The sequence below is a fragment of the Armatimonadota bacterium genome, from assembly GCA_013359125.1.
GTDB lineage: Bacteria > Armatimonadota > Fimbriimonadia > Fimbriimonadales > GBS-DC > JABWCR01.
Map to the genome: position 1 here is coordinate 1 of JABWCR010000004.1, position 57,671 is coordinate 57,671.

Below are 57,671 nucleotides of genomic sequence, written 5' to 3' on the forward strand. Positions count from 1 at the left end.
CGACCACAAGCCCACCCAGGACGACCGGGGGCAGCGCCGAGATCTGCGCTTCGCGGTCCAGTTCGGCCAGGCGGCGCTGGAGCCGGGCCTGCAAGTCGTCGGCGCGGCGGCGGGCCTCCTGGGAGTTGAGCCGCGCGCCGGCCCTGCCCGCCTGCTCCTGCAGCTTGAGCTGCTCGGTGCGGTGGTCCCAGTACGTGATATCTTTCGTGAGGCGATCCTTCACCGCGGCGCGGGTCTTCTCGATCCAGGCGAGCCGCCTGCCGCGCACTTCGGCGATGTGCTCGGGCACCACGTTCGCGATGGCGTGGCCCTGCGCTTTCTGCTCGATGCTCTGGCTGGATGCGTGCATGATCCACGCGCACTCGGGCCTGGCAAGCACGTCGGCCGCCGCCGGCTCACCCTCGGCTAGCGGACGGTAGTCGAGGTACGGCGCGTACTGCAAGTGGCGCGTCCGTCCCTCGGCGTCCATCTCGACGTAGAGCAGGCGGCGCGAGATGGTGCGCCGCTCGCCCGACGGCAGCAGGCTCGCGTCCTGAATGGCGTGTTCGAGAGTGAAGAGCACTCGGGGGATCGTGCCGGGGTCGCGCTCGTCTACCAGCACCGTGCCGCGCTTGAGCAGATCTCGGTGGCGCTCGAGGGTGAGGTCGAGCGCGGCATCGAGCAGCGGGTGGCCCGGGCAGACGAAGGCCGCGAGCGGCTGGCCTGGCGGCGCGATCAGCTCCTTTTCGAAGGCGATGCGCTCGTAGCGCGACAGCACCGGATCGCCGGCGCCGATCTGGCGGTCGCGGTTGCGCACCGGCGCGGGCACGTTCTTGATCTCGTAACGGCGCGGCTCGCGCTGGCGAACCGTGCCGCCCAGGCGCTGGAAGGCCTCGAGGAAGAACGACTCGATGTAGTACGGCTGCAGGCGGCGCGCCTCGGCTCGCTCCATCTCTTCGCGGATGCGCGCCACTCGGCTCGAGTCCATCGCGTCGTGGGCGAGCGCGCGCTCCTCGATGAGTCCCTCGAGGTGGGGCCGGTCCACGCCGTGCTCGATGGTGCGGGTGAGGCGGTCGCGGACCTCGGGCTGGTCGCCGTAGCGGACGGCCTCGATCAGCAGGTCGCGCAGCGGCCGGCCGTCGAACTGGAGTTTGCCGAGCACGTCGAAGACCTGACCGCCCAGCGCCTGGCGCGCTTCTTCGAGCTTCTCCAGGAGGCGGCGGTAGACGTCGCCCTCGCGGGTCTCCTCGGCCACCAGGTTCCACAGGTGGCACACCTCGGTCTGGCCGATGCGGTGAATGCGGCCGAAGCGCTGCTCCAGGCGGTTCGGGTTCCAGGGCAGGTCGTAGTTCACCATCAGGTGCGCGCGCTGCAGGTTGATGCCCTCGCCGGCGGCGTCGGTGGCCAGCAGCACTTGGACCTCCGGGTCGTGCAGGAAGCTCTCCTGCGCCTTGCGCCGCTCCTCGCGCCCCATGCCGCCGTGGATCAGGACGAGCGATTGCGGGCGGCCGAGGAGCGAGCCGATCTGGCGTTCGAGGTAAGAAAGCGTGTCACGGTGCTCGGTGAAGATGACGAGCTTCTGGCGCGGAGAAGGGACAGGCTTCGGGATGGCACCGGCGCCGTAGGGCACGGTGGGCTCCGCGACCCGGCCGCCCAGCCCCACCGGAGTGAAGATCTCTCCCAGCAGGTGCGAGAGTTCGCGCCACTTGGTGTCCTGGCCGCTGCGCCGCACCTCGGCGGCGAGGGCTTCGAGGCGGCCGAGGGTGGCGATTTCCGCCTTCAGCTCCGCGACCGTCGCGGCCGCCGTGGCCTGGTCGAGGATCTCTTCTTCGGCAGCCTCGACTTCGTTCTCGGGGGCTTCTTCGAGGTCCTCGACGTCATCGTCGTCCAGCACGGGGCCGGCCGCGACCGGCGCGGGAACCGCGGCGCCGCGCTGCAGGAGCTCCAGTTCGCGCAGCCGTTTCTCCAGCCGCTCGCGCCGGCGGCGCAGCGACTGGTAGATCGCCTCGGGGGACGAGGCCAGGCGTCGCTGCAGGATGGTGAGGGCGAAGCCGATCGTGCCCGCGCGCTTGTCGTTCTGGAGCGCCTCGGCGCGGTTGAACTCCTCGCGGACGTACTCGGTCACTTCCTTGTAAAGGCGTGCCTCCGCGTCCGAGAGCCGATAGGGGACGGTGTAGGCGATGCGCTCGGGGAAGAGCGGCCTGCCGTTGAACTTGAGCAGGTTCTCCTTCACCATGCGGCGCATCAGGTCGGAGACCTCGACCTGGTGCACGCCGTCGCGGAACCTGCCCTCGAACCGGTCGCCGTCGAGCAGCGCCAGGAAGAGCTGAAAGTCCTCCTCCTTGCCGTTGTGCGGCGTGGCGGTCATCAGCAGGAAATGGCGCGTGAGGCCCGAGAGAAGCTGGCCGAGCCGGTAGCGCTTGGTGTATTTGACCTCGCCGCCGAAGAAGGTGGCGGAGAGCTTGTGCGCCTCGTCGCAGACGATCAGGTCGTAGCGACAGTCCGGCGCGCTGAGCTTCTGCTGCACGTCCTCGTTGCGCGACAGCTTGTCCAGGCGCGCGATGGCGAGATCGTTCTCGAGGAACCAGTTGCCGGTACGAGCGGCTTCGAGCTTGTCGTTGGTCAGGATCTCGAAGGGCAGATGAAACCGGCGGTGCAGTTCGTCCTGCCACTGCTCGGCCAGGCTGCCGGGGCAGACGATGAGACAGCGCTTCAAGTCGCCGCGGGCGATCAGCTCCTTGATGAGGAGCCCGGCCATGATCGTTTTGCCGGCACCGGGATCGTCGGCGAGCAGGAAGCGCAGCGGCTGGCGCGGCAGCATCGCTTCGTAGACGGCCGTGATCTGATGCGGAAGCGGCTCAACCAGCGAGGTATGGACCGCGAGCACGGGATCGAAGATGTGCGCGAGACGGATGCGGTGCGCCTCGGCGACGAGGCGGAAGAGCGCGCCATCACCATCGAAGCTCCAGGGACGGCCGGCCTGGACGACCTCGAGGCGTGGCTCGTCGTGCCGGTAGAGAATCTCGTCGGCTACGCGGCCATCCGGTCCGCGATGCACGAGGGTCATCGCGTCCGACCCGTGCCAGGTTACGCTGACGACCGTGACCAGCGCATCCGGCAGGATGCCGCGGATGGTGGCGTCGGGTTGGAGGTCTTCGAGTCTCATGCGGCGGCCCGCCATGCAGCACTGCCGTTGCCCTTGGCGTGGGCGCGGATGAACTCCACCGACTGTACGAACATGCCAGCGGAGCCGCAGCAGGGGTCGTAGACGCGGCCACTGTAGGGTTCGATCATCTCGACCAGGAGTTTGACCACGCAGCGCGGCGTGTAGAACTCGCCGCCCTTCTTGCCCTCGGCGCTGGCGAACTGCGAGAGGAAGTACTCGTAGACGCGGCCGAGCACGTCCTTGGCGCGTGCTTCCTCGTCGCCGACCCGGATGTTGCTGATGAGGTCGATGAGCTGACCGAGGCGCGTCTTGTCGAGCGCCGGGCGGGCGTAGTCCTTAGGCAGGACGGCCTGGAGCGACGGGTTGTCGCGCTCGATGCCGGTCATGGCGTCGTCCACGAGCTGGCCGATAGTGGGCTGCTTGGCTTGGGCTTTCAGATACATCCATCGCGCCTCGGGCGGGACCCAAAAGACGTTGTGCGCGCGGTATTCGTCCGGGTCTTCGGGGTCGGCGCCCTGCGCGCGTTCGGCTTGGAGCTTCGCGTGTTGCTCCTCGAAGGCGTCGGAGATGTACTTGAGGAAGATGAGACCGAGGACGACGTGCTTGTACTCGGCGGCGTCCATGCTGCCGCGCAGGGCATCGGCCATTTGCCAGAGTTGGGCTTCGTAGCCGATTGTCGCGCTGTTAGAGGGCTTTTTCATATTTGACTGCGAGGCATTAGTATACCTTTTTGGAGAAACGCCCTAAAGTTAGGACGGCGGGGCGCCGATAGAAGTACGGGGGCGAGGGCAGGCGGCGGTTGGGCATCTTGGAGGATGGGTTTGCGGCTATGGAACGGGCCGGCCGTGGCGCTTCCTTTGTCCACTACTTGTTTTATGGAGGCCTGCTTATGGCCTTATTCAAACTTGGCGCATTTGCCGAGTACCTGACGGGCAAAGCCGGGAACACCGTGTTCGCCCGCACTAAGAGCGGCACGGTGGCGCGGGATTTTGTAATCCCCACCAACCCGAACACCGACGCGCAGCAGTTTGTCCGCAACAACCTGACGGACTCTTCGACCACATGGCGCACGATGTCGGCCATTCGCGTGAAGGCATGGAATCAGTATGCCAAGAACATCAAGAGGCGGTCTCGCGGCGGCCAGCTGCGGTCGATGAACGGGATTAATGCGTTTACCGCGCTGACGACCAAGTTTCTGCAGGTCAACCCGAACGGCGTTATTCCGATGGATCCGCCGGTTGCGCCGTTTAAGGGCGACCCGATTAGTTTGAGCGCGACGGCCGGAGTGGGCGAGATCGAGTTCACTTCGGACGGCAACAACAGCAATAACGTGAAGACGGAGATTCTGCTGCAGCCGTTGGCCAGCGCCAATCGGAAGCCTCAGAAGGGCGGCTATATTTCGCACGGCTTCTTCAAGATGCAGGCGGGCAATCCGGTTTCGGTGTCTGTACCGACAGGTCATTATGCCGCGGCCTATCGGTTTGTGAACACTCAGACCGGGCAGGATACGGGCATGAGGTTCCTGCCTGTGCTGACGGTGGCGATCTCGATCAGCACGCCTGTAAAGTCGAAGAAGGCGGCGTAATTTGGTTTTGGCGGTATACTATCGATGCCGCTGACGTTTGGCGGCGTCGATCGGACTCTTAATTAACGATGGCCGGGCATGTTTAATCGCCCGGCCACTTCTTGGACGATCTCTCCGTCGGTTGCTTTCCAGTCTCCGTTTATCATCACGCTTCTTGTGTCGCGCTTTGTCGCCAGGTTGAGGATGGCCCATTCGATGTCAGGGCCTTTGGCCGGCGGGAGGCGCAGGATGCTGAGGTCGGCGGCCTTACCGGGTTCGATGGAGCCTGCGACGTGGTCGAGACCGAGGGCTTTGGCGCCGTTCAATGTAATGGATTTGAGCCAGTCGCGTTCGGTAGGGGCATTGGGGCCGTGGAGGGATCGTTGCAGGTTCATGGCCAGTCGGGCTTCGGCGAAGAGGTCTTGATGGGGGCAGCTGACGGCGCCGTCCAGGCCGATAGAGACGGTCGATTGGCGTTGGATTGCGGTAGTCATGGGGGCGATGCCGTTGCTGAGCAGTGCGTTGGAGGATGGGCAATGCGCGATCTTGGCGCCCGATCGAGCGATTAGGTCGAGGTCTTGCTCGGTGGCATGGACGCAGTGTGCAAGGATTGTGCGGTCGGTCAGCGCGCCGATGGAATTGAGGTATTGGATGGGAGTCGCGCTGGGGGATGGCCAAGTTAGTCCCCTGGATTGGTAGAGTTGGGCGAAGGAGCCGCGGGCGTGTAGCGACCATTCCATCTCCGCTGGGGATTCGGAGGCGTGGATGCTGAGTTTCCAATTGCGCTGTTGGGCGCGGTGGAGGATGAGGCGGAAGAGGCTGTCGTGCACGGTGTAGAGGGCATGGGGGGAGGCGCCTATCTCGATCAGGTTGGTTGCGCCTTCTTGTTCGATGGTCTGCCGATGTTGGTCGATTTTGGCTTCGAGTTCGTTAAGGATGGCTTGGTCGTCCATTGTGCTGCCGAGGCCGAAGGCTTCTTGGTAGACGACTCCGCGCAGACCGGCTTTAGCCATACCTATAGCGGTGCGGCCTGTATCGGTGTTATCGCCTACGGTTGTTACTCCGCCCAGGAGCATGGTCGCGCATCCGAGTGCGACCGATCGGTTCCACTGTTCTTCGGTCAGTTCGTTTTTGGCCGCAACCAAGCCACGGATCCACTCGAAGAAGTCGCTGGAGGTGGTCTTGCCGACGAGGGCTGCAAGTTCGAGGTGCGCGTGGGCGTTCACCAGACCGGGGAGGATGGCGCAGTCGTGAAAGTCGAAGTCGGGGGCGCGGTTGGAGGCGGGTCGGATTTGTGCAATGGTTGCGCCTTCAATCACGACTTCGCCGTTTTGGATCGGTGGCGAGGAGACGGGCACGACCCATGAGGCGCGGAGGATCACAGAGGCGTGCTCCAAGCCTGCCACATTTGGTCGTAGGTGATATTTTTGAGATGCAGATCGGCATAGAGGCAGTTGTATCGGAAGCCCGGATCGGAGGGGTTTTCTATGAGGCCGAGGATGCGGTCGCCGTGCCATGCGCCGTTGGCGTCGAACAGGAGATTAACTTCGGCTGCGCGGTCGAACTGACCGACGCGGAGTTCGCGGAAGATCACCTCGGTGCGGAGGAGGTAGCTGCTGCCAAACCGCTCGTAAGAGGTCGGCATGGCGTTGAAGGGTTCGCTGGTAAAGTCTTGCAGCTTATAGCCGATATCGGCGGGGCAGCGCCAGATATCGCGGCTCTTTTGGTAGGGTTGGAGGACTTCGTGCAGCATGGGCATGTCCATGATGCGGATGCGCCATTGCGGAAAGTCGTTCCAGATTTGGGGCGTGAATTTATCGGTGGGATCGACGGCGTAGGGGTATTGCTCGTCGTGATCGTTGGCGTACATCTCCATCGATAGGCCGATTTGTCGCAGGTTGGAGGTGCAGACGGCCTGGCGTCCCTTGCGGCGGGCGGAGTTGAAAACAGGGAAGAGCAGCGCCGCCAGAATGCCGATGATGGCGATGACGGTCAGCAGTTCGACCAGGGTGAACCCTTTGCGCGCGCTCACAAAACTATTATACGGGTTTGTCGGGCGAAGAGTTCATTCGACGATGATGCCGCCGAACTTGCGCGATCGGGATCGGTAGTCTTCGAGCGCGGCTTGGAGATCGGTCGCGTCGAAGTCGGGCCAAAGGGTCTCGGTTATGTGCACTTCGGTGTAGGCGGTCTGCCAGATGAGGAAGTTGCTGAAGCGCATTTCGCCCGCGGTGCGGATGAGGAGATCGGGATCGGGCAGAGACGGTTGATAGAGGGCTTGGGCGAAGCGCTCTTCGGTCAGGTCGTTTGGGTCTATGTTTTGTTGGGCTAGTTTTTTGATGGCATCGATGATTTCGGCTCGTCCGCCGTAGTTGATGGCGAGGTTGACGGTGATTTTGGCGTTGTCTGCGGTTTCTTGCTGCGCGCGGGTGAGGGTTGATTGCAGGGATTCGGGCAGGTCGCCCATCCGTCCGCTGACGAGGATCCTGACGCCGTTGCGCTTCATCACGGGGAGTTCTTCGATGGCGGTTTCTTCGATCAGGCGCATGAGGCCGTCTACTTCTTCTTTAGATCGTCTCCAGTTTTCGGTGCTGAAGGTGTAGAGCGAAAGGTATTGGACGTTGTAATCGGGCGCCATTTGGATGACGCGGCGGGCGGCTTTGTGGCCGTTGGCGTGTCCGACCAGGCGCGGCAAGCCTTGGCGCTCGGCCCAGCGGCCATTGCCATCCATGATGATCGCAACGTGCACGGAGGCGGTCAGACCTCCATCAGTTCGGCTTCTTTCGCGGTCTGGGCTTTTTCGGCCAGTTCCTCGTACTGTTTGGTGATCTTCTGGACCTTTTCTTCGTAGGTGTGGCGGGCGTCTTCGCCGATTTTGTGCTGCTTTTCGAGGGCTCGCAGGTGTTCGACGGCGTCGCGTCGGATGTTGCGGATGGCTACGCGGCCTTCTTCCACGCGCTTGTGCACCTGTTTGATGAGGTCTTTGCGGCGTTCCTCGGTCAGTTGCGGCAAGTTCAGGCGGATGACTGTACCGTCGTTGCTGGGGTTGATGCCTAGGTCGGACTTGAGGATGGCTTTCTCGATGGGTTGGAGCATGTTGCGGTCCCAGGGTTGGATGGCCAGCACGCGGGGTTCGGGCACGGATATATTGGCCATTTGGTGCAGAGGCGTGTCGGTTCCGTAGTAGTCGACGTGAATGCGTTCTAGGAGGGCGGGGTTGGCTCTTCCTGTGCGGTAGCCGCCTAATTCGTGCTTAAGGTGTTCGACGGCGTGTTTCATACGGTCTTCGGCGTCGTGAACGATCTTTTCGACCTGCGCCGTCATGTCCTCGTGAGGTTTGTGCGTCATGATTATGCCTCCTCTAGTTCGTTAGACTTTAGCTTATCGCGCCGACGACGGTGCCGATCGGCTCGCCCATGACCACTCGGAGGGCGTTGCCACGTTCGCGGGCGTTGAAGACGACGACCGGCAGATTGTGGTTCATGCTCATGGTGAATGCTGTCAGGTCCATTACGCCTAGTCGCTGGTCGAGCGCGTCTTGATAGCTAATGGCTGAGTATTTGACTGCGTTTGGGTTTGATTTTGGGTCGGAATCGTAGACGCCATCGACATTGGTGGCCTTCAGCAAGGCGTCGCAATGGAGTTCGACTGCTCTCAGCGCCGCGGCTGTATCGGTTGTAAAGTGCGGATTGCCGGTACCGGCACCGAGGATGACGACTCGGCCTTTTTCGAGGTGTCTCACGGCTCGGCGGCGGATGAACGGCTCGGCGACCATGTGCATGGCGATGGCGCTTTGCACGCGGGTTTCGATTTCGAGACGCTCAAGAGCGCCTTGAAGGGCGATGGCATTGATGACCGTTGCCAGCATTCCCATTTGGTCGGCGGTGGCGTGGTCGATTCCGGTCTTGCTGAAGGAGCTCCCGCGTACGATGTTTCCGCCGCCCACAACGACCGCGACTTGGCATCCCGCTCGGTGGACGTCGGCGACTTCTTGCGCCAGAAAGTTGATCGCATCCGTGTCCAAGCCGACACTGTTTGAGCCGGCAAAGGCCTCGCCGCTCAGTTTGAGCAGGATTCTGCGCCACCGGGGAGGCCTGCCGTTGTCGTTCACGTTGGATTTACTCTCCGACGCCAAATCGGACGAACTGCTTGATTTTTGCGTCTTCGCCGGCCTTCTTGACCAAGTCTTTGATTTTGATGGAAGGGTCTCGGAAGTAGGGCTGCTCTATCAGGACATTAGCCTGGTAGAAGGCCTTTTCCAATCGACCTTGCGCGATTTTGGCGGCTTGTTCGGCTGGCTTGCCTTCGTTGATCGCGCGCTGCGTCTCAATTTCGAGTTCGCTGTCGATGACGTTTTGGGGAACGTCTTCTCGATGGAGATATTGGGCAGGAAAGGCTGCGAGCTGGATGCCGACTTCGTGCGCGGTCTCCCTAAGGACGCTGCTATCGGCAGAGCCGGTCATGTGGACGAGCACGCCGACCTTTTTGTTGTGGTGGAGGTAGGCGTCGACCAGTCCTGAACCGTCGCCAACTTGGACGACGCGCTTCAGTTCGATCTTTTCTCCGATTTTGCCCATGATGCGCTCGAGCGCTTGGCCGATGGTCTCGCCTGCGGCGCTAGACGCTTGATCGAGCAGTTCTTCGACGCTCGACGCTCCAGGCGCTTTGCCGATCATGTCGTTGGCGAGGGCGATGAAGTCGTCGTTCCGCGCCACGAAGTCGGTCTCGCAACGGAGGTCGATCATTGTGCCCTTGGTTCCATCGCTCGATACGGCGGTTGCGATGATGCCTTGGTTGGCCTCGCGATCGGCTCGTTTAGAAGCGATAACCGCGCCTTTTTCTCTAAGAATGGTGCGCGCGGCATCGAGATTGCCGCTCGCCTCTTCTAGGGCTTTTTTTACGTCCATGAAGCCCGCGCCGGTTTCGTCTCGGAGCTCCTTTATCATTTGTGGGGTTACCATGCTATCACTCCTCATCGGCAAAGCCGAACTTTCGCGCCAGATCGAACTCGTCCTCAACGCCTTTGGCGCTCGGTTCTTCGTCGTCCTTTCCGATCGACTTTGCTTTGGATTTGCTTGCTTTGGGTTTGTCGGTCGGGATGTCCTCGCCAAAAAGACGGCCATATTCGGCCACCTGGTCCTCTGGCAAGGGCGCTTCTTCCTCGATTTCGGGCAGTTCGATCGGTATTTCGTCATCCTGCCATTCCATTTGTTTTTCTTCGACGATCGTGTCGGCGATTCGGCCAGAGATCAGTCGAATAGAGCGGATCGCGTCGTCGTTGCCAGGAATGGGGAAGTTGACGTCTGCCGGGTCGCAGTTGGTATCAACGATACCGACGGTTGGGATTTGGAGCCTTCTGGCTTCTAGCGCCGCTGTGTGCTCTTGCTTGAGATCGACGAGGAAGAGGGCTGCGGGCATGCCGGGCATGTCCTTGATGCCGCCGAGGTTCCTCTCCAGTTTTTCCAACTCCTTGTTGAGTTTGGACGCTTCCTTTCGGGGCAGGCTTTCGAACTCGCCTTCGTTCTTCATTCGCTCGAGTTCCTTCAGTCGGCGAATGCGCGATTGGATCGTCTTATAGTTGGTCAGCGTGCCGCCCAGCCACCGATGCGTAACGTAGTATTGATGGCTTTTCTTGGCGGCTTCTCTGATCGCTTCTTGGGCCTGTTTCTTGGTTCCGACGAAGAGGATGTGGCCGCCCTCGTTGATCGTCTCCTTGATGAAGTTGACCGCTGTGTTGAACATCTCCATCGTTTGGTGGAGATCGATGATGTAGATTCCGTTGCGCGCCCCGTAGATATGCTTCTTCATCTTAGGGTTCCAACGGCGAGTGTGGTGTCCGAAGTGAACTCCGGCCTCCAGCAGCTCTTTCATTGTGATCTGAGCCAATTGTTTAACCTCCAGGGTTTGTCCGCTCGCGCCGTCAGCCTCGATATCGACCCGGAATGATCCAGGCACCCCGACCGAGTCGGGCGCGATGCGAAATAGTGTTCGATTAGTGTACCCGATGGCTGTATCCCGGCAATTGGATCGGGTATACTACTATATCCTGCGTACACCCTTCTGCGAGGCGCTATGAGTTCGGAAATCGGTCGAGACGTCATCTTAATGTCCATCGAAGAGGAGATGAAGCGCTCCTACATGGATTACGCCATGAGCGTAATCGTTGCACGAGCGCTTCCCGACGTTCGCGATGGGCTAAAGCCGGTCCAACGTCGCATTCTCTTTGCGATGAAGGAGTTGGGTTTGACGCCGGACAACCCGCACACAAAGTGCGCCAAGGTTTGCGGTCAGACTCAGAGCGATTTTCACCCTCACGGCACCGAGGTCATCTATCCCACATTGGCTCGGATGGCGCAGGATTTTGCCATGCGCTACGTGTTGGTGGACGGGCAAGGCAACTTTGGAAGCGTCGATGGCGATCCGCCAGCGGCGATGCGCTATACCGAGTGTCGGATGGCGCCTATTTCGTCCGAGATGCTGGCCGACATCGATAAGGACACGGTCGATTGGGTGCCCAACTATTTGCAGGAGAGAGAAGAGCCGACAGTCTTTCCTACCAAGTTTCCCAACTTGCTGTGCAACGGCTGCCAAGGCATCGCCGTGGGCATGGCAACGAACATTCCGCCGCACAATTTGACCGAGGTGGTGGACGGCACTATCTATCGCCTTGAGAACCCCGATTGCGATCTGAACGATTTGATGAAGTTCATCCCCGGGCCAGATTTTCCGACCGCTGGTTTGATCTTGGGCACGCGCGGCATTCGACAGGCCTACGAATCGGGTCGCGGATCGATTGTGATGCAGGCCAAAACGCAGATCGAACCGATGGACGGCGGCAAGAGCGCGATCGTCGTAACCGAACTGCCATACCAGGTGAACAAGCAGCGGCTGGTGGAGCAGATCGCGGAGTTGGTGAAACAGAAGAAGGTGGACGGCATCACCGATCTGAACGACTATACCGATCGCACGGGGATGCGGGTCGTCATTGAGTGCCGCCGAGATGTGCAGCCGAACCGCATTCTTAACTTTTTGCTGAAGCACACCAGCCTGAGAACGACTTTTGGCGCAAACATGCTGGCACTGGTCAATGGCGTGCCTAGGGTCTTGTCTCTAATCGATCTAATCGACAATTTTGTCAGCCATCGAAAGATTGTTATTCGTCGCCGTACGCTGTTCGAACTCTTTAGAGCAAAGAGCCGCGCGCATGTGTTGGAAGGCTTGCAGATCGCGATGCGCTTTTTGGACGAGATCATTGCGCTCATTCGAGCGGCCGAGTCGGCCGAGGTCGCGCGACGGCAAATGATGACGCGGTTTGGGCTGACCATGATCCAGGCCGATGCGATATTGAACATGCAGCTGCGACAATTGGCTCGGTTGGAGCAGCAGAAGTTGGAGGACGACTACAAGAACTTGTTGCTCGAGATTGGTCGATTGGATTACATTCTGGCCGATGAGAAGCGTATCGAGCAGATATTGAAGGATGAGTTGAAGCAAGTCAGAGACAAGCACGGCGATGAGCGGCGCACGAAGATCATGCTGCGCGAAGCGGACGAGATTACCGATGAGGAGCTGATTCCCGAGGAAGAGGGGTTGATTACGATCACGCGCGACGGCTATATCAAGCGGGTGAGCTTTGACGCCTATCGTTCGCAGAAGCGGGGCGGCAAGGGTGTGATCGCGGCGACCACTAAGGAAGAGGACGAAGTGTCTCAGCTCTTCCAAGTCAGCACTCACCATTACATGCTGTTCTTTACGGATCGGGGGAAGGTGTACCGGCTGAAGGCTTACGAGATTCCGGAGGTCGGGCGTCAGGCGAAAGGTACGCCGATCATCAACTATATCAACATCGATTCCGATGAGAAGGTTACAGCTGCGCTGGCCATTCGGGATTTCAGCGGTGGCGGTTACTTCACCTTTGTAACGCGCCAGGGCGAGATCAAGCGCACGGCTAAGAAGGAGTTTGCAAACCTTCGCAGCAACGGTCTGATCTGTTTCGACATCGAAGAGGGCGACGACTTGCTTTGGGTGATTCCGACCTCGGGCGAGGATGAGCTTGCCCTGATCACTGAGCGCGGGATGTCGATCCGTTTTCACGAGAAGGGCGTCCCTTCGAGAGGTCGGCCTGCGGGCGGCGTGCGCGGCATAAGGCTTGGCAAGGACGATCGGGTGGTAGCGGCGGTTAAGGTGGCGGCCAAAGAGTCGCTGTTGATCGTTTGCGAGCATGGGTATGGCAAGAGGACTCCGCTTGAAGAGTATCGCATTCAAAGCCGGGGCGGCAAGGGCATTATCACCATGAACGTAAAGGGCAAGGCGGGCTTGGTGGTGGGCGCCGAAGTGGTCGATAACAAGTCTCGCATCTTGCTGATCACGGCGCAGTCGAAGGGCATTCGGATCACGATGAACGAGCTTCGGCAGATCGGTCGGAACACTCAAGGCGTGCGGCTGATCAACCTGGGTTCGGACGATCGTGTGAACGCTATAGCGAAACTGGTGCTGAACGACGAGCAGTTAGAGGCTGAGATGGCAACTGAGCGTAGCGAGGATTGACGGAGTTTAGGGCGCAATCTGAACCCTAAACCCTCCAAGCCATGAGCCTTGACATTCGGCCGTGCCCGTCATGCCTTCGCCCACGACGTTGAATACTTCGAACGAAGTCTTAAACTCGGTCATCTTGCCGTCTCCCAGGTCTAAACAGACAAAGTACTTAAGGTCGGGCGACGAGTCGTAGTACATGGTAACCGTCTCGCCCGTGGGCAAAATGGCGAACTTTGCCACGACTGCAACATTTTCGTAGGTTACGATTGGGCCGCGAGAGCCCGTCTTATCTAAGTAAATCCCATAACCGACCACTGTGGCCACCAGGGCTATTCCGAGTAGGAACAATAGACCGAAGAAGCCGCCTAGCGCCACCAAGCCCGGGATTCTATAAAGCAGCCCTAAAAGGCCGCCAAACAAGCCGAACACGATCCATCCGACGAAGCCGACAGCAAGGCAGACCATACCAAAATTGAACGCGGGGGACATCCAGCCAGATCGCTTGTCGGGATGCAATTGGTTGTTTACCCCTGCCTTCGGACGAGTTCGGTGATCGCAATAGGGGCAAAGGGGGAGGTGCAGCCCTTTGGCGTTGGATAGTCGCGATAGGCACCGAGTTTTTCGCCAATCGCGATGGCGCGATCTCGGTGCGCGGGGTGATGGATGCCGATCTCGATAAGACAGAAGTTCATCGTCCAGCGAGCAAGTTCGGGCGCATCCTTCATTTCGCGTTCGATGCGGTCGAGGAGCGCCCCGATGTCGATCCCTTCGGGAGTTTTAGCAACGCGCTCGGTCGTCAGGCTCCAGCCTGCGCGTCCGGCCGTTGGGTGATTGTCGGCCATCCATTTGAGGCGCAGGTTTTCCTTTTCCGAGTGATTCTTGACCACGTAGTTGGTCAGCCAGTCGGCCAGGTGGCCATAGTCCACAGAGCGCACCATTTTGTCCAACTCGCCCGCAGAGACGTCCTTAGGTTTTAGAATCAGAATCGCCAAGAAGCGAGCCTCGAGATTGCCGGTAGCCCAAAGTTGATCTGCGAGGGCGCGATCGGTCTTGATCTTCTTTGCCAGCGTGCGAAGGTCGCCCAATTTGACGCCAAACTGGTTGTCGCCCGCGCCGTTCTTGGCGTTTATCTTAAAGACCTGTTCGTTTCCGAGCGATTTCAGCTCGGCCATTACTTGATCAACAGTCATAGGCTGAGGTCTCCTGCTAATCGAACTTCCAATGGACCTCGGCGTCGTTGTGGAGCGTTTGGATGTAGTTCAGCTGCCCATCGTGGTAGGACAGATGGGTCGCAACGATGTTGATCATCTCCATGGGCGAGGTTTTGCCTTGGGGAAGTTCGATCGTTTCGTACAATTTATCTTCTGGCAGAGCTTGCCATGCGGAAAGCACCGCATCGCTCGCAGAGCGAAACTCCGAGATCAGCCGGTCGCGATGGCGAAACTCTTCGGGCGCTCTCATAAAGCCCTCGGTCGTCGGCCACGGGCCAGGGTCTTCGCCTCTTAGGCGCGTGGCGATGCGCTGGTTCACATAGAGGGTCTCGTAGGTGAAGTCGTAACCGGATCGGCATGTTTGGTTAGGACAGTGCGAAAGTTGTTCGTGAGACATGGCTTCCAGATCTTCCACGTACATCTTTGAAGATTCTTGAATGCGACGGGCAATGTATTCTTTGACGGATTCCATACCGCCCTCCTTGTTCTTAAGTTTGTTCTGGCGTGGTTTCGCCTAGCAGATGTCGCATCAAGTATATCTGTCCGACATGATAGGCCACATGATACGACAGATAACGCAGGTGTCCTCCAACCGTTTTGTCGGGCGCCCAAGCTTTGGGCATTGGAGCATCGACCGTTTGCTCCAATTCTCTCAAGCGCGCAACGACGCTTCGATGAACGTTTTGCCACTCGGATTGGATCGCGCTCAGCTCCATCGTCGCTAAATCGTTGTGTATAGGGCTGTTCAGCATCTCTGGCGGGTACCAAAAGGTCGGTTGTAACAGTCGGCTTTCTACCGGCCATTCGTCTTGGCTGCGCTCGTCCAGGAAGCCGAAAACCCCCAATGCCTCGCAATAGGCGATGTGGGCGACCTGCTCGCTGATAGAGAGAGTTTGGGGGTTGATCCGAACGTGCAGGTGCGAGGGTTCTACGCCGTCTAAGGCGCGATCGGCGTCCAGATAGTTGAACTCCAGCGAATCGACAATGGACTGGTATTCGATCATTCTAGGGCTCTCTCCATACGCCGTCTTGCTTGAGCAGCGCGATCAGTTCGTCTACGCCGGATTCGGCCGGAACGTCGTTTTTGATCAGTTCGCGCCGCCTATAGAGCGCGATCTTTCCCGGCCCGCGACCTACGTAGCCGTAGTCTGCATCGGCCATCTCGCCCGGCCCGTTGACGATGCAGCCCATTACGGCAATGTCCAGCCCGACTAAGTGCTTAGTGGCCTCGCGCACTTGGTTGAGCACAGTCGGCAGATCGAACTTCGTACGGCCACAACTGGGGCAGGCGATGTATTCTACGCGGGTTTTTCTGAGGCCCAAGGCTTGGAGAATGCCGTAGCAGGCTTCGATCTCGTTCACCGGGTCTTCGGCCAGAGATACTCGGATTGTGTCGCCGATGCCTTGTTCGAGCAATGTGCCGATGCCGATGGCGCTCTTGATTCGGGCGTACTCGCCATCGCCGGCCTCGGTAACGCCCAGGTGGATCGGGTAGTCGTAACCGCGCTTGTCCAGTTCGCTGGCCAGCAGGCGATTTGCAGAGAGCATCACGGCCACACGGCTCGCCTTCATCGAGATAATAATGTCGTGAAAGCCTCGCTCGCGGCAAATCTCAACGTACTCAAGCGCGCTGGCTGTCATGCCTTCCGGCGTATCGCCGTAAGTTACCAGAATGCGTTCGGAAAGGCTGCCATGGTTGACACCGATGCGCATAGCGATGCCGCGCTTTTTGCAGGCATCGACGACCGGGCCAAACGTAGAGCGAACGGCGGCCAACTCTTGATCGATCTCGGCTTGACTGTATTCGAGCCGCGAGGGATCGGGCTTGCGAAAGACAAAGAGCCCTGGGTTGACGCGCACCTTATCGACGTGTTTGGCCGCTTCGATGGCGATCTCCATGCCTTGGTGGTGCACGTCGGCGACCAAGGGAATGTCCTGTCGGCCCATTCGCTTTAATTCGGCTCTGATTTCGCCCGCCGATTCGGCTTCGCGCAGGTTGGCTGTGGCGAACCGGACGATTTCTGCGCCCGCGTCGGCCAGCTGGACGATCTGGTTCGCGGCGGCCTTGGCGTCCAGGGTCGAGGCCGTGATCATCGACTGCACCCGGATGGGATTTCTTCCGCCGACGCCGATAGGGCCGACTTGGACTTCTCGCGTCCTGCGTCGCGCATCGAATCCCGCTATGTTGACCAGGCCGGTTTGCATGGAACGATTATGACAGAAGGCCGCCGCGCGCGTTGGGTATGCTTTGGGGCGTTTGCGGCGGCTACAACAAAAAATGCGGAGGCTGGATGAATGAGCGAACTTTTGGCGGCGAGCTTGGTGCGAGACGTGCCCGACTTTCCGAAGCCGGGGATTATATTCAAGGACATCACCCCGATCTTGCAGCACCATGCGGCGCTACAGCAAGCCATCGATAAGATGTCCGAGTCGGTCTCTCGCATGAAGCCGGACGTCATCGTGGGCATTGAATCGAGAGGATTCGTTTTCGGCGTGCCTATCGCGCTCAATCTTGGTTTGGGTTTTGTGCCGGTGCGCAAGTTGGGCAAGCTTCCTCACGACCGCATCACCGAGGAGTACGCTTTGGAGTACGGCATCAACACCGTAGAGATGCACCGCGATGCTATTCATCCGGGCCAGGGCGCTGTCATTGTGGACGATCTATTGGCTACGGGCGGCACCGCGGCGGCGGCTATGCGGCTGATCGAGCGGTTGGGCGGCGAGACGCGCGGCATGTCGTGTTTGATCGAGCTGACCTTCTTGCACGGCCGCAAAGCGCTGAGGGGTATCGATCTCGTACCGCTGATACAATATTAGGAGAGAGGTAAGATTCAAGGAGCAATGTCGGGAGAGCCATTGACGAACGGGCGTTCGAACCTGGCCGAGAAGGCGCGGGCAGAGGGCGATAAGTATTTGAGAGCGGGGCGGATCGAGGAGGCCTTTCGAAGCTATCGCCAGGCCATCAGTGCCGATCAGAACGCGCCGGAGCGACACATTCACCTGGGCGATGCGTACGCCTATGCCGACATGTCGGCGCAAGCCGTCGCGCAGTATCGAAAGGCGAAGAAGATGAACCCGCGCGATCCGGAGCCGTACTTTGCCTTGGGTGAGATTTACAGGCGATATGGTCAGTTCGAGGCGTCTATCGCGCACTTTGAGAAGGCCGTGGAACTGAGGCCGGACGCCGCTTTTTACTGCTTCAAGTTTGCGGAGACGCTGATGGTGGCCGACCGGCCCGGTCGTGCGGTCGAGATGGGCCGAGAAGCGGTCAATCGCGATCCGAGCAACGGATTCTATCGTTTTTGGCTGGCCGATCTGTTGGAGACATGCGGCGAAGCGGAAGAGGCCGTGCAGGAGATGGAGATTGCCGCGCTACTGACGCCCGAAGACGACTACTATCAGTTTCGTCACAGCGTGCTTTGTATGCGGGTAGGCGATTTGGCGGCCGCGATTGCTGCGATCGGGCGCGCGCTTCAGATCAACCCGAACAGTCAGCTTTATGCCGCGTTCTTGGGCGACGCGCTGAGCGCGTTGGGGCGGACGACGCAGGCGCAAGAGGCGTATAAACTGGCGGGCGATTTAGACCCTTACGACGCCGAGATGCTGCGCCGGGCAAGGCGGCAGATCGGGTAGCGAGAGTAGCAAGGTTAGATCGCCGTCCTTCCGGTCGGCTTTCCGAACAGGTCTTCGTATTGGCTCCGTTTGTACTCAAAATTGTGCTACACATTGAAAAAATCCCGTTCGGACGGAACGCCGTGCCGAAACAGATAAAGAGCAAGTCGGGGAGCGAAGTCATCGTCGCTGCCTCCCCGTCAAGTTGTCTTGTCGAGCGCTCTTAAGAGCGGCGTGACGCCGCCGGCAGTTTGGTCGCCGACTTTGCACAGGATTTCGACTTCGGTCGAGAAGACGGCCAGATCGACTTGACTGCCGCGCTCGATAAAGGAGACTTTTTGTGCCGGGTGGAGAACTTGGCCTTCCTGGATGTAAGTGGTGATCTTGTTGACGTATTTGTCGGCGATCTCGACCATGGCCAGTTTGACTTTTTCGCCTTGCAGGAAAATGGTCTGGCGCTCGTTCTCTAACTGGTATCTCTTGCCTAGCAGGTCCATAGCGCGTCGAAAGTAGGTCAGATTCACGTATTCCCATAGATCGACCATAGGCAGGTTAACGCGAGCGTCTACTTTGTGAATCTTCTCTACAGCGCCGGCGATGGGCGCATAGTTGTAGTGAACGTCCAGGGGGCTCATGTAGATGCCGATCAGCCAGCCTTGGCCCTCTTGGGCGCCTTTGTCCCAGTCGGTGTGAGTTATTTCGCTGATCTCGATGGGGCGGCCTAGTTTTTCGCACTCCACCTTGCCCTGCTCGATTCGTCTGATGTAGACGACCTTGCCATCGCACGGCGCCAGGATTAGGTCAGGGTCTTCGGGCGGCTGGCGAACAGGGTCTCGATAGAACCAGATTTTTCTTAAGAACCATAGAACAGCGCCCCAGGCAAGGGCGATGCCGACAACCGTATAGAGGACTATCTCCATTCGCGCCAGGCCTTATAAACGGTGAAGGGAAGTCTGACAAGATAGTAGCCGACCAGGCCCGCCGCGCCTTTGACCGCGCTTCCATGTGATTTTAGCGGCGCGCCAGGCTCGAAGACTCCCGTACGATAGGCGCGATCAAGGGCGGAGTAGGTCTTCTCCAATCCTTGTTGAGCATGGAACTCGGTCAGTTCGTCCGCAATCGTGCGCTCAAAGAGCCAGTCCGGCGCAGGCGTGATTCTACGCAGTTCGTCTAAGACCGATCGAAGCCTGGGAGTCAGTCCAATGGTGCAGGCGTCCTCTCTCAATGCGGCGTATTGCTCCAGGTCGAGCGGCATCGTTTCGGGCCAAAGCGCGATAGCCTGTACAATGCGCAAAACTTCTCGCAATCGGGCCAAGTCCCAGACTGGGTCGAGCGCTCGCAGTTCGACAGTGCCCAGACGGCGAGAGACGATCAAGTCTTGAAAACGGTAGAGCGGATCGTCGCGCAGCGCCCCGATCGCGAACGAGCAGGCGGCTCTGGCGGACGGGCCGACCGGGCGACCATTGAGAAACGGGCTGGAAGCGCAGGCCAGGATGAGCAGGGGCATGAAGCGCGCGATGTTCTGATAGATGCGTTGTCGCTCGCGCACTGGGGCGCCGATGTGGATGTGCAGTCCGCTGGTATTGGTGCTGCCCGCGATGTCGAAGAGCATCCCGACGGGCACAATGTAAGCGTCATCGACGGCCCAGGCCAAGTCGCGGCGCCGAGCCGACAAGTCGGATAAGACTTCATCGATGGAGGCATGAGCGTCCGTTGAGATTTCGACGCCGCTCATCAGGCACTCTTTCGCGTCCTTCCCTCGAGAGAAGTTAGAGGCGGATCGAAAGTAGTATCGCTTCGGGTCCTTTGCCAGGAGCTTTGACAGATAGTAGAGGGAGTTAAGGGTGGGTCGAGTCGGCTGCGTGATGAAGACTTCTTCTTCGATGCCAAGCGTAATTGCGGTCGATGCTAAAGGCAGGGCTGTAGCCATCGCCATTGAGCCGGTCATGCAGTCGTTCCTCGCGCAAAGCGACCGGCTTCGGTCAAGAATCGCTCCAAACCTTCTAATTCTCGATTGCCCAGGTCGTACTTCATGGCGTTGGTCAGATAGTCGAGACATTGGTCGAATGGGAGGCTCAGGCGAACGGCTTCTCGCTGGGCGATTTCGGGCAGGCGCGACAAGCCGAGCGCTTTCGATGATTGGCACACCTCTGCTATCTCATCAAAGGGAGCGTCCGGCGCCGCCAGCCAACCGGCCCAGACGAAAGGCAGTCCGGTCCAATCTCGCCAAACTTCCCCCATGTCTATCGCGGTCAATCCGCCTCCACTGGCCGACATGCCCGCATCGCCGATCATCAGGGCCGCGTCGGCCAATTCTAACATGGTCTCTAAATCGGCGGGGACGGAGACGAACTCTGGCGCGATACCGATGCGTTGCTCAAAGTAGATCCGTGTCAGCAAAGACGAGGTCAGGGAGCCGGAATCCAAGGCGACTTTCCGCACATTGCTCAGAGGCATTTTCGAGAAAAGGCGCACGCTTTTGGTAGGGCCGTCGGATGCGATTGCGACCTCGGTTACCAGCCGCAGGTTGGGCCGCCTTATCAGTTCGACCGAAGATACCAGCGCCGCATCGATCTCGCCTGCCTCCAACTGCGCGGCAAGTTCAGACGGAAGAGCGAAACTAAGTTCGACGCGCTCCATCCCCTCGATAAGGGGCTTGGCGTTGAGAAACGGCACCGAGCCGAGGCGCAGCTTCATGCAACCGCCTTGTCGATCGCCGCAAAGCCAAAGAAAACGATGCCCATGATGCCGTTGAGAGTGAAGAAGGCCATGTCTAACCGGCTGAGATCGTTCGCCTTGACTAAACTCTGTTCATAGGCCAGCAGCGCCGCACAAAAGAGCGCGCCGACGAAGTACCAGGCGCCCGCTCCTAGGGCTATCCCTGCTCCGATCAGTAATCCAATGCAGGCCAAATGAGAGACTCTGGATGCGAGCAGCGCGTTGGACGTTCCGAACCGCTGAGGGAAACTGTGCAACCTTTCCTCGCGATCGAAGGCCTCGTCTTGAAGGCTGTAGAGGATGTCGAAGCCTGCGACCCAGAACGCGACCGCTCCGGTCAGCCACAGAACTGCCCAGTCGATGTCTCCCGTTACGGCGACCCACGCTGCCGCAGGAGCGATGCCCAAAGACAATCCCAGCCAGAAGTGCGAGAGCCATGTAAATCGCTTGGCATAGGAGTAGGAGAGGACGACGATCAGCGCGATGGGGGACAGCGCGAGCGCGAGGGGATTCAACTGCCAAGCGGCCAAGACCAACAAACCAGCCCCGGCGATGCAAAGCAGCGACATTTGGGGCGCCGTCAATTGGCCGGTCGGCAAAGCCCTCTTCGCGGTTCGTGGATTTTTGGCATCGACATCGCGATCGATCAATCGATTGAACGCCATGGCCGACGTGCGCGCTCCGACCATAGCGACGACGATCCAGCCGATTGTGCGAGCCGAGGGGAAGCCGTCCGCGGCATAGATCATGCCGAGCAGAGCAAAAGGAAGCGCAAAGATAGAGTGCTCAAACTTGACCGCTTCAAGAACGACTCGAATCTGTTGCAGGATGCTTCTTTGGGAACTCGCGCTGTCGATCATTGCCCTTTGCTGTTGAGTCTACCCAATGGCGGTGTATACGGGTTTTGCGAAATTTATCGCGGCAATCGCGCAACTTGGGCTACAATATGACCGATGTCGATCCAAAAGGCTGTCATCCCGCTTGCAGGCTTGGGAACAAGGCTTTATCCGGTCTCGACCGTCATTCCAAAGGGCCTTTTGCCGTTTGTTTTGGCGGACGGTTCCGTTGCGACCGGCATCCAACTGATTATCGAGGACGCTTTGCGAGCGGGCATTGAGAAGATTTGTCTGGTCGTGCATCCTGAATCGCTGGAGCAGTATCAGCGATTCTTCGATGGTTATATAGATCGTTACGCGGCGGCGCTTGCTCTGAAGCCTGAGCTTTCGAGACAGAGGGAGAGGCTTGTGGAGATGAAGGCTCGAATCGAGTATGCCTTCCAAGATCGGCCGTTGGGTTTTGGACACGCTGTATGGTGCGCTTCGGACTTTGCAGACGGCGATCCGGCGCTCGTTCTGTTGGGCGATCATCTAGTGATTAGCGATGGGGAAAGCTGCTCGGCGCAGCTCATGAGAGCGTACGATACGGTAGGCGCCACAACGATCGGGGTTCATCGCATTGATGCGAGCCGCGTAAACCTCTATGGCATACTGCGCGGCCAGGCCACCACAGACCCGGAGCTCTATGAGGCGCTGGACATTGTGGAGAAGCCGACCGAGCGCTTAGCCGCCGACCAGTTGCAGACTCAAACCCTTCCATCGGGCCAGTTTCTGGCGCACTTTGGTCTCTTCGCCTTTACAGGCGGCATTTGGGACGCGCTGGACGAGTTGGTGGGATCGCATAGCGACGACGAGGAGATTCAGCTGACGACGGCCGAGCGGATGCTCGTCGATCGAGAGCCGTGCTATGCGTATGAGATCGATGGTTCATCGCTCGATTTTGGAATCGCGTCGGGCTATGCCGAGGCTTTCCAGTCCGTGTCTCGATCGGTATTTCCTTCGCAACTGACCGTCTCGTCGTGAATCCATTCGCGCATTACAAACCCCGCAAGCACCAAGCAGAATGTGGCAAAAATTAGCGCTACCGCGTTCCACATGTCCATCCCTCCCCCGCCCCCACGGCGGCATTTTGTTCCCCACATCAATCTTCCGCGCCAGAGCGATTTGCTCCCCGTCATAAAGCGCCGGTTTTGCCAAGACAGGTAGACTTTCGAGCGATATGGACGAGGGCTGGATCGAGACGGAGTTCGATGTGCGTTACGCTGAGACCGATGCGATGGGCGTCGTCTATTACGCTAACTACTTTGTATGGTTCGAGGTGGCTCGAGGCGCCTATTGCAAGCATCACGGCATCGACTATCAGGCGATCGAGAAGACCGGCTCTCTGATGGCCGTCGTGGACGCTTCGTGCCGATTTCGCGCTCCCGCTCGATATGGGGACACGATCCGCGTCCGGGCCAGGATAACGGAGCAGAAGCGAGCGACCGTCTCCGTTCAGTACGAAATCTATAACGCTGTTACGGGGCAGATGCTGGCAACGGGCCATACTCGGCATATGTGGGTTAATGGCTCTGGAAGGCCCTCTCGGACGCCCGAAAGTCTGAAGGGTCTCTTGGGCGCTTGACCGAAACTTCTGGATTGAGAGACAATCGCATCGCCGATCGGCAGAAGATTCGGCCGGACCAAGAGATAGATGCAGGAATCCGGTATCCTAACGGCCAATAATCTTCTTAGGAACGGAGGATTCGATTGGCATTCTCTAAGTTTTTTGGGATTCTGGTTGTCGCGGCCATTGGTTTTGCCGCTTTGGACGATGCGCCGTCTCTTAACTTTTCCGCCCACAAGGCTACCGTAGTCGTCTTCTTGGGCTCCGAGTGTCCGGCTGTGCCGCGCATCGCGCCTCGACTAAACGAACTTCACGAGCAGTTTGGAAAGCAGGACGTGCAGTTTATCGCGCTCTATCCGAACGGTAGCGATACGGCTGCGATGGTGAGAGACCATGCAAAGCGCATGGGGTTTGGCTTTGAATGCCGCATCGATCTCAAAGGTCAAGTTGCAAAGCAGCTTGGTGCGACCAAAACGCCTGAGATCGTGGTCGTCGACGCTAAGGGGAGAAAAGTTTATCAGGGCGCCATCGACAGCGACGCCAAGGTAGCCAACCCTCAGCATCGATACGCCGAGAGGGCGATCTCCGCGGCCATCAATGGCAAGAGCATGGACCCGTCGCGAACCGAAGTGGTCGGTTGTTTCATCAAGACCGAAGCGACTGTGAATGGGAAAGAGGTCGCGACGTTCGTTGACGACATCGCCCCGATCATGTTCGAGTATTGCACCCCTTGCCATCGTCCCGGCCAGATCGGTCCGTTTCCGCTTATTAACTACGACGATGCGAAAAAGTGGGCTCAGGAGATCGAGCACTATACGCACAATCGGACCATGCCTCCTTGGAAGCCTCAGCCCGGCCATGGCGATTTTCGGGGCGAACGGCGACTTTCGGACGCACAGTTGGCTTCGATCAAGCAATGGGTGGAAGCTGGGTGTCCTCAGGGCGATCCGTCGCACATGCCCAAGCAGCCCGACTATCCTCAAGGATGGGAGATGGGCGTTCCTGACGTTGTGGCGCAAATGCCGCAGGCTTACGATGTGGCCGGTACGGGCACAGACGAGTATCGCTACTTTGTAATCCCGGTCGAAGCTCCAGAAAACTCCGCGATGATCGGTATCGACATTGTGCCGGGCAGTCGCGAAGTGGTCCACCATGCCAACGTCTATGTCGATGTTACGGGCGCGGCGCGAAAGTTGGACGAGGCGGACCCGGGCGTCGGTTATTCCAATTTCGGCAGTCCTGGCTTCTTGCCGACTATGATGTTGGGTGGCTGGGTGCCGGGCATGAGGCCGATGCGACTGCATCAAGGCTATGGCGTCGTGCTGCCACGCAAGTTCGATCTTGTGCTACAGGTGCATTACTTCAAGCGCGGACAGACGTATCGCGATCAGACCAAGGTCGGGCTCTATTTGGGCAAAGCGTCTGAAGTCAAGCCCGTACAGCTGGCCGTGCTGAGCGACACTCGATTCACGATTCCGGCGAACGATCCGGCGTTCAAGATTCAGCGCAGTTGGACGGTGGCCAAGAAGGTCGAGTTGGTCGCTATCATGGCTCATGCGCACCTGGTTTGCAAAGACGTCAAGGTCTCGGCCAAGATGCCGAACGGCGAAGAGCGCAACCTGCTGTGGATCGACGATTACGACTTTAACTGGCAAGAGACCTACTTTTACAAGCAGCCCATGACGCTCGAGCCGGGCACCGTGGTAACCGCCAGGGGTCTCTACGACAACTCGGAGAAGAACAAGCGCAACCCCAATTCGCCTCCAAAGCCGGTAAAGTATGGGGACAAAACGACGGACGAAATGTTCTATGTCTTCTTGGCAGTAGCGGATGAGACGGCCAAAGGCTCGGGCTTCATCATAACAGGGCTATGATCGCTGAACTGCTGGCGATTGTTCTTGCTAATGGCTTGCACGAGCCTTGTTTGCGGTCAAGCGCTTCAGTTCGGCCAATCGCTGTAGTCGAGAACTTCGGCGATACCGATGTGCTGGATTACGACCTTGAGATCGAGATCGTCCCGTCGCAAGGTCGATTGATCGGTCGGAACAAGATCTTTGCCGTGTCGCAAACACAAGGCCTGGCCGAATTCACCTTTCGGCTCGACGTCAATCTTCCAATTACGGGTCTTCTGTTGGATGATCGACCGATAGGCTTTACGCGATTGAACAATTCGACCGTGCGCGCCCACTTCGACCAGACCTATAATTCCGGGCAGAGTTTTGTGCTGGAAGTCGCTTATGACGGGCAGCCCGTCTCAGAGGGATTTGGCTCGATCGTTTATGGGACTTATACGAGCGGCGCGCCCTATGTCTATACGCTGAGCGAGCCTTGGTATGCCTATACCTGGTGGCCGAACAAGGACGACAACACGGACAAGGCAACATTTTCCTTTGCGGTAACGGCGCCTCAAGAGTTGACCGTTGCGGCGAACGGCCGCAGCATGGGTGTAGAGAACCTAAGCGGCAATCGCAGAAAATTCCTGTGGCGGACGGACTATCCGATGGTTCCCTATCTTTTGGCGTTCGGGGCGACGGTGTACAACACTTGGTCGCGCCCGTTCAATCATGCTGGCGGACAGATGCCGGTCGACTTCTACATCGTCCCACAAAGCGATTCTACGGGGAACCGACAAGCGTGGGAACTTTGCCTGCCGATGCTGACCACCTTTGGCCAACTCTACGGGGAGTATCCCTTTATCGAAGAGAAGTACGGCATCTATCAATTTTCCTTTGGCGGCGGGATGGAGCACCAAACGATGACCGGCCAGGGAGGATGGGGCGAATCGCTCACGGCGCACGAACTCGCGCATCAATGGTGGGGCGACATGATCACCTGCGCAACCTGGCACGACATCTGGCTCAACGAGGGCTTTGCCACTTATTCCGAGGCGCTTTGGCTGGAGAACAAGCCGGGGAGTTCCGGCCTTGCCGCGCTCAAGTCGGCAATGAACAGCCGCCGGCCGCAAAACGTTGGCGGGACTGTCTATCGTTACGACATCAGCACGGTCAATAGCATCTTCAGTTCCACCTATTCCTATCGCAAGGGCGGATGGGCGCTGCACATGCTTCGGGGCGTTTTGGGCGACGAGATGTTTTACCGATCGCTTGAGGCTTATCGAAAGCAGTTTCAGTATCAGTCCGTAACCACGGATCAGTTCAAGGACGTTGTGGAAGAGACAGTGGGACAGGATTTGGACTACTTTTTCAACCAGTGGATCTATGGCGGCGGCGCGCCGGCCTACGAGTGGGGCGCGGCCAACACACTGATCAACGGAAGGCGGTTTCTGCTGGTTAGAATCCGGCAAACGCAGACGAGTTACCCCTTGTTCAAGATGCCGATAGACTTCCGAGCGACCGTATCGGGCGCGCAACAGCGATGGCGGCTTTGGAACGACGCAGCGGTACAGCACTACGTCATCCCGGTTGCAGCCTCGGCTTCTAGCGCTCAGTTCGACCCGGATGCGTGGATCTTGGCGACCAACGTCAGCAATGTCTCCTATGTGAGCGGCCCGCCAACGATCGTCGCTATGAACCCTTCGCCGTTTACGGACGGCGCTACGAACGTCGATCGCATAGAGATCAGTTTTCACACGCCTGTGAATGCCTCGGCCAACCACTTTCAGGTAATGGATGCGGCGAATCGTTCGTACGAGTTTGCTTTCGAGCACGTTCAGTCGAGCGGCTTGGTTCGGTTGAACTTCAAAGGTCCCCTCTTGCCGGGCGATTATCGTGTGGTCGTCTCGGATCAGATCACGGCTGTCAACTCCGGCCAGCGACTGGACGGCGAAATCCTCTCGCCCGATAAGAACCAAGCGCTCCCATCGGGCAACGGCCTCGCCTCCGGCAGCGCCGCGCTCCCCTTTAGAATCGTTCGGTAACCCCCCTTGACAAACCAGTTGACCGCTGGTATAATAGTGACCAGTGGTCGCGAATGACCCGCGGTCTTGATATTTATATTCATAATTTTGATACTTGCCGCCTTGATTATTTGACTTTCCGTAAATCTGAGAGGTAGACTGAGAATCTGATGCTGGACTGTCCAGGCCGTAGAGAGCGCAGAAGGGAGGAGACCAAGACCAAAATCGTCAATTCGGCGATGGAACTTTTGGCCGAGAAGCCCTATGATCAGATCACGGTCGAAGACATTACCGAGCGCGCCGACGTGGCCAAAGGCACTTTCTTCCGCCATTTTCCATCCAAGGATCTTGTGCTGCTCGAATATGTGGACGCGCTTGTAGAGGAAGTCAACCTTCAGATCGAGCAAATTCTATGCGGCAACCAAGGCGAATCGGCCTGGGAGTTATTGGAGCGAATTGCCGTCCTTGTTGCCGAGCACGACGGCCGATCGAAGACTTTTGCTCGAACCTTGACCAGTATTTGTTGCACCAACGAAGAGGTTCGCCGGGCGCTGGTGTCTATGCACGACGATGCGGCTATGGGAACGGAGCAGCTCATTCTATACGGCGTACAGAAGGGCGAGTTTCGTTCGGACGTGCCGGCAAGACAGGTCGCCGAGCAGGTGATTCGCCTCTATGCGCAATGTCTGCACATATGGTGCATGAGAGAAGAGATCACCGATCTGACGGCTCTGGTTAGGGAGACGCTTGCATTTTTCAAACCTGCAATAGATAGAGGAGAAGCGAAGTGAGGATTCTGTCGACGATGGCGCTGGGGCTGTGCTTGGTCGCAATCTCGCTGCCGCAAGAGAAGCTAACGCTCGATCGGGCGATCGAGCTCGGTCTAAAGAATAATCGCCACTTGCTTGCCCAGGCAGAGCAAGTGAATCGGGCCAACTCCAAGATTGCCGAGGCTCGCGCAGGCGCGCTGCCGCAGGTCGACGCAACGGCCACGTACACGCGATTTGACAAGGTAGCCAAGGCGACGTTTGGTCCGCCCGACAATCCGGTAACGGTTCCGCTCGGCTCGATAGAGAACCGATCTGCCAATGTAAAGATCGAACAGATCGTCGATATCAACGGCCTGGTCAAGACGGGCCTTCGCACGGCGGACGAACTCTCTCTCGTTGCGAGGTACCGATATGAGCAGGCCAAGAGTCAGTTGATTTTGGACATTGTAACCGCCTTTAGCGACGTGCTAAGGGCTATGGCGCATGTTGAAGTTGCCGAAGAGGCCGTCAGCAATGCCAAAGAACGATTGCGCATCACAAACGCTCAGGTGGATGCCGGAATCGCCGCTCGGTTTGATGTGTTGCGGGCTGAGACTCAGGTCTCTCAGTTTGAACAACAGCGCTTGTCGGCTGTCAATGCAGTCGCGCTGGCAAAAGCCAATCTGAACACCGTGTTGGCCCGACCCGTCGCAGAACCGATCGAGCTCGATGCTAACATAGACCGACCGGCCTACCTTAAGGACCTGGCTCTCTATACCAAGCAGGCTCGAGAGAAGCGGCCAGAGGTGTTGGCGGCTGCCTCGGATGTGAAGCTTTCGAACTACAGCAAGACCATTGCGAGCGCCCAAAACAAGCCGACGCTAATTCTCAACGGTCAATGGAACTTCAACCTCAATACGGCGACGTTCAACCCGAACAAGATCAGCTTCACGGCGAACGCGATCCTCTCGGCGCCCCTGTTTGACGCCGGCATTGGGAGAGCCAAGGTTCGTCAGGCCGAAGCCGATGTGCGCGCTGCAGAACTGACTCTTCAACAAACTACCGACATCGTTGCGCTGGAAGTCCAGTCCGCATTGCTGAACTTAGAGGACGCCGAGAAGCGGATCGCCGTTGCGCGTTCGGGCTTGGAACAAGCGGCCGAGGGTTTGCGGCTTGCAAAACTTCGATACGAGGCAGGCGTCTCTTCGCCTCTCGAGATCAGCGATGCCGAAGTTGCCTATGCCCAAGCGCGAATCAATTTGGTTACCGCAGAATTCGACTATATCGTCAGCCACGCTCGCTTGATGAAGGCGACAGGAACCAACATAGAGGGAAAATAGCATGAAAATGGACTATCGTCAATCGGGGCTTTTCTCAGCCGCGCTCGTTGGGCTTATTGCGCTTTCGTCGTGCAGCAAGCCAAACGCTTCGCCTGCCAAAGAAACAGGCGCGGAAGCGACGGCGATCGCTGTCGGAGTCGAAAAAATATCTGCGGGCAATCTCGAACAGACCGTGGACGTTACCGGCAATCTGATCGCGACGCAGGATGTCATTGTTTCTCCAAAGATAGGAGGCAAGATCGAGCGGCTGCTGGTTCGGGAAGGGGACAAAGTCTCGCGCGGTCAGGTGATCGCGATTCAAGATACTTCTGATCTGTCTGCACAATTGGCGCAAGCGCAGGCGGCCGTTCGAGCGGCGGAAGCTCGGTTGGCACAGGCGAACACTCAGGCCCGAATCGAGCCCGCCATGGCCGAATCTCAAATTCAAACTTCGCGCGCCGCTGTTTTAGCCGCAAAGGCGCGGCTCGATGCTCTTAAAGCGGGCGCAAGGCCGCAGGAGAGGGAGCAGGCGCAGAGCGCCGTCAATTCGGCAAAGGCGCAGCTAGATTGGGCGCAGACCGATTACGATTCGACCAAGCAGCTGGTGGATGCGGGCGCATTGGGCCGGACCGCCTTGATTGCCAAGAAGTCTGCCCTTGACGGGGCGCAGGCCAACTATCAGAATGCGTTGAAAGCCCTAAGTCTTGTTCAGGAAGGCCCGCGGCAAGAAGACATCGATGCCGCAGCGCAGCAGCTTCGTCAGGCAGAGGAAGCCTACAACCAATCGGTTACGGGCAGGGCGTCCGTTCAACTTCGGAACGATGAAGCGGCCGCGGCTCGCGCGACGGTCGCTCAGGCCGAGGCCAACCTCCGATATGCAAGGCAGCAATTGGACAACGCCTACGTCAAGGCGCCCTTCGATGGAGTCGTCGCCGACAAGTTGTTAGAGGCCGGCGCGATGGCCGCGGCGGGCACGCCGGTCGTACGATTGGTTACGCCTGGAAGGCTCTTTTTGGAGGCAACGGTCTCGGAAACTTTGGTCCAGCAGGTTCGTGCAGGCCAGATGGTGCGCGTCGAGGTTGATGCGCTGCCCGGCAAGGAGTTTGATGCCAGGGTCGACAAGATCTATCCGGCTGCCGACCACGCAGGTCGAAGCTTTAAGGCGCGCATTGCCTTGAGCAACGCTACGGCTGAGCTGAGGCCCGGCATGTTTGCGCGGGGCCGCATTGTCGTCCGGGAGTTTCGCAACGTGCCGCTCACTCCCAGGTCGGCCATTGTCGAGACGGCTGGCGACGTGAGAACCTATATCGTTCGAAACGGCAAAGCCGTCGAGCGGAAGGTGCGGATCGTTTATGCCAGCAGCGACCGGGTCTATGCCGAAGGGATGCAAGTTGGAGAGAGCGTGATTACCCGAGGCGTCGATCTCATGTCGAATGGCGTTCCGGTGAACATCGTTGGCGGACAAGAGTAAGGGGGGAGGTTAGGCTATGTGGCTCACTCGAGTTGCAATCACTCGTCCGGTTACCATCACCATGTTTATGGTGGGGATCCTGGTGTTAGGCATCTATTCGCTCGGCAAGATGAAAGTCGAGATGAACCCAAAGACCGACTTTCCCATCGTAACGGTCGCCACTAGTTATCCGGGCGCGCCGCCCGATGAGATTGAAACCCTGGTTACCAAGCCGATAGAGGACGCTGCGGGCGCTGTGAGCGGGGTCAAGTCGATCAACTCCGTGTCGCAGTACGGACTCTCGATCGTTACCGTCGAGTTTTATTTGGGCACCGACACCAACATCGCGTTTAGCGACGTTCGAGCCAAGGTGGACGCCGCGCGCGGAGAATTGCCTCGCGAAGTCTTGCCTCCGGTGGTCAGCAAATTAGACAACAACATCCAGCCGGTGCTCTATATCTCGATGACTGGCCGGCGGTCGGCAGCCGATCTGCGAGACTTGGCCGATAATGTGATCAAGGACCGTTTGGGCAATGTCTCGGGCGTGGCCAGCGTCGAAGTGGCCGGAGGCGAGCAGCGCGAAATCCAGATCACCGTCAATCGCACGCGCCTTGAAGCTTACCAACTGACCATCGGAGACGTGCAAAAGGCTATCCAAGCCGCGAGCCTAAACGTTCCAGCCGGGCAGATTACGGAAGGCGCCCAGGAGTACGGGGTGCGAATGCTCGGCGAGTTTAAGAGCATCGACGAGATTCGAGATTTGAAGCTGCCATTGCAGAACAGGCGCGATCCTAACTCTCCCGGACCGGCTATCCGCCTGAAGGACGTTGCCGATGTGCGGGATACTACCGCGGAGCGTCGAGTTTATACTCGTTTGAACGGCAAGGATAACGTGGCGATCGTTGTGCAGCAAGCCAGCGATGCCAGCGCAGTCGACGTGGCCGACGGCGTCAAAGCGGTGATTGGGGAGATTGGGCAAGAGTATCCAGACCTCCAGTTCACCTACACGCAAGACATGTCGGAGAACATCAAAGAGAGCATCTTCGATCTTCGCGTGGCGTTGTTCATGGCGGTCATTCTGGTCGTGCTGATCGTCTATCTCTTCCTATACAATCTCCGCGGCACCTTTATCGTTTCGCTCGCCATTCCGACCTGTATTTTCGCCACCTTCATCTTGATCAACTTTCTCGGCTTCTCGATCAACTTTATGACGATGATGGCGCTTTCGCTGGCTGTTGGAATCTTGGTCGATGACGCGATCGTCGTCTTAGAGAACACCTATCGGCACTTAACATTGGGCGAAGACCCGGTGCAAGCGGCCTATAACGGTCGAAGCGAGATCGGCATCGCAGCGATTACGATCACGCTCATCGACGTGGTGGTGTTTTTGCCCATCGCATTCATGGGCGGCATTACCGGTCAGTTCTTCAAGTCGTTCGGAATCACGATCGCGGCGGCCACGCTCTTTTCGCTCTTTGTCTCCTTTACCATCACGCCGATGTTGGCCAGCCGGTGGTACCGAAAGGGAGAAGGCGTCGAGGAGCCAAAGGGGTTCTTCAAGTGGTTCGATCGCAACTACCGCCGGTTCGAGCGAGGCTATCGCAGAGTGTTGGCGTTCGCGCTCAATCATCGCTGGTTCGTGGTCTTGACGGGCAACGGCGCCTTGATCGGTTTGATGGTCGTTATTGGATGGGCCGCGGCCAACGGCAAGGACTTGTTGCCTTTCCGCTTTGCGCCCGGGCAGGATCAAGGTCAGATATCCGTGCACGTCAAACTGCCGCCGGATTCTTCCCTTGCTCAGACGGACGCGGTCGTCAAGAGAATCGAGGAAGCTGCGATGGAGTTGGACGACGCGCGCTACGTCAGCTCTCGGATCGGGAGTTCGTCCACCGGCGCTTGGGGAGCGGGCGACCGAGGCCCGCAGTTTGCCGACGTGAGCGTAACGCTCCATCACAAGAAGAGCCTGCTCGATTCGATTCTCTTTTGGCAGAAGCACGACGAAGCCCTTCGCACGCGCCTGGACACCGACATTGCGGCGGAACTGCGCGAAAAGATCGGTGTGATCCCAGGCGCGCGCATCAGCGTCTCGGCCGTCAGCGGATTTGGCGGCGGATGGGGCGCGCCCATCAACATGACCCTCTCTGGAAAGGACACCGCGGCGCTTGTGCAGACCGCGGACGCCGTGAAAGCCGTCATTGCGCGGATACCGGGCATCAAAGACCCCGACCTCAGTTGGCAGTCCGGCAAGCCGGAGATCCAAGCCGCTATCGACCGAGTGAGAGCGGCGTCGCTAGGCGTCAGCTCGGCGGAGGTCGCTGGAACGTTGCGCACAGCGCTAGAAGGCAACACCGATGTCAAGTACCGCGAATTCGGGCGCGAATATCCGATCCGTATTCAGTTCCGACCGGAAGATCGCGCCGAGATCGGCCAAGTGGGCGACGTGGTTGTCTCGTATGTCGGCGGAATGCCGATTCGATTGCGCGACGTGGCTAGCATGGACGTGGCGAGCGGGCCGACCAAGATTCAGCGCAACGACCGGCAGCGCCAGATCGGCGTGCTCGCCCAGCTTCAGCCTGGCTACTCGCCCGGAAACATGGCTGTGCAAGTACGCGAAGAGCTCAGCAAGGCCAACGTCGTTCCGCCCGGGATCGCCCTAGGCTGGGAAGGCGAGAACAAGGTCATGGCCGACGAGAGCGGCTATATGGGCGCGGCGCTCATGCTCGCCTTCATCTTGGTCTACCTGCTGATGGCCGCTCTGTTCGAAAACATGCTCACCCCCCTCGTCATCATGTTCAGCCAGCCTCAGGCGCTGGTCGGCGCCCTGCTCGCGCTGATCATCACCGGCGTTGGTATGAATATCGTCGCCATGATCGGCATCATCATGCTGGTCGGCTTGGTGGGCAAGAACGCTATTCTGCTGGTCGATTACACCGGCACGCTAAGGGCGCGAGGCCTGCCCAGGCGCGAAGCCCTGTTGGAAGCCGGTCCGACGCGATTGAGACCGATCATGATGACCACTATCGCAATGGTTTTGGGCATGATGCCGATCGCGCTGGCGCTAGGACGCGGCTCGGAGTTCCGCGCGCCGCTCGGGATCGCCGTCATTGGCGGCCTGATCGTCTCGACCCTGCTGACGCTCGTTGTCATCCCGGCGACCTATACCATCCTGGACGACTTTAGCCAGTGGACAACGAGGCTGAAGAATCGCGCGCTGGGACGCACGAACGGGGAAGTCTCCTACGAATCGCTCGACGCGATCGATGAGGGGATCAAGTCGCGCGAGTAGCGGAGAAGCCTAGGCGCCTTAGATTATCCAGGGCTCGCTTCGTACTCAGAATTGTGCTACAAATCGAGAGATTCCCGTTCAGCTATAGGAAAGACCATCGGGAGGGCGAGCGTCCCCGCGAGCCGTTGTGTCGGACTCGCAAGTCTGGTCCTTGGCTCGTGGGGACGCTCGCCCTCCCAATAGCAGGCAAGTCCGATCAAGCAACTTACAGCGCAGAGGGCCGGTTTAGACGGTCGAGGGGCTCGCGTCGAAGAGTCTTCGAGCCTCGAGCCGCGGTGCGTGCAGGAACTTGAGACCCATATAATTTTGGCCTTTGTCGTCGACGCCTTGGTGAGTGATCTCGCCCGTTGCGACGACGGGAATGTCTTCTGCGAAGAGGCAATACTTGACGACGAGGCAGGCGCCGGCTTCGTAGGCATTGGGCGAGACGATTTTCATCCCGCCGTGGCTAATGTCGTGGATTTCGCCGTCGAGCCAGCCGCCCTCTTGTTGGTCCAAGTCTCGAAATGTACAGGCCACTCGGCAGGGTTGGCGGTTGCCGCGTCTGCGCTGTTGCCGCGTCATGACGGTTGAGGCCTGGACCACCAACAGGTCGTCCGAAACGCGCTTGATCAGGGTATCGACGGTATGCCGCCCTGCCGCGGTTGAAACGGTCATCTGCACCTTCTCGCCGATCGGAAAGAGGCTGGCGGCTCTGGGCAGCGAACCGATTTGGATGTGAATGCCGGCGTCATCATAGGCAACGATTTTTCCTCTGACAGATACTCCCGTTCTGATTGCCTTCACCCTCGCACTGTGCGCTGCCGCCATGTTCCGCCTCCGCTTGTTAGTTTCTTTGTTCCACATCCGAGGCGGAGATGTCTAATAGGCGAAGGTATAATTTCCGTTCTCAAAATGGAACCCTACGAGCCAGGAATCATTGAGCCGGCGCGCCAGAAACTGTGGCAAGACGCCTATCGGGCAGAGATCGAGCCCGGGCGTCCAAAGCGATATGTGCTCGAGTTCTTTCCTTATCCTTCCGGTCACGGATTGAGCGTGGGGCATTGTCGGAACTATGCGACGACCGACGCTTTGGCACGATTTTTGAGAATGTGCGGTTACAACGTGTTGCATCCGATGGGCTGGGACGCCTTTGGCCAGCCTGCGGAGATGGAGGCGATCAAGAAGGGCTCGCATCCGAAGAAGACCGTGCCGACCTACGTGGCGGAGTACAAGCGTCAGCTGGACTTGATCGGGATGTCGTACGACTGGAGCCGCGAGATCAACAGTTCGGCGCCGGAGTATTATCGCTGGACGCAGTGGATATTTTTGCAGTTGTACCGTCGGGGTTTAGCGTACCGCGCCAACGCGCCGGTCAACTGGTGTCCTAACTGTCGGATCGTGCTGGCCAACGAAGAGGTTGAGGGCGGGCTGTGCTGGCGCTGCGATACCAAGGTTGAAAAGAAGCCGCTGACGCAGTGGTTTTTTAAGATTACCGCCTATGCCGAAAGGCTCTTAAGCGGCTTGGACGGCATCGATTGGCCCGAGGGGATCAAGACGCAGCAGCGGAACTGGATCGGCCGCAGCGAGGGTGTTGAGTTTCGGCTGGAAATTGAGGGATCCGATCGCGCGCTGACGGTGTTTACGACTCGAATCGACACGGCGTTCGGGGTTACATTTGCCGTCTTGTCGCCGGAACATCCTTTGGTGTCGGTCTTGACGACCGACGAACAACGGGACTCTGTAGAAGCCTATGTGGAGACTGCTTCGCGGTTAGAAGAAAACGTTCGTATGGCGGCCAATCGCGAGCGGACGGGCGTCTTCACCGGATCGTATGCGATCAACCCGTTTAATGGCGAGCGGATTCCGATCTATGTAGCGGATTACGTGCTAATGGGCTATGGTTCGGGCGCGATTATGGCGGTGCCCGGCCATGACGAGAGAGACTTTGAGTTTGCCAAGCGGCACAGTTTGGAGATTCGTCAGGTCATCGAGTGCACAGGGTGGACGGCCGAAGAGTGGAGGGACGAATACACGGCCGATGGTTTGATGGTCAATTCGGGCGAGTTCAGCGGCCTCTCAAATCGAGAGGGGATGGTTCGAATGGCCGAGCAATTGGAGTCGCGCGGGATTGGACAGCGGAGGGTGAACTACCGTCTGCGCGATTGGCTGATCAGCCGACAGCGCTATTGGGGCGCCCCGATCCCAATCGTCCATTGCGACCAGTGCGGCGTTGTGCCTGTGCCAGAAGATCAACTGCCGGTGCTTTTGCCCGACATTGAGGAGTATCAGCCGACGAACGACGGTCGGTCGCCGTTGGCGCTGATTCCGGAGTTTGTAAACGTCTCTTGCCCTGAGTGCGGGGGCATGGCTCAGCGCGAGACGGACACAATGGGCGGTTTTGCCTGCTCCAGTTGGTACTTTTTGCGCTTTGCCGATCCGCACAACGATCACGCAGCGTTCAGCCGCGATACGGTCGATTATTGGCTGCCGGTCGATTACTATGTAGGCGGTGCCGAGCATGCGGTGATGCATCTGCTCTACGCGCGATTTTGGACCAAGTTTTTGTACGACGAGGGTTTGATCGGGTTCGATGAGCCGTTTGTGCGGTTGCGCAATCAGGGCATGCTTCAGGCATTGACGCCTTACCGCCCGCCACATGGCGAAGAGACCGTGAAACTCGGCGAGCCTGGGATACTGGTTCGTCAAGACGAGTTGGGCAGCTACGATAAGGACGACCTGATTTGGGTATGGGAGAAGATGTCCAAATCGAAGGAAAACGTCGTTACGCCGGACGAGGTTGTCGAGAAGTACGGGGCCGATACGCTACGACTTTGGGAGATGTTCGTAGCGCCTTTCGACCAGAGCGTGCAATGGGACGAGAACGGCGTGCGCGGGGTCAATCGTTACTTGCATCGGCTATGGCGATTGGCGATGGAGTTTTTGCCCAACTTCGACCGGGATTGGCGCTCTCGCGTTGGCGAGGAAGGCAAGGCGTTGCGGCACAAGACGCATGCGACGATCAAGAAGGTTCGCTCGGATCTGGAGGGTTTTCGCTTCAATACGGCTGTAGCGGCGATTATGGAATGGACGAACGAGCTGAGCGACCACATCGGTTCGGCGGGTCCTGTTGCAGTCGCGAGCGAGGCCATGGAGTCGCTGATTTTGGTTTTGGCGCCCCTTGCGCCTCACATCACGGACGAACTTTGGAGCCGGTATGGATTTGAGGGGTCGGTGCATACTCAGCCGTATCCTGAAGCGGATGAATCTCTGGCCGAGGCAGACGAGATAACCCTGATCATCCAGGTCAACGGCAAACTGCGAGATCGGATCAGCGTGCCTGCGGGCATTGACGAAGAGGAGATGCGCCAGTTAGCGCTGAACAGTCCCAAGGTCGGCGATGCGGCGCAGAACGCCAAGAAGGTGATCGTAGTGCCTGGTCGACTGGTGAATATCGTCGTTTAACTTAAACTTAACGGCTCATCGGGTACCTTTGGACCAATTGGCTAAAGGAGGCTGAGAATGTTCGGTATTCGTTCAGCAGTGATATCCATTGGTGCGGCGGCGTTGTGCCTGACCGCCGGAGCACAGTTGAAGTTCAGCGAGATTTTTATCAATCCGCCTGGCAACGACAATGGTTTTGAATACATCGAGTTGGTGAGCGACGTTCCCAATTTTCAGATGACTGGGTATTGGGTGGTGATTATCGAAGGAGACGGCACGGTTGCCGGAGTCGTCGATCAGGCGCTGAATTTGAGCGCATTCTCGACAGGATCAAACGGTATGTTCTTGTGGAGGGATGCGGAGACGGTCTTGTGCCCATCTCCGGAATCGGGCACGTCGCTCCATGTCGCGGACTTTGTCCCGGACATTGAGAACGGTACGAACACCTACCTGATCGCGCGCAATTTTACAGGTTCGGTAGGGATGGATCTGGACACCAACAACGATGGCGTGCTGGACTTGTTGCCTTGGGACGAGGTTATCGATGCCGTGGCATGGAACGAGAACGAAGCTGGCGAGAGGATGTATGCCGCACAGTTGGGCGGATTCGAGTTTCCAACCGGTTTTAACTGGACGCCCGATATCGCCTTGCGCGTGTGCGGAGAGTGGGTTCTGTCAGATACATTGGGCACGGGCCCGGGACCATGGCGGCTTGACGATGTTCGCCGGTTTCCTGCGGAAGCTCTTTGGTCTGGGTATAAGGTTACGCCAGGCTCTTACAACCCTACCATTCTAGGCGACGTGAACGGCGACGGCGTGGTGGACGACACGGACCTGGCCTTGGTGTTGGAGAGTTTTGGGAGCGACAACGCTTGCTTGACGGCGGACATCAACGGCGACGGCGTGGTGGACGACACCGATCTTGCAATCGTGCTCGAAGCGTTTGGGCTTTCCTGCGGCGAGTAGGGTTGGATGGAGGGCGGATCGAGCCGCCCTCCATCGGCAGGAACCCCAGTTTTTGTGCTGAACTTGACGCCCATGTCCGAACTTTACAATCCAGGCATGATGCCGTACATAACGGGTCTTTTGCCGGCGCGACACCCCATATTGATCGAGATGGAGGAGCGGGCTGAGAAGGACGGTTTTCCCATTGTTGGCGCTGCGAGCGGTCAGTTCTGCTACATGATCGCTAAGATGATCGGCGCGCGGAGCGTTTTCGAGTTAGGTTCGGGCTATGGGTATAGCACGGCATGGTTCGCTCGGGCGGTGAGGGAGAACGGCGGGGGCAAGGTGCATCACGTCGTCTGGCACGAGGACTTGAGCAAGGATGCACAATCGTATCTGGATCGATTGGGCTATGGCGATATGGTCGAGTATCACTTTGGCGAAGCGGTCGCCTATCTGAAGGATCAGACTGGCACGTTCGACTTGATCTTCAACGATATCGACAAGGAGGGCTATCCGGGTTCGATTCCGCTCATCAAGGAGCGTCTCAATCCGGGCGGCGTTTTGATCGTCGACAACATCTTGTGGAGCGGGCGGGTTTTCGATTCGGAGGATCAGTCGGACGCGACGGTTGCTATACGAAAGACGGCCCAGATCGTGTTCGACGATCCCGAGTTTGCCGCGAGCATTGTGCCCTTGCGAGACGGATTGTTGGTGGCGCGGTATCAGCCCAAGTGAAACGGATTCAAGCGGTTATCCGGCCGATTCGGTTTGAAGCGGTGAAGGTTGCGCTCGAGGAGATCGGCGTCCACGGTCTGTCGGTGATCGAGGCGCGGGGATTTGGCCGCCAGCAGGGGCACACGGAGAAGTATCGCGGCAGCGCGTATGCGGTGAATCTGTTGCCCAAGATCGTCTTAGAGATTGTTGCGCGCGACGACCAGGTCGATGAGACGCTGAAGGCGATCGTAGACGCGGCTCAGACCGGCGAGATCGGCGACGGCAAGATCTTTGTCAGCGATGTGGAGGAGGCTATCCGCATTCGCACCGGCGAGCGCGGCGAAGCGGCGCTTTAGGGCTGTGTCAACACCATGACGGGCACGCTGGGCAAACGAACAAAGAATCTATAGCGGTTTTCTGCGCGGTGCGTTTGGATAGAGAACTCGCAGGACGATTCTTCCGAAAGGCTAACCATTTTGATCTCGGTGGGTAAAGGCGAATCCGTTTCTAACCCATCTTCCATTGCGAAAAGCGCGTCCTCCTCTCCTTGTATCGCGGGCGCTGTTGCTTTTGACGGAATCGGGGCAATACTCTTTTTCGGCGCCTTTCGCTCTGGCTTGGTTGAAGTCAAAACGGTTTTACCGGGCTCGACAGGCTTTGGTACCGAAATATCTGCGTTCAGGCTGGTAGAGTTGGCGCTAAAGAGTTGGCTGGCGCGTTGCGCAACCGTGGTCGCGAGCGTATCGATCGCCTTCTGGCTTTGGTAGGCAAGATTCTTTGCGAAACCTCCGCTGACCAATGCCAGCAAAGCGCCGAGCATGATCACCATTATGGGCAGCCTTATTCGCTCGTTCATCTTGTCGTCTCCTGTTAGAAGGGTAAACGAACGAAGCGCTGTTTGGTTTCACCCAATTCTTTCCAGTTCCTCGCGAGGCCAGTTTGCGGCGTTGGCCCCGGCTTCGTAAGAGGACTGCAGAAAATCGAGAATCATCTGATCGGGGTCTTGGGACTTTCGCACGGCTTCGTAGGGCAACAGCGCCATTGGAGAGCCGCGGAGTTCGATCCATTGGGCTTCTTTCGGCGCAAGTTGGGAATTGGCGAAGGATTCGGGCAATGGGGCATGGTAGCAGTAGAAGGCCGGCGCTGGGTAATTGTCGTCGCCGAACCAGAATCCTGCGCTGTTGACCTCGTGCGAATAGGCTTCCTGTGTTACTTTGTCGGCATTGGGCATTGCGGGGGCTCTTTGGCCGGAAAAGCGCGCAACAGCCAGATCGAAGCTGTGCCAAAAGAACTGGACCGGGCTGGATTTGCCGATAAATCGGCCTCGGAATTGCTTGAAGACAGGCTCTATTTGCGTCAGCGTCATCCATGCACGGGTTACGGCATCGGCATCGAAGGTCGCGTGATCATGGTCGACCGGAAAGGGCGTTTTGCTCTTACAGTCGTAGGGCTTAGCGATTATGGAGACTTGAATACCCATTTCTGCGAGCGACCGAAAGAGATCTGCGTAGCAGTCTGCGATGGGGCGAGATGTTAAGGGAAGGAAAAGCGTTCGATCTGGGCTGCGCACGACGATTTGACGGTCGACGAGGTCTTGTTCGATCTCGAAGCTGCCCTCGCCATAGGGAATTGGCCCCGTCGTGATTCCCCTTGGCGAAATATAGAGGGTTGCATGCCACCAGTGGTTCATCTTTGGATGCAGTTTAAGTCGGATTTTGCCCATCATCTGGGAGACGAGTTGCCAGTAGAGTCGGCTGTCTTCCCATTCGCTCAATGGGAGATCGGGCAGGCGGCCAGCGTTCATGAGGTCAATATACCTTTCTTTCGAACAGCGAGCGAAGTTCTTGCTGGTCTTCCTTTCGAGTCGCCAAGAGGATAGCGTCTCCCGCCTGAAGGATAGTGGATCCGCGGGGAATGTAGGAATCATCGCCGCGAACAAGCAGGACGATGAGCGCCGAACGGGGAAGATTCAGTTCGACCACCTGTTTACCAACAGCAGGAGAGTTGGGCGCCAGGGTGATTTCAAGAAGGTTCTTTTCAACTTTTTTGAGGGGGATATTGGGTGGCGAATTGTCTATGACGTCCAAGGCTTTGGCGATTGGGCCGAGCAGGGTCCCTTGAATCGCAACGGAAGTCAAGACTACGAAGAAGACGAGGTGAAAGAGGGTCTGCGCTTCCGGCAATCCATAGGACATCGGAATGGTAGCGAGAATGATGGGTGTGGCGCCCCGGAGTCCTGTCCAGGAGACGAAGAGCTTATCGCGCTTTCGCAGGGACCTTTCGCCAAACAGGGAAACGAATACCGCAATAGGTCTAGCGACAAGGATCAGCACGCCTGACAAAATCACGCCAGCGGCCGCAACTTCTCCTAATTGTCTTGGGAAGACCTGAAGTCCAAAGATCAAGAACATCGTGATCTGCATGAACCAGGCGAGGCCTTCGTGAAACTGGACTAGACCGATTTTGTAAAGGAAATTGCGTCTTCCCATCGTGAGGCCGGTCAGGTAGACGGCCAGAAAACCGCTTCCGCCGATCGAGGCCGTTAGTCCGAACGATGTGATGACGAGAGCGGTAGTCGCCACGTAGTATAGACCGACGTACTCGAGCCTTAGGCGGTTGATCAACCAAACGGCGGCCAGACCGACCAACGGTCCAAGAATGGCTCCGATACTCATTTGCTGAACGAAGAGAGGCACTAGTGCGAGGATGTTCGTTTCTGGCTGAAGCATCATCTCGGTCAAGGCAATTGTCAGGAAGACTGCCATTGGATCGTTTAAGCCGGACTCAAGCTCTAGGAGAGGAGCCAGTCGTCCTTTGATACGAATGCTTCTTGCCCTTAAGACTCCAAAAACCGCCGCGGCGTCAGTCGATGCGACGATAGATCCGATGAGAAGTCCTTCGACGGGCGAGATGTTGAGCAGGTAGACGGCAGAGAAACCAACCAGCGCGGCGGTGATGACAACGCCTAAAGTGGCAAGCGATAAACCATGAGCTAGGATTGGCCTAACCGACTTCCAGTCTGTCTCAAGGCCGCCTGAGAACAGAATAATGCACAGGGCTATCGTGCCCACTGCACCAGCAAGCGGAGCGTTGTCGAAGTGGATGCCGCCTGGGCCGTCGCCACCGGCCAACATGCCCATGCCCAAGAATAGTAAGAGCGCGGGTACGCCCAATTTTGCGCTTGCCTTGCTTGCTAGCACGCCGCCAAGAATCAGGAGACCGGCTACGGCCAATCCCTGTTCTAGAGTGAATGGTAACGAAGGCATGGCTCGCTGGCGGTTCTTCAGGCCGTTCCCATAGAAAAGATTCGCTAGGCGGGCACGCGCTCCTTCTTGCAGCAACTTTCTATGGCTTCAGCCAGTATAATTGATTGTGCGCCTCGGGAGGGGCAAGGAGAACGAGCATGAACAAAGCGGCGATGGTTGGAGCATTGGCGATAGGATTGGGTCTGTGCGGAGCGTTCGGTCAGAACACGCTAAAGGTGGGGAGCGCGGCTCCCAAGCTGACGGTGGCGAAATGGGTGAAAGGCACACCGATCAAACAGTTTGACAAAGGCAAGACTTATGTCGTGGAGTTTTGGGCGACTTGGTGCGGGCCGTGCAGAACGTCGATCCCGCACATCACCGAGCTTGCGAAGAAGCATAAAGGCAAGGTCGAGGTGATCGGGGTCAGCATTTGGGAAACTCGCGATCCGAAAGACACGAGCTACTATGCGACCGTTACCGATTTTGTGGCTCAAATGGGCGATAAGATGGGTTACACGGTCGGAGTCGACGGGCCGGAAGGCACGATCGCAAAGGCGTGGATGGAGGCAGCGGGGCAGAACGGCATTCCGACCGCGTTCATCATCGACAAAACGGGCAAGATCGCATGGATCGGCCATCCGATGTCGATGGACAAGCCGTTAGAGCAGATCATTGCCGGCACGTTCGACTCGAAGGCCTACGCCAAACAGATGGAGGAAGAAGAAGCCGCACAGGGCGCCCTGATGGAGATGATGGCGGAATTGGGCGATCTGGTTCAAGCCGGAAAGCATCAGGAAGCGCTGAACAAGTTGGGCGAAGCCGAGAAGAAGCATCCCGCGATGGCCGAGCAGTTTGAGATGATCAAACTCGGCATCATGATCGAGGGAACTATGGAAGGCGCGGCGGATCAAGCGACCAAGTTGGCCGCCAAGCACAAGGACAATGCCGAAGCGCTGAACAACTATGCATGGATGATGGTAGAGGAAGAGGCCCTGACCAAGAAGCACCCGAAGGCGGCAGATGTTGCGCTGAAGATCGCTGAGGATGCCGTGAAGCTGAGCAAAGAGGGCACGAGCCATATTCTGGACACTCTGGCCATGTGCTGGTTTCGAAAGGGCGACATCGAGAAGGCGATCGAGTGGCAGACGAAGGCGATCGAGCAGGGCACAAAGGAAAAGGCCGATCCGGAGTTGATACAAGAGATGACGGAGCGGCTGAAGATGTTCAAGTCGAAGCGGACGAACTAATCGGCTTCGAACCAAAGGCACTTAAGATATAGGCTCTCGGGAAACTGCACGAGGTGCGGATGATCGGGAGCCTGTATCGTTATGTCCCGCAGAAACAGTCGGCGGCCCCGGTCTGACGCGGCCAACCGCGCCGATTCGATCACGCCTTCGGCGCTCAGTTGATAGGAGCAGCTGCAGGCAACGATCTTGCCGTTCGGTTTCAGCCGAGGCAGCGCGTTGTAGATCAGCTTCCAGATGGCCCACTTGAGCGAGCTTTTGCCCGTGCGGGACTTGGCGATGGCAGGCGGATCGAGGATAATCCAGTCGTATTTTTCGCTGCTCGCCTCTAACCACTCGAATGCGTTTCCAACGATGAACTCCGCCTTGAGATTGTTGCGGTCGGCGTGTTGGTTGGCAAGTTCGATGGCTTCGGGAAGGATATCGACGCCAACGACCGTTGCGCCAGCGCGAGCGGCATAGAGGCTCATGGCGCCGGTGTAGCAAAAGAGGTCGGCGACCGATTCGCCGGGCTTTACTTCGGTTTCAAACTTTCGGCGGGTCTCGCGCTGGTCGAGATAGAAGCCTGTCTTGAGACCCTGGGCGAAGGGGGCATTGAACTCGAACCCCGATTCTTGAAAGTCAACGGTTTCGCCCGGCTCGCCCCAAATTGGGCCGAAGAATGGTTGAAGGCCTTCTTCTTCGCGCCCAGCCATGTCGCTCCGTTCGTATATGCCGCGCGGATTGAATACGCTCGCAAGCGCTTCGAGCCAAAGAGGCTTGAGGCGATCTATTGCAGCGGTGCGAGATTGGACGACCAAGACGTCTGCATATTGATCGATTATGAGGCCTGGCAGCCCGTCTGCTTCGGAGAACACGACGCGCATCGCATTCGTTTCGGAAATCCAACGTGCGCGATTCTCCTTGGCCAATTCAATGCGTTCTGCGAAGAAGCCAAGGTCGATTGGACGTTCGATCAGCGAGAATATGCGAAGCGGGAAGCGGCTCTTGCCGTTGAAGCTGGCGATGGCGACGAACTGGCCGTTTGAATCGGTAACCCTCACAATGTCGCCCGGCTTTGGGTCGTCGTTGACGAAGAGGATCTCGCCTCTTTGCACCCACGGGTAGAAGCCGCGCAGTTTCTTGTCTCGCCCTCGTTTGAGGCGGACTTCAGCGTGCATGGACAAGCCTCAATGTTCGGTCGGCAAGGCCGGAGATTCGGAGTTCGGCCATACCGAACAGACCGGTCGCAAGGCGGTCTTTTAGGGGTTTAGTCCAGCGTTTCGGCAGATTCGAGGCTCCCAGCGATGCGCCGAGAATGCTGCCGACCGTTGCCGCGTTGCAATCGGTGTCGAGTCCCATTTCGACGGCAAGGCCGACACAGCGCGAGAAGTCCGGCCAGCCCCAAAGCAGCGCAATGAGCGCGATGGCATCGTTGTTGACAGCGTGCACCCAATGGTATTGGCCAAAAAAGGATCGGTCAATCGCGTCTCGAGCGTCTTGGGCAGACAGTCCCTGCTTGTGCCACTCCAGCACGGCGGCGACCATGGCCGCGTGGCGAGAATCCTTTGGCGTAACGGCAATGCCTGCCTTTAGAATCTGAAAGATGTCGTCGGTAACGAACGCCTTTGCGATGGCGGCGGCAAAGAACATCGCGCTGTAGACGCCGTTTTTAACGTGGCTGAGGGTTGCGTCTTTGTAAGCAAGTTCGGCCGCCCGAGCGGGGTTGCCCGGATGGGCGTAGGCGTAAGCGTCAACCCGAATACGCGCACCGATCCATTCTCGATAGGGGTTCATAAAGGTCGCCGGGTCTTCTTCGTCGTTGACGATGTTCTTGTAGGCAACGCGCTCCGCAGTGTAGGTTTGATAGTAGGGCAGGTAAGTCAGCCAGCCTTCAGCAACGTTCTCGGTCGTCAACTTTGCCCCGTGCTTTTCAAGAAGAAGAAGGCCGAGCACGCTATAGTCCGTGTCGTCGTCTCTTTCTGCACGATGAAACGAGCCTTTAGTACAGTAAAGGTAAGGGTTTGGGATTCTCTTGGGGCGTTTTCTCGATTCGGCCGGCAGGTAGTCCTCTACGCGGTCAAGACCGGCGCCTGCTATGTACTCCGCGATCTGTCGTCTGGACCAGCCTTCGACCGGTTTGCCGGCCATGCATCCGGCACAACGGCCCAGCCAGGCGCCGAGCATCTGATCGGGCAGGCGATTGGGATCTGGCTTCTCGTTGCGGGGCTTGCGTTGGACAATGTCGCCCCATGCCGAGGGTTCAATAAAGGGCCAATCGCGTTTTTGGCGCATGGTAGAGAGTTCGCGGTAGAGCCCCATCGCCTCGTCGAATTGGACGGCGCGTTCCACGCGCTCAGCGATCCAAAACGTGTCCGCTCCTTCTTCCGTTTTCTGTCTCAGTTCGGCGCAGAGCAGTTCCAGCAGGGCGTCCACGTCTCGCATTGGCTTTATGTTCGGGGCCGGAAGGTTCTTACCTGCCTATGCTACAATTCCGCCCATGATAGTTTCAGACCGGTTGAGCAAACGATACGGCAGCGTTCAGGCGGTTCGTTCGCTGAGTCTGACGGTCGATGCGGGGGAGATTTACGGGTTTTTGGGTCCCAATGGCGCGGGCAAGACCACCACGATTAAGATGTTGACGGGATTGTTGAGGCCGACAGAAGGTTCGGCGCGAGTTGGCGGCTTCGATTTGGAGAGTCAGCCCGTACAGGCGAAGCGTCTGATCGGGTTTGTGCCGGACAATCCGTTTCTTTATGAAAAATTGACCGGTAGAGAGTACTTGCGGCTGACGGGCGACTTATGGGGCGTTGACGGCGAGGGTCGAGAAGAGCGGATTGCGGCGCTGTTAGAGGAGTTTGAGCTTACGGAGAAGGCCGATTCGATCATACAAAGCTACTCGCGAGGGATGAGGCAAAAGACGGCATTAGCGGCGGCGCTGTTGCATTCGCCGAAGGCGCTGTTTTTGGACGAGCCGACGGTGGGACTGGACCCTAAGGGGGCGCGTCTGCTTAAGGACACATTGTTGAAATTGGCGGATGCTGGCGCAGCGGTGTTCATTTCGACGCACATCCTGGAGATTGCAGAGCAACTCTGCGATCGCGTCGGTATTGTGCGCGATGGCGAGTTGATCGCCGAAGGAGAGCCTCGCGAGCTGCTGACAAACTCGAACAATGCCTCTTTGGAAGAACTCTTTCTTGAGCTGACCGAGTCGGCAATGGCGCTGGAGCTGGCCGAGTAGATGCCGATCGTGTGGAGCGGAGACAGCGCTAAGTGGTTAGTCGCGCTGGGCGGGCTGAACTGCATTTTGATCTTCGTTTGGTTCGTGCATCATCTGAGAATTCAGCGCGGGCAGGCTGGATTGCTGGCCAGGCGGTGGAGTTTGGTGGATTTGGCGGCCGCGGTGCAGTTTGCCTTGGTCATACTGGCTGGAATTGGAATCGCGGCAGCGATCTTGCTCAGGCCTGTGCTACAAGATGCGTCGGAGCCGTTAGGCGCTCGAGAATTGGCTTTCTTGGCGATCATGACTTTGGCACAGTTCGGCGTCTTGGCCGGCGCCGCTATCGTGCTGTGCGCAGGCAAGTACCAGATGACTTGGTCCGCGTTCGGTCTAGACCGGCTGAACTCGTCGCGGTTGGCTTTGGGGGCCCTATACGGAGTTGGGGCGTTGGCGGCTTCCGCAATCTCTATCCGCATTTTTGAAGCGATCGACAAGGGGCCGCTGGGCAATCCGTTTACGCGCGATATAGCGAGCGATCCATCGGCTCAGGCGGTTCAAGAGTTTGCGGCCCGAGCGATGGACAGTCCGATCTTTGTGCTCGCGATAGTCGCGGTGGTTGCAGGGCTTGCGCCGTTTTGCGAGGAGTTGTTCTTTCGAGGCCTGCTGTTGCGCAGTTTTTCTGCGCGGATGGGGCGAGGCTTTGGCATTCTGATCTCGTCGCTGATCTTTGCCGCGGCGCACGGGTCGGCGGTCGGGTTCGTGCCTCGGTTTATCATGGGAGCGCTGTTCGCCAGCGTTACATTGCGCACGGGTTCGCTGTGGCCTGCAATCGTTGCCCATGCAGCAAACAACTCGGTCGCGCTCTTTGCATTGATGCAGTAGACTATCGTCCATGCGATTTTTCCTTTTTGAGGACGATGAAGGCGCTGCGATCGGGGTCGAGTTTGAGGGCGCGCACTACCGAGCGGGCGACATAGCAACCACTTCGCGGCCCGAAGAGTGGCTCCAAGCGCTCAGCTTGCTGATGTTGACCAATCCGCGCGGCCTGCCGGAGATCGATGCGAGCGAGATTCGGTTCTTGCCTGCAGTTCTCAACCCATCGAAGGTGATTGCGATCGGGTTGAACTACCGAGACCATTGCAAGGAGCAGGGCTTGCCGGAACCTGAGTTTCCGACGGTTTTCGCAAAGTACCCTTCGTCTTTGACCGGTCATCGGACCGAAGTTCGGTATCCAAAGGCGACCAGCGCATTAGACTACGAAGCAGAATTAGGAATCGTGATTGGGAAGACTGCACAAAACGTAACCGTGGACGACGCGGCCGGGCACATTGCCGGCTATGCGATCGTTAACGACCTGACGGCAAGGGATTTGCAAAAGTTGGAGAAGCAGTTTGTAAGGGCCAAGTCGTTTGATGGCTTCGCGCCCTGCGGACCCTATCTCGTTCCAGCGCGAAATGTGCCCGATCCGATGAAGTTAGCGATTCGATTGTGGGTCAACGACGAGCTTCGACAGTCGTCGAGCACGTCGGAGATGGTGTTTGGTGTCAACCAGTTGGTTTCGCACCTGTCTCAAGGGGCGACGCTACTGCCGGGCGATCTGATCATTACCGGGACTCCGGCCGGGGTTGGATTCTATCGAGAGCCGCAGGGGTTGTTGAAGCCGGGCGACCGTGTGCGGATCGAACTGGACGGGCTTGGCGTTTTAGAGAACGCCATTGTGGATTAGGCGCTCTTGCCCCAATCGGAAACGAACCAGCCGGTTAGCAGTCCCGCGAACACCACATTGCCGCCAAAGAGCAACGTAGCGCCGAAAGCCTGAAAATAAGCGACCGCGAAGAGGATCGCAAAGAGACCGGCGGCTCCGTAGGCCTTGTTGAGCGATGGGCTGCCGCCTCCGTGAATGGTTGAGATCAGGGCGTAGATTGCGGCGGACAAAGGAAAGCACAACAGGGCGATGAGCGCCAAGATTAGACCCGGACCCTTAATGGGCAGGGCGTCCTGCACGGCTTGCACCCAGCCGGACGCCGACATGAGCACGCCTAGCAACAGGCCGCAGATCGCCATGTAAAGAAGCAGGTTGGAGCTCCACGCGCCGATGCCCGCGCTGCCAATGGCTTGGCCGGGCGCCAACAGCGCCATAAAGACGGTGAAGAGGCAGCCGGAGAAGCCGATGATCTGGGCAGCCATTTTGACGCCGTCCGCTGCAGGAGCGATCGGCGTTGCGGGTTCGGCTGCCCGAGTCTTGGCCAATCGGGTGAACTTCTTTTGCAGCGAGTCGTTGTTCGGGTCGAGTTGCAGAGCGATTGTGTAGGAGGAAAGCGCGAGTTCAGACTTGCCTTGTATCCGATAGACATCGCCAACGATGGTATGAGCGAGCGCCGAGCGAGGCTGTATCTTCGCGGCGGCTTTGGCTTTGGCGAGCGCCTCGAAGAAGCGCCCGGCGACGAAGGCGAGTTCGGCCTCGTGGAGCAGGCGTTTGTACTCCTCGCCCTTGTTCGGTTGGCTTTGCGTTGGTCGCGGCTTCGGCTTTGGCGGCCGTTGGTTCATCTGTAGCAGCGCATCGAACTGCTTTCTTCGCTCTGGATTGCTGAGAACCTGATAGGCTTCTTGGACTCTAAGGAACTGTTCTTTGGCGGCGCTGGACGGATTGACGTCCGGGTGAAACTGGCGCGCTAGCTCGCGGTACTTAGCGCGGATTTCATCTTGGGTCGCCTGACGGCTGAGGCCGAGCGTCTTGTAATGGTCGGTCATTATTCCCCAGCGCCTTGGAATATTTGCGCGAAGTAGCCGCTATAGAAGGAGATAACGATGTAGCCGACATAAATCGCGGCGGCCAAGAGCGCCACGATGCCAAGGATGGTGGCGGCCTGATGACTGCCGACCTCGCTTTCGGCCTCATAGAACTCGGCGACCTTGTTGACCATTGAATCCAATGAGCCGGTCTGTTCGCCCGTAGCGACCATATCGATCACCATGGGCGGGAACACGCCCGTGGCCGCGATGCTCTCGGCAATCCCTGCTCCTGATTCCAGTTTTGTGGCAACGGGCGAGATGCTGGCTGCCAGGTACTCGTTGCCGGAGGCTTCCGCAGAAATACGTATGGCATGGGTGATGGGCACGCCTGCGGCATAGAGGGCGCCCAACGCCCGTCCAAATCGAGCGAGGCAGATTTGGCGAAGAGTCTTTCCGATCCAGGGAAGCGAAATCAAAATCGCGTCGATGGCGCGGCGAATGGTCATGCTTTGGGTTGCAATCCGCCAGGCAGCCCAAACAGCGAAGAGAACTCCAAAGATTTTGAGAAAGGTCATAGCCATTTGGATCGCGAACTCGCCAGGCGGCATTCCCTGGCCAGTGATCATATAAATGATCGGGCCGGGAAGAGCAGGAATGATGAGCGCCATGAACATGACCAATTTTGGGTAGAACGTGAGGCGGCGTATCAGTCGGCGCAAGGCTAATTCGCGCTCCAGGTACTCTGCGATCTGCCGCGAGGCGCTTTCTAGCAATCCGCCTTCGACGCCTACTCGGATGATTGCGCGCTGCACCTTGCTAAAGATGTGCGGATGTCGGTCGAAAGCCTCGGCCAGATTCTCGCCGCCCATGACTGAATCTCGGATATTGAGCAGCGCTCGACGCAGTTTGACGTTGCCCGCCTGATTGCTCAATGTGTACAGCACTTGAACCAAGGGGACGCCTGCCGCGATCATGGTGGCGAATTGTCGGAAGAAGATGGCGAGATGGTGAAGGCCGACGCCGCCGAAGAGCGGTCGGACGACGCGGTCTCGGGCGGCTGTAGCGGCTGTTACCGGCTCGGCATCGGCGTACATTTCGAGCGGCCAGAAGCCCATGCCTCGCACTTGGTCGTTGGCGTCGAGGCGCGATGCGGCAAACACGGAGCCTTGCACCGTGTTGCCCTCTTGATCTCGCGCAATGTATCGAAAGACCGCCATAATGAGCGTCCGTGGCGATAATTATGCATCAAAGGGCGCACCGATGATCTTTTGGGTCAAGCAACGGCCTCTTCTTGCGGCGGTTCTGATGGCGAGCGTGCTGCTGTACGATTTGCCTAGAGAAGTTTCTCTGGCGGCGGCTGCTAGCGCATTGTCCGCTTTAATTTTTGGGGGTCTTGCACTGGGGCCGATTGCAGGATCCCGGACATTTCTGAACGAGATGCGCAGGTTGTTTGCGAATGCCCCATTGAAGACGGCTACGGTCGCAGGGCTGTTTGCAGCCTTGGTCGAGGAGCCATTGTTTCGGTTGGCGATTCAAGACCGTTTTGGTCTTGTCGCGGCTTTGTTCGCATTCTGGGCGCTCCATTTGCGGCCCGGGTTTCCAATAGCCTCTTTGACGGCGGCTGTCCCAGCAACGATTTTGGCGCTTTCTTACGAACTGGCTGACGACTTTTGGGCGAACGCTATCGCGCACGGCGTCTTTGATTTTGGTGCAGCGCTGTCGATTGGGACTTTCCTTCGTCGTCAAGATCCGCGCGAACGGGATTCTGCAAAAATGTAGCACAATTTTGAGTACGAATCAACCCTGGAGCGCATTGGTTTGCCGAGGCCAAGGACAAGGGAAGCCACCCGGAAGGGTGGCGTTCCAAATCCGAACTTTATGTTATGAACGGCGTCGGCGTTTGGCAAAGGCTCCGCCGACCAGTCCCAAGGCCAGAATAGCGATGCTGGACGGCTCTGGCACCGGGCCGAACGTTAGGCCGGAGACGCCTCGCTGCCCCATGCTGCCGACCAGGGTCTCGGTACCCAGCAACGGATCGATGATATAAAGTTCAGAATCGAAGTTCGTCCCCGTCGTGTCGTGCGCGTGGCTGGCGTAGAAAACGTCAAAACGCGGCAGAATCGTGAGCGCGGGGTAGACGCGCTGCAGGTTGACCACGTTCGAGATCGCTCCCGTGCCGGTGTCTATCCGGAAGAGCGCGCGGGGACCATTTAGGTTGATTCCCCACAGGTTGTCGAAGGTATCGAAAGCCAAAGCATCGACATCCCACGCAACGGCAGAATTGCCATACGGAACGACTGTCGCGACGTTGCCGTTGGTCAGGTTCATCTCTCCAAACGACTCGGCGGCAATGTCGGCGTCGGTCGAGATCGAGGCGATCGTACGGTCGCGGCTATCCGCGGCCAGGGCTTCTATGTAAGGAAACTGACCGGGATTGAGTTCGACCTCGCTGCCGGGATCAAAGTCGAAACGCAAAATCTTTCCGCCAGCGTAGGACGCATAGAAGTGGCTGCCGACAAACTCGAGACTGTCAAAGTTCTGGTACTGCGCGGGGAGTTGCCTGAGCAAGGTCGAACTTCCGTCCGATCGATTGATCTCGAGCAATTTTCCGTCGTGGGTAATGCCGTACATAAGGAACCGATCGGTGGCGAAGGCAGTTAAGGATAGACACAGCGTGAGGCAGACGAGCAAGATTCTGCGAAGCATGGCACAGCCTCCTTTCAAATTGAATCGACCCCGTAAATATACCTCTTGGCGAAGGTATAATCGGGGCGCTTGGAACCTAAAGATGCGTCCGAGCATAATATGGGGTGGAGGTGAACGATGTCGTTAGCAGCTCCCATGACGAATGCCGAATGGCAAGACAAGGTTATCAATTCAGCGACTCCGACATTAGTGGACTTTTGGGCGGAGTGGTGCGGCCCGTGCAAACAGATCGCGCCCGAAGTGGACAAAGTCGCCGAGAAGTACTCGGGGAAGCTGAACGTTTATAAGGTCGATGTCGATACAGAGGGCGCTCTGGCCGGCCAGTACGGAGTGATGAGCATTCCAACTCTGTTGGTCTTTAAGGGCGGCCAAGTGGTAGAGCAGATCGTCGGCTTTCATTCGGCCGATCAGATCGCTTCGAAGATAAGCAAGCACGTCGAGTAATCAGGTTAAGCGCCGCCTGTCGGTTCTGGCACGGCGGCGCTTTCAGCAAACCCCTTTCCTCCGTCCAGCCTGGTAACGCAAGCCGCGATCGTGATGTCTCCTGTAACATTCAGGACTGTTCGGGACATGTCGAGAATGCGGTCGATTCCTAAGACGATGGCGATCGACTCGGGCGGGGCTCCGGTCATCCCGACGATGAGCGCGATCATGGGCCAAGCGCCGCCCGGAACGCCGGCAGTGCCGACTCCGGCCAGAATCGCAAGCCCCATCACCTGAAACTGCATTTCTAGAGAGAGGTCTCCGCCAAAGAGCTGCGCCAAAAACAGCACGGTAACCCCTTCGAACAGCGCCGTGCCGTTTTGATTGGCCGTTGCGCCGACGGTGAGCACGAAGGAGCTGATGTTGCGCGGCAGGCCGACATCGACCTCGGCCGATCGGAGCGCGGTCGGAAGGGTCGCGTTGCTGCTGCTGGTGGCAAATGCGGTGAGCATGACGGTGCGAATTTGGCGAAAGAACTCCAGCGGGTTTCGACGAGCGATGAACTTAAGAGCGAGGCTGTAGACGCCGAACTGGTGAAGCGCAAGCGTTGCCAGCACGACGGCGACATACTTGCCAAGCGGCAGAAAAAGGCTAAGCCCAACAATCGCAGTGGTATGGAAAATGAGCGCAAAGACACCGATGGGCGCCAGTTTCATGGCGAACTCGATCACTTTCAGCGAGATTTCGAAGAGGCCCGCCATAAAACTCTTGATGGGCGCGACTTTGTCTCCGGCGGCGGCGTTCATGGCCAAGCCGAAGACAACTGCGAAAAACATGAGCGGCAAGAGGCCGCCTTCCAATGCTCGATTCGCTTCGGCCAACGGGTTGCGCGGTATGAACTCGACGATAACCTGCATAAAGGTCTTGCTTTCGGATTTGGCCGTTTCGACATGCTTAGTGGCGTCTGCTTTGAAGCCGCTGGCTTCCAACAGTTCTTCTCGTTTTTCGGTCGAGATGCCATCGCCTGGTCGAACCCAGTTGACCGCGGTTACTCCGATGACGACGGCTGTGCCACTGAGCAAGAGGGTCAGGAGCAGGGAGTAGACGCCGACGCGACCAACCTTTCGGGCATCGCCGATCTCGCAGACGCCGAGCGTAAGCGCAGAAAATAAAAGGGGAACCACGATCATGAAGATCATTCTCATAAAGGCGTCGCCAACTGGGCGCACGTAGCCTTCGGAGAACGTCTTAAGGGCTGCCTGGTCTGGGTAGAAGCTTTGCGCGAGGGTTCCTACCACGGCTCCCAGCAAGAGGCTGAGCAAGATCTTGCCGTGCAGAGGAAGTTTCCTGAAGCTCATAGACAGCGGGCTATTCGGCGATCGTACTTGCGTTCCTGCAAGAGGCCATAATAGGGCGTCTATGAGTCTGCTCACTGTGCGCGGCCTGGAGATCGCTTTTGGCGTCGATGTTCTATTCAGCGATGTGTCGTTTACGGTCGGTCGGCGGCAGAAAATCGGCCTGGTCGGTCGCAATGGGTGCGGCAAGACGACTCTGTTGCGGATTGTTTGCGGCTTGACGGAGCCGGATCGAGGGCGCGTCGAGATTCACGGTCGCACCGAACTGGGCTATCTGCGGCAAGAGCCCAACATGGGCAAGGATAGAACGGTTCGAGAAGAAGCGGAGAACGCTTTTCAGCACATTCTGGATTTGGAGCAGAGGATGGCAAAGGCCGCCGAGCGGATGGCGAGCTCGGACGAGGCGGTTGAAGAGTATGGCGCTTTGAGGGAGCGGTTTGACGCGATGGGCGGATACGATGCGCTGCGAGACATCCCGACGGCCTTGCGAATGCTGGGTTTTAGCCTCGAAGATCAGGGCAAGCGCGTTTCGATGTTGTCGGGCGGCGAAAAGACAAGGCTAGGCTTGGCAAAACTCTTGCTCAACGGGCCGGACCTGATGATTCTGGACGAACCGACGAACCACTTAGACTTGAAGGCGACCGAGTGGTTGGAGGGCTATCTGAAGGGGTTTGGCGGCGGGCTGATCGTTGTGTCGCACGACCGGTACTTCTTGGATCGTGTCTGTACGCACATTGCGGATTTGGAGCGTGGCCGGCTGACGCTCTTTGCGGGCAACTACTCCAACTTTGTCCAGCAAAAGGAGTTGAGAAAGCAGCAGGATTTGGAGCGATATGAACGAGAGCAAGCGGAGATTGCGCGTCTGGAGCTCTTTTTTGAACAGTGGAAGAACACGCCCTCCAAACGATCGCAGGCTGTGATGCGAAAGCGGTGGGCGGAGCGGATCAAGAAGACGGCGATCGAGAAGCCGCCCGGAGCGCAGAAGAGCATGGCTGGCGCGGTGAAAAGCATTGCGCGATCGGCGACAGAGGTCGTTCGGACTGACGACCTTGGAATGGCGTTTGGAAACCGCGCGCTGTTTAGCGGGCTGAGCTTTCGACTGGAGCGGGGAGAGAAGCTGGGCGTGATCGGCCCGAACGGAGCGGGAAAGACGACGCTGATCAAGATTCTGCTTGGTGAGATCGAGCCGACCTCGGGGCGCGTCAAGATAGGCGGCGGCGTATCGATCGGCTACTATGCGCAAGAGGCTTCCGGCTTGGATTTCGAGGCGACCGTGCTGGAAAACATGTTGGATGCGGCGCCCATGCGGGCGGAGGAGGCCAGAAATCACTTAGGGCGCTTTCTGTTTTCTGGCGAGGATGCGTTCAAACCTGTCTCAGCGCTGTCCGGCGGAGAGAAGAACAAACTGGCGCTGGCGCAATTGACCTATGCAAGCCCAAATCTCCTGATCCTGGACGAACCGACGAACCACTTGGACGCCGAATCGCGGGAGGCGCTGAAGGAGATGCTAATTGTCTACCCAGGCACCGTGATCCTTATCTCGCACGATCGTTATCTGTTGGATCAGGTTACACAGGCGACCCTGGCGATCGAGGATGGAAACGCCGAACTCTATCCCGCACCCTATTCTGAATACAAGGCCCGAGCCAGGCCGGTGGAGAGGCCGCAAGTCGCGAGGGCTACAGATGGATTGAACTTTAAGCAGTTGGCAAAGGAGCGATCGCGAGCGTTGACTGCAGTCGAGAAGGCCGAGAAGCGCGTGGCGGAGATCGAAGATCGCTTGAGGGCGTGCGAGCGGGCATTGGCCAATCCTCAACCGGGGGACAGCCTCTATGAACTGACGCTAAGGCACGGAAAGATCACCGATGAGCTTCAGGCGGCGATTGGCGACTGGGAAACGGCTGTGAAGCATGCCGAAGACATAGGGGCCAATTAACCGCCTTCCTTTTCTCGCAGGATGATGAGCTGTCTCGTGATCGTGTCGAGCTTATCGTAGAAGGCTTTGATCTCAGCGTATTGGGCGGCCGGCGCTTGGTACCGTTTGTAGGCGGAAGAGCGCGCGATCGTAACCGTGCGGCCTTCGGTCGTCACTTCGTAGCGATAATCGATGAAGTCGTTGTTGACCTGGTGGCTTTTCGGCATGTCGAGGACTTCGAATCCTTCCGGCAGTTCGATGGTAATGACTGTGAGGGAGGGGTTGCTCTTTCTGAATACGATCGGAAACTTTCGAGTTTCTTTGGTAAAAGGGTTGGTCGATGCCCTAGAAATGGATTGGTCCATGCCGGGATAGATGAGCATGACATCGGCCACTTTCAGCGCCCACTCTGGCGCATCGATGGCGAACAGTTCTTCGAACGGTTTGCCTAAAGCCTTGGGGTCTGAGAACGAGTGCTCGGCGACGGTCGCGCCTGCGGCGATGCGATTGGCTTGGGCTCGAAGCCCTTCTTCCATCGACCTGGGCGTGGCCATCGAATAGGCCGCTCGTTTCATGGCGGACGTTGAGCCAAAGTCGACGGTGCGTTGTCGGAGATGGGCCGTGCCGTCCTTCTCCAATTTGATGGAGAGGTGGTTCTCTGCGACGTATTGGCTCGGTCGTTCGGTCGCAACCTTTGCCCATTCGTTCTTCGCGCCGATCCGAACGACGGTCGCGCCATAAACGTCGATCGGGAGTTCTTCTAGGCCGGCGAAGCGCAGAAACGGATTGATCGCGTAGCTTTTGCCGCTGATGACAGCCTCGGTCCACACCGATGCGAACCAGTCTGGCGAGGGCGGGCGTTCTGTCAGGGGTCTTTCTGGCTCGCCGAACGGCTCCATGATAAACAGATTGGCCTCGATTCCGGCCTCTTTTAGCATGGCTCGCAACAGTACAGCCGCATCGAGTTCGCTCGCATAGCCCAATTGAAGGAGTTTGTCCGCGGGCATCGGTTCAAAGTCGATCTGGGTTGGCAGCGCGCTGGCAGCGTGCAGGCTTTCTGCGATCCAGTCTCGTAGAGCGAGAGCGATCTGTTCCGGTGTATTGTGCGCGGCTTTGGCCGCGGCGATAGCCTGCTTGGCTCTTTCGGGCAACGGATAGTCGCGATTGAGCTTCTTGCCGAACCAGTCGAAGAGTTCTTGCCACTCCATCTTGCGGGTTACCACGACGTAAGGGTAGAGTTGTTCTTCGCTGGGCATGAACGGCTCGGCCTCGATGTGTTCCATGTAGCTGACGTCCCATCGATAGAGCAGTCGGTTGCCAGGCAAGGTCGTCGGGCTTGGAACCGTCGCGCCGTTGTAGGGCTTGATGAGCAACGGGTAGTCCTTGGGAACCACGACTTCCATAACGTCTTGGAGGCATGGGAGCATGTTCTTCATAGTGAGGCGCGTGTGGTAGTAGCCGGGCATGATGGGCTTGAGCGTGGTCAGTTCGTACTCGAAATCTCGAAAGTAGCCGGCTCTGACTTCTGGCAACGAACAGTCGATGGTTCTTGATTGCGGGTAGGCTGGATAATCCGACTCATGGCTTCGGTCGAAGACCCTGTTGGGGGCTACGTTGTAGCTTCTGCCATCGGGGGTTAGCATCCGAGCGCTGATGAGGCGGACTTTCTCTTTGCCAGGCGTGTAGCTCATGCTGAGTTCGCCCAGGCCCTCCTCCGACGATTCGCGCATGAGTTTCTCGATGTTTCGATGAATGATGCTGACGGTTCCATCGGTCTTGATCTCGATTCGGGCATAGGCCAGAAGGAGAAATGTGGAGAGTTCGGGATAGTCCTTGGACTGAGGGGCCTTTTTCAAGAGCGCTTTAGTCTGATCGTCCA

General features: G+C 58.1%; 51 protein-coding genes and 1 pseudogene (1 of these 52 running past the window's edge). 23 read left to right on the forward strand and 29 right to left on the reverse strand.

Annotation, left to right across the window (positions count from 1 at the left end):
- Together HUU60_03050 and HUU60_03055 are read right to left on the reverse strand one after the other, a co-directional pair.
- On the reverse strand, positions 1–3,145 hold a 3,145-nt coding region (locus HUU60_03050), incomplete at its 3' end, for a DEAD/DEAH box helicase (protein ID NUL81684.1).
- A 20-nt stretch (positions 3,146–3,165) separates the two neighbouring features.
- Positions 3,166–3,846, reverse strand: a pseudogene (locus HUU60_03055) (SAM-dependent DNA methyltransferase).
- A 188-nt stretch (positions 3,847–4,034) separates the two neighbouring features.
- On the opposite strand from HUU60_03055, the gene HUU60_03060 reads away from it, so the two are divergent.
- On the forward strand, positions 4,035–4,730 hold the full coding sequence (locus HUU60_03060) for a hypothetical protein (GenBank protein ID NUL81685.1): 696 nt from the start codon (positions 4,035–4,037) through the stop codon (positions 4,728–4,730).
- A gap of 62 nt (positions 4,731–4,792) precedes the next feature.
- Here the strand turns inward: HUU60_03060 and HUU60_03065 are convergent, their stop codons facing one another.
- The 7 genes from HUU60_03065 to rpsB are packed head-to-tail and all read right to left on the reverse strand — an operon-like array spanning position 4,793 to position 10,595.
- Entirely contained in the window at positions 4,793–6,091 is a 1,299-nt protein-coding gene (locus HUU60_03065) for an amidohydrolase family protein (protein NUL81686.1), read from the reverse strand.
- Positions 6,088–6,741 (reverse strand): type II secretion system protein, encoded by a 654-nt coding sequence (locus tag HUU60_03070; GenBank protein ID NUL81687.1) that lies wholly within the window; start codon positions 6,739–6,741, stop codon positions 6,088–6,090. The genes HUU60_03065 and HUU60_03070 overlap by 4 nt, the downstream gene beginning before the upstream one ends.
- Before the next feature lie 33 nt (positions 6,742–6,774).
- Positions 6,775–7,470: a di-trans,poly-cis-decaprenylcistransferase gene (gene uppS, locus HUU60_03075; protein NUL81688.1), complete on the reverse strand. Its 696-nt coding sequence runs from the start codon at positions 7,468–7,470 to the stop codon at positions 6,775–6,777.
- Complete coding sequence (frr, locus tag HUU60_03080) at positions 7,467–8,033, reverse strand: ribosome recycling factor (GenBank protein ID NUL81689.1); 567 nt, start codon at positions 8,031–8,033, stop codon at positions 7,467–7,469. The genes uppS and frr overlap by 4 nt, the downstream gene beginning before the upstream one ends.
- 52 nt (positions 8,034–8,085) lie before the next feature.
- The gene (locus HUU60_03085) at positions 8,086–8,820 is read right to left on the reverse strand and encodes a UMP kinase (GenBank protein ID NUL81690.1); all 735 of its coding nucleotides are present in this window, start codon (positions 8,818–8,820) and stop codon (positions 8,086–8,088) included.
- A 7-nt stretch (positions 8,821–8,827) separates the two neighbouring features.
- A complete protein-coding gene (tsf, locus tag HUU60_03090; GenBank protein NUL81691.1) occupies positions 8,828–9,655 on the reverse strand; it encodes a translation elongation factor Ts in 828 nt (275 codons plus the stop codon).
- 19 nt (positions 9,656–9,674) lie between these two features.
- Positions 9,675–10,595: a 30S ribosomal protein S2 gene (gene rpsB / locus HUU60_03095; GenBank protein ID NUL81692.1), complete on the reverse strand. Its 921-nt coding sequence runs from the start codon at positions 10,593–10,595 to the stop codon at positions 9,675–9,677.
- A 186-nt stretch (positions 10,596–10,781) separates the two neighbouring features.
- On the opposite strand from rpsB, the gene gyrA reads away from it, so the two are divergent.
- Entirely contained in the window at positions 10,782–13,256 is a 2,475-nt protein-coding gene (gyrA, locus tag HUU60_03100) for a DNA gyrase subunit A (GenBank protein NUL81693.1), read from the forward strand.
- A gap of 6 nt (positions 13,257–13,262) precedes the next feature.
- Here gyrA and HUU60_03105 read toward each other — a convergent pair whose 3' ends face one another.
- Genes HUU60_03105 through ispG form a run of 5 tightly spaced genes read right to left on the reverse strand, consistent with a single transcriptional unit; the run spans position 13,263 to position 16,660 of the window.
- Complete coding sequence (locus HUU60_03105) at positions 13,263–13,709, reverse strand: hypothetical protein (GenBank protein NUL81694.1); 447 nt, start codon at positions 13,707–13,709, stop codon at positions 13,263–13,265.
- 59 nt (positions 13,710–13,768) lie between these two features.
- Positions 13,769–14,434, reverse strand: a complete 666-nt coding sequence (locus HUU60_03110) for a DNA alkylation repair protein (protein ID NUL81695.1) — start codon at positions 14,432–14,434, stop codon at positions 13,769–13,771.
- Between the two features lie 16 nt (positions 14,435–14,450).
- Complete coding sequence (locus HUU60_03115) at positions 14,451–14,927, reverse strand: DinB family protein (GenBank protein NUL81696.1); 477 nt, start codon at positions 14,925–14,927, stop codon at positions 14,451–14,453.
- Between the two features lie 16 nt (positions 14,928–14,943).
- Positions 14,944–15,459 carry a DinB family protein gene (locus HUU60_03120; GenBank protein NUL81697.1) on the reverse strand — a complete coding sequence of 172 codons (516 nt, stop codon included), beginning with the start codon at positions 15,457–15,459 and terminating at the stop codon, positions 14,944–14,946.
- 1 nt (position 15,460) lies between these two features.
- Positions 15,461–16,660: a (E)-4-hydroxy-3-methylbut-2-enyl-diphosphate synthase gene (ispG, locus tag HUU60_03125; GenBank protein ID NUL81698.1), complete on the reverse strand. Its 1,200-nt coding sequence runs from the start codon at positions 16,658–16,660 to the stop codon at positions 15,461–15,463.
- A gap of 90 nt (positions 16,661–16,750) precedes the next feature.
- On the opposite strand from ispG, the gene HUU60_03130 reads away from it, so the two are divergent.
- Entirely contained in the window at positions 16,751–17,272 is a 522-nt protein-coding gene (locus HUU60_03130) for an adenine phosphoribosyltransferase (GenBank protein ID NUL81699.1), read from the forward strand.
- 24 nt (positions 17,273–17,296) lie between these two features.
- Entirely contained in the window at positions 17,297–18,088 is a 792-nt protein-coding gene (locus HUU60_03135) for a tetratricopeptide repeat protein (protein NUL81700.1), read from the forward strand.
- Between the two features lie 179 nt (positions 18,089–18,267).
- On the opposite strand, the gene HUU60_03140 is transcribed toward HUU60_03135, so the two are convergent.
- From HUU60_03140 to HUU60_03155, 4 genes are read right to left on the reverse strand one after another with little or no spacing between them, the layout of a single operon-like run.
- On the reverse strand, positions 18,268–18,987 hold the full coding sequence (locus HUU60_03140; GenBank protein NUL81701.1) for a phosphatidylserine decarboxylase: 720 nt from the start codon (positions 18,985–18,987) through the stop codon (positions 18,268–18,270).
- The gene (locus HUU60_03145) at positions 18,978–20,015 is read right to left on the reverse strand and encodes a hypothetical protein (protein ID NUL81702.1); all 1,038 of its coding nucleotides are present in this window, start codon (positions 20,013–20,015) and stop codon (positions 18,978–18,980) included. The genes HUU60_03140 and HUU60_03145 overlap by 10 nt, the downstream gene beginning before the upstream one ends.
- Positions 20,012–20,764 carry a menaquinone biosynthesis protein gene (locus tag HUU60_03150; protein NUL81703.1) on the reverse strand — a complete coding sequence of 251 codons (753 nt, stop codon included), beginning with the start codon at positions 20,762–20,764 and terminating at the stop codon, positions 20,012–20,014. Before HUU60_03150 ends, HUU60_03145 begins: the two co-directional genes overlap by 4 nt.
- Positions 20,761–21,645 carry a UbiA family prenyltransferase gene (locus HUU60_03155; protein ID NUL81704.1) on the reverse strand — a complete coding sequence of 295 codons (885 nt, stop codon included), beginning with the start codon at positions 21,643–21,645 and terminating at the stop codon, positions 20,761–20,763. The genes HUU60_03150 and HUU60_03155 overlap by 4 nt, the downstream gene beginning before the upstream one ends.
- A 93-nt stretch (positions 21,646–21,738) precedes the next feature.
- On the opposite strand from HUU60_03155, the gene HUU60_03160 reads away from it, so the two are divergent.
- The 8 genes from HUU60_03160 to HUU60_03195 all read left to right on the forward strand — a co-directional run bounded on the left by HUU60_03160 (position 21,739) and on the right by HUU60_03195 (position 33,887).
- Complete coding sequence (locus tag HUU60_03160) at positions 21,739–22,644, forward strand: hypothetical protein (GenBank protein NUL81705.1); 906 nt, start codon at positions 21,739–21,741, stop codon at positions 22,642–22,644.
- A gap of 196 nt (positions 22,645–22,840) precedes the next feature.
- A complete protein-coding gene (locus tag HUU60_03165) occupies positions 22,841–23,245 on the forward strand; it encodes an acyl-CoA thioesterase (protein ID NUL81706.1) in 405 nt (134 codons plus the stop codon).
- Between the two features lie 125 nt (positions 23,246–23,370).
- Positions 23,371–25,101, forward strand: coding sequence for a redoxin domain-containing protein (locus HUU60_03170; protein NUL81707.1), 1,731 nt, complete (start codon positions 23,371–23,373; stop codon positions 25,099–25,101).
- Positions 25,098–27,104, forward strand: a complete 2,007-nt coding sequence (locus HUU60_03175) for a hypothetical protein (GenBank protein NUL81708.1) — start codon at positions 25,098–25,100, stop codon at positions 27,102–27,104. The genes HUU60_03170 and HUU60_03175 overlap by 4 nt, the downstream gene beginning before the upstream one ends.
- A gap of 149 nt (positions 27,105–27,253) precedes the next feature.
- Entirely contained in the window at positions 27,254–27,874 is a 621-nt protein-coding gene (locus HUU60_03180; protein NUL81709.1) for a TetR/AcrR family transcriptional regulator, read from the forward strand.
- The gene (locus tag HUU60_03185) at positions 27,871–29,172 is read left to right on the forward strand and encodes a TolC family protein (protein ID NUL81710.1); all 1,302 of its coding nucleotides are present in this window, start codon (positions 27,871–27,873) and stop codon (positions 29,170–29,172) included. The genes HUU60_03180 and HUU60_03185 overlap by 4 nt, the downstream gene beginning before the upstream one ends.
- Before the next feature lies 1 nt (position 29,173).
- Positions 29,174–30,622 carry an efflux RND transporter periplasmic adaptor subunit gene (locus HUU60_03190; GenBank protein ID NUL81711.1) on the forward strand — a complete coding sequence of 483 codons (1,449 nt, stop codon included), beginning with the start codon at positions 29,174–29,176 and terminating at the stop codon, positions 30,620–30,622.
- A 16-nt stretch (positions 30,623–30,638) separates the two neighbouring features.
- Entirely contained in the window at positions 30,639–33,887 is a 3,249-nt protein-coding gene (locus tag HUU60_03195; GenBank protein NUL81712.1) for an efflux RND transporter permease subunit, read from the forward strand.
- Between the two features lie 225 nt (positions 33,888–34,112).
- Here HUU60_03195 and HUU60_03200 read toward each other — a convergent pair whose 3' ends face one another.
- Positions 34,113–34,697: a PilZ domain-containing protein gene (locus HUU60_03200; protein NUL81713.1), complete on the reverse strand. Its 585-nt coding sequence runs from the start codon at positions 34,695–34,697 to the stop codon at positions 34,113–34,115.
- A gap of 84 nt (positions 34,698–34,781) precedes the next feature.
- Between HUU60_03200 and HUU60_03205 the strand changes: the two genes are divergently transcribed.
- From HUU60_03205 to HUU60_03220, 4 genes are all read left to right on the forward strand, one after another.
- Complete coding sequence (locus tag HUU60_03205; GenBank protein ID NUL81714.1) at positions 34,782–37,331, forward strand: leucine--tRNA ligase; 2,550 nt, start codon at positions 34,782–34,784, stop codon at positions 37,329–37,331.
- Between the two features lie 57 nt (positions 37,332–37,388).
- Positions 37,389–38,276 carry a hypothetical protein gene (locus HUU60_03210; protein ID NUL81715.1) on the forward strand — a complete coding sequence of 296 codons (888 nt, stop codon included), beginning with the start codon at positions 37,389–37,391 and terminating at the stop codon, positions 38,274–38,276.
- A gap of 72 nt (positions 38,277–38,348) precedes the next feature.
- Entirely contained in the window at positions 38,349–38,993 is a 645-nt protein-coding gene (locus HUU60_03215; protein NUL81716.1) for an O-methyltransferase, read from the forward strand.
- On the forward strand, positions 38,990–39,328 hold the full coding sequence (locus HUU60_03220) for a P-II family nitrogen regulator (protein NUL81717.1): 339 nt from the start codon (positions 38,990–38,992) through the stop codon (positions 39,326–39,328). The genes HUU60_03215 and HUU60_03220 overlap by 4 nt, the downstream gene beginning before the upstream one ends.
- Here HUU60_03220 and HUU60_03225 read toward each other — a convergent pair.
- From HUU60_03225 to HUU60_03235, 3 genes are all read right to left on the reverse strand, one after another.
- On the reverse strand, positions 39,325–39,801 hold the full coding sequence (locus tag HUU60_03225) for a hypothetical protein (GenBank protein ID NUL81718.1): 477 nt from the start codon (positions 39,799–39,801) through the stop codon (positions 39,325–39,327). The two genes, HUU60_03220 and HUU60_03225, sit on opposite strands and share 4 nt — an antisense overlap.
- A 75-nt stretch (positions 39,802–39,876) precedes the next feature.
- Positions 39,877–40,776: a hypothetical protein gene (locus tag HUU60_03230; GenBank protein NUL81719.1), complete on the reverse strand. Its 900-nt coding sequence runs from the start codon at positions 40,774–40,776 to the stop codon at positions 39,877–39,879.
- A 4-nt stretch (positions 40,777–40,780) separates the two neighbouring features.
- On the reverse strand, positions 40,781–42,238 hold the full coding sequence (locus HUU60_03235) for a potassium/proton antiporter (protein NUL81720.1): 1,458 nt from the start codon (positions 42,236–42,238) through the stop codon (positions 40,781–40,783).
- Positions 42,239–42,375: 137 nt separating this feature from the next.
- On the opposite strand from HUU60_03235, the gene HUU60_03240 reads away from it, so the two are divergent.
- The gene (locus HUU60_03240) at positions 42,376–43,464 is read left to right on the forward strand and encodes a redoxin family protein (GenBank protein ID NUL81721.1); all 1,089 of its coding nucleotides are present in this window, start codon (positions 42,376–42,378) and stop codon (positions 43,462–43,464) included.
- Here HUU60_03240 and HUU60_03245 read toward each other — a convergent pair.
- Together HUU60_03245 and HUU60_03250 are read right to left on the reverse strand one after the other, a co-directional pair.
- Positions 43,461–44,621, reverse strand: coding sequence for a class I SAM-dependent rRNA methyltransferase (locus HUU60_03245; protein ID NUL81722.1), 1,161 nt, complete (start codon positions 44,619–44,621; stop codon positions 43,461–43,463). The genes HUU60_03240 and HUU60_03245 overlap by 4 nt on opposite strands.
- Positions 44,611–45,885, reverse strand: a complete 1,275-nt coding sequence (locus HUU60_03250) for an ADP-ribosylglycohydrolase family protein (GenBank protein ID NUL81723.1) — start codon at positions 45,883–45,885, stop codon at positions 44,611–44,613. The genes HUU60_03245 and HUU60_03250 overlap by 11 nt, the downstream gene beginning before the upstream one ends.
- 55 nt (positions 45,886–45,940) lie before the next feature.
- Between HUU60_03250 and HUU60_03255 the strand changes: the two genes are divergently transcribed.
- Genes HUU60_03255 through HUU60_03265 form a run of 3 tightly spaced genes read left to right on the forward strand, consistent with a single transcriptional unit; the run spans position 45,941 to position 48,386 of the window.
- Positions 45,941–46,681, forward strand: a complete 741-nt coding sequence (locus HUU60_03255) for an ABC transporter ATP-binding protein (GenBank protein NUL81724.1) — start codon at positions 45,941–45,943, stop codon at positions 46,679–46,681.
- Positions 46,682–47,542 (forward strand): CPBP family intramembrane metalloprotease, encoded by an 861-nt coding sequence (locus HUU60_03260; GenBank protein ID NUL81725.1) that lies wholly within the window; start codon positions 46,682–46,684, stop codon positions 47,540–47,542.
- A 10-nt stretch (positions 47,543–47,552) separates the two neighbouring features.
- Complete coding sequence (locus tag HUU60_03265; GenBank protein ID NUL81726.1) at positions 47,553–48,386, forward strand: fumarylacetoacetate hydrolase family protein; 834 nt, start codon at positions 47,553–47,555, stop codon at positions 48,384–48,386.
- On the opposite strand, the gene HUU60_03270 is transcribed toward HUU60_03265, so the two are convergent.
- The gene (locus tag HUU60_03270; protein ID NUL81727.1) at positions 48,383–49,411 is read right to left on the reverse strand and encodes a DnaJ domain-containing protein; all 1,029 of its coding nucleotides are present in this window, start codon (positions 49,409–49,411) and stop codon (positions 48,383–48,385) included. The two genes, HUU60_03265 and HUU60_03270, sit on opposite strands and share 4 nt — an antisense overlap.
- Positions 49,411–50,610: a type II secretion system F family protein gene (locus HUU60_03275; protein ID NUL81728.1), complete on the reverse strand. Its 1,200-nt coding sequence runs from the start codon at positions 50,608–50,610 to the stop codon at positions 49,411–49,413. The genes HUU60_03270 and HUU60_03275 overlap by 1 nt, the downstream gene beginning before the upstream one ends.
- Position 50,611: 1 nt before the next feature.
- Here HUU60_03275 and HUU60_03280 point away from each other — a divergent pair, with 1 nt between their 5' ends.
- On the forward strand, positions 50,612–51,172 hold the full coding sequence (locus tag HUU60_03280; GenBank protein ID NUL81729.1) for a CPBP family intramembrane metalloprotease: 561 nt from the start codon (positions 50,612–50,614) through the stop codon (positions 51,170–51,172).
- A gap of 102 nt (positions 51,173–51,274) precedes the next feature.
- Here HUU60_03280 and HUU60_03285 read toward each other — a convergent pair whose 3' ends face one another.
- Positions 51,275–52,099, reverse strand: a complete 825-nt coding sequence (locus tag HUU60_03285; protein NUL81730.1) for a PEP-CTERM sorting domain-containing protein — start codon at positions 52,097–52,099, stop codon at positions 51,275–51,277.
- Positions 52,100–52,216: 117 nt separating this feature from the next.
- Here HUU60_03285 and trxA point away from each other — a divergent pair, with 117 nt between their 5' ends.
- Positions 52,217–52,543, forward strand: coding sequence for a thioredoxin (gene trxA, locus HUU60_03290; protein ID NUL81731.1), 327 nt, complete (start codon positions 52,217–52,219; stop codon positions 52,541–52,543).
- A gap of 5 nt (positions 52,544–52,548) precedes the next feature.
- On the opposite strand, the gene HUU60_03295 is transcribed toward trxA, so the two are convergent.
- Positions 52,549–53,880 (reverse strand): dicarboxylate/amino acid:cation symporter, encoded by a 1,332-nt coding sequence (locus HUU60_03295; protein NUL81732.1) that lies wholly within the window; start codon positions 53,878–53,880, stop codon positions 52,549–52,551.
- Positions 53,881–53,941: 61 nt separating this feature from the next.
- On the opposite strand from HUU60_03295, the gene HUU60_03300 reads away from it, so the two are divergent.
- Entirely contained in the window at positions 53,942–55,813 is a 1,872-nt protein-coding gene (locus tag HUU60_03300; GenBank protein NUL81733.1) for an ATP-binding cassette domain-containing protein, read from the forward strand.
- Here HUU60_03300 and HUU60_03305 read toward each other — a convergent pair.
- On the reverse strand, positions 55,810–57,671 hold the 3' portion of the coding sequence (locus HUU60_03305) for a DUF3857 domain-containing protein (protein ID NUL81734.1). 94 nt of this gene lie beyond the right edge of the window; 1,862 of the gene's 1,956 nt are visible here — the last part of the coding sequence; its start codon lies off the right edge, out of view; it ends in the stop codon at positions 55,810–55,812. The genes HUU60_03300 and HUU60_03305 overlap by 4 nt on opposite strands.

Excerpts from the sequence above, each read along its gene's own strand:
- HUU60_03060 (NUL81685.1), top strand. The coding sequence starts at position 4,035 with ATGGCCTTATTCAAACTTGGCGCATTTGCCGAGTACCTGACGGGCAAA.
- frr (NUL81689.1), bottom strand. The coding sequence starts at position 8,033 with ATGACGGCGCAGGTCGAAAAGATCGTTCACGACGCCGAAGACCGTATG.
- tsf (NUL81691.1), bottom strand. The coding sequence starts at position 9,655 with ATGATAAAGGAGCTCCGAGACGAAACCGGCGCGGGCTTCATGGACGTA.
- gyrA (NUL81693.1), top strand. The coding sequence starts at position 10,782 with ATGAGTTCGGAAATCGGTCGAGACGTCATCTTAATGTCCATCGAAGAG.
- HUU60_03105 (NUL81694.1), bottom strand. The coding sequence starts at position 13,709 with ATGGTCTGCCTTGCTGTCGGCTTCGTCGGATGGATCGTGTTCGGCTTG.
- HUU60_03110 (NUL81695.1), bottom strand. The coding sequence starts at position 14,434 with ATGACTGTTGATCAAGTAATGGCCGAGCTGAAATCGCTCGGAAACGAA.
- HUU60_03115 (NUL81696.1), bottom strand. The coding sequence starts at position 14,927 with ATGGAATCCGTCAAAGAATACATTGCCCGTCGCATTCAAGAATCTTCA.
- HUU60_03120 (NUL81697.1), bottom strand. The coding sequence starts at position 15,459 with ATGATCGAATACCAGTCCATTGTCGATTCGCTGGAGTTCAACTATCTG.
- ispG (NUL81698.1), bottom strand. The coding sequence starts at position 16,660 with ATGCAAACCGGCCTGGTCAACATAGCGGGATTCGATGCGCGACGCAGG.
- HUU60_03130 (NUL81699.1), top strand. The coding sequence starts at position 16,751 with ATGAGCGAACTTTTGGCGGCGAGCTTGGTGCGAGACGTGCCCGACTTT.
- HUU60_03135 (NUL81700.1), top strand. The coding sequence starts at position 17,297 with ATGTCGGGAGAGCCATTGACGAACGGGCGTTCGAACCTGGCCGAGAAG.
- HUU60_03140 (NUL81701.1), bottom strand. The coding sequence starts at position 18,987 with ATGGAGATAGTCCTCTATACGGTTGTCGGCATCGCCCTTGCCTGGGGC.
- HUU60_03145 (NUL81702.1), bottom strand. The coding sequence starts at position 20,015 with ATGACCGGCTCAATGGCGATGGCTACAGCCCTGCCTTTAGCATCGACC.
- HUU60_03150 (NUL81703.1), bottom strand. The coding sequence starts at position 20,764 with ATGAAGCTGCGCCTCGGCTCGGTGCCGTTTCTCAACGCCAAGCCCCTT.
- HUU60_03155 (NUL81704.1), bottom strand. The coding sequence starts at position 21,645 with ATGATCGACAGCGCGAGTTCCCAAAGAAGCATCCTGCAACAGATTCGA.
- HUU60_03160 (NUL81705.1), top strand. The coding sequence starts at position 21,739 with ATGTCGATCCAAAAGGCTGTCATCCCGCTTGCAGGCTTGGGAACAAGG.
- HUU60_03165 (NUL81706.1), top strand. The coding sequence starts at position 22,841 with ATGGACGAGGGCTGGATCGAGACGGAGTTCGATGTGCGTTACGCTGAG.
- HUU60_03175 (NUL81708.1), top strand. The coding sequence starts at position 25,098 with ATGATCGCTGAACTGCTGGCGATTGTTCTTGCTAATGGCTTGCACGAG.
- HUU60_03180 (NUL81709.1), top strand. The coding sequence starts at position 27,254 with ATGCTGGACTGTCCAGGCCGTAGAGAGCGCAGAAGGGAGGAGACCAAG.
- HUU60_03190 (NUL81711.1), top strand. The coding sequence starts at position 29,174 with ATGAAAATGGACTATCGTCAATCGGGGCTTTTCTCAGCCGCGCTCGTT.
- HUU60_03195 (NUL81712.1), top strand. The coding sequence starts at position 30,639 with ATGTGGCTCACTCGAGTTGCAATCACTCGTCCGGTTACCATCACCATG.
- HUU60_03200 (NUL81713.1), bottom strand. The coding sequence starts at position 34,697 with ATGGCGGCAGCGCACAGTGCGAGGGTGAAGGCAATCAGAACGGGAGTA.
- HUU60_03205 (NUL81714.1), top strand. The coding sequence starts at position 34,782 with ATGGAACCCTACGAGCCAGGAATCATTGAGCCGGCGCGCCAGAAACTG.
- HUU60_03210 (NUL81715.1), top strand. The coding sequence starts at position 37,389 with ATGTTCGGTATTCGTTCAGCAGTGATATCCATTGGTGCGGCGGCGTTG.
- HUU60_03215 (NUL81716.1), top strand. The coding sequence starts at position 38,349 with ATGTCCGAACTTTACAATCCAGGCATGATGCCGTACATAACGGGTCTT.
- HUU60_03225 (NUL81718.1), bottom strand. The coding sequence starts at position 39,801 with ATGGTGATCATGCTCGGCGCTTTGCTGGCATTGGTCAGCGGAGGTTTC.
- HUU60_03230 (NUL81719.1), bottom strand. The coding sequence starts at position 40,776 with ATGAACGCTGGCCGCCTGCCCGATCTCCCATTGAGCGAATGGGAAGAC.
- HUU60_03235 (NUL81720.1), bottom strand. The coding sequence starts at position 42,238 with ATGCCTTCGTTACCATTCACTCTAGAACAGGGATTGGCCGTAGCCGGT.
- HUU60_03240 (NUL81721.1), top strand. The coding sequence starts at position 42,376 with ATGAACAAAGCGGCGATGGTTGGAGCATTGGCGATAGGATTGGGTCTG.
- HUU60_03245 (NUL81722.1), bottom strand. The coding sequence starts at position 44,621 with ATGCACGCTGAAGTCCGCCTCAAACGAGGGCGAGACAAGAAACTGCGC.
- HUU60_03250 (NUL81723.1), bottom strand. The coding sequence starts at position 45,885 with ATGCGAGACGTGGACGCCCTGCTGGAACTGCTCTGCGCCGAACTGAGA.
- HUU60_03255 (NUL81724.1), top strand. The coding sequence starts at position 45,941 with ATGATAGTTTCAGACCGGTTGAGCAAACGATACGGCAGCGTTCAGGCG.
- HUU60_03260 (NUL81725.1), top strand. The coding sequence starts at position 46,682 with ATGCCGATCGTGTGGAGCGGAGACAGCGCTAAGTGGTTAGTCGCGCTG.
- HUU60_03265 (NUL81726.1), top strand. The coding sequence starts at position 47,553 with ATGCGATTTTTCCTTTTTGAGGACGATGAAGGCGCTGCGATCGGGGTC.
- HUU60_03270 (NUL81727.1), bottom strand. The coding sequence starts at position 49,411 with ATGACCGACCATTACAAGACGCTCGGCCTCAGCCGTCAGGCGACCCAA.
- HUU60_03275 (NUL81728.1), bottom strand. The coding sequence starts at position 50,610 with ATGGCGGTCTTTCGATACATTGCGCGAGATCAAGAGGGCAACACGGTG.
- HUU60_03280 (NUL81729.1), top strand. The coding sequence starts at position 50,612 with ATGAGCGTCCGTGGCGATAATTATGCATCAAAGGGCGCACCGATGATC.
- HUU60_03285 (NUL81730.1), bottom strand. The coding sequence starts at position 52,099 with ATGCTTCGCAGAATCTTGCTCGTCTGCCTCACGCTGTGTCTATCCTTA.
- trxA (NUL81731.1), top strand. The coding sequence starts at position 52,217 with ATGTCGTTAGCAGCTCCCATGACGAATGCCGAATGGCAAGACAAGGTT.
- HUU60_03295 (NUL81732.1), bottom strand. The coding sequence starts at position 53,880 with ATGAGCTTCAGGAAACTTCCTCTGCACGGCAAGATCTTGCTCAGCCTC.
- HUU60_03300 (NUL81733.1), top strand. The coding sequence starts at position 53,942 with ATGAGTCTGCTCACTGTGCGCGGCCTGGAGATCGCTTTTGGCGTCGAT.